General features: G+C 45.6%; 48 protein-coding genes. 26 read left to right on the top strand and 22 right to left on the bottom strand.

The window, feature by feature from the left end:
• On the bottom strand, positions 1 to 1,607 hold a 1,607-nt coding region (locus KSW37_RS08280; protein ID WP_217314035.1), incomplete at its 3' end, for a VapE domain-containing protein.
• Between the two features lie 155 nt (positions 1,608 to 1,762).
• On the opposite strand from KSW37_RS08280, the gene KSW37_RS08285 reads away from it, so the two are divergent.
• A complete protein-coding gene (locus tag KSW37_RS08285; protein ID WP_217314036.1) occupies positions 1,763 to 1,900 on the top strand; it encodes a hypothetical protein in 138 nt (45 codons plus the stop codon).
• Positions 1,901 to 2,163: 263 nt separating this feature from the next.
• On the opposite strand, the gene uvrA is transcribed toward KSW37_RS08285, so the two are convergent.
• From uvrA to KSW37_RS08300, 3 genes are all read right to left on the bottom strand, one after another.
• Entirely contained in the window at positions 2,164 to 5,061 is a 2,898-nt protein-coding gene (uvrA, locus tag KSW37_RS08290) for an excinuclease ABC subunit UvrA (protein WP_217314037.1), read from the bottom strand.
• A 17-nt stretch (positions 5,062 to 5,078) separates the two neighbouring features.
• On the bottom strand, positions 5,079 to 5,549 hold the full coding sequence (gene rlmH / locus KSW37_RS08295; RefSeq protein ID WP_006846932.1) for a 23S rRNA (pseudouridine(1915)-N(3))-methyltransferase RlmH: 471 nt from the start codon (positions 5,547 to 5,549) through the stop codon (positions 5,079 to 5,081).
• Positions 5,550 to 5,628: 79 nt separating this feature from the next.
• Complete coding sequence (locus tag KSW37_RS08300; RefSeq protein WP_217314038.1) at positions 5,629 to 5,949, bottom strand: DUF4491 family protein; 321 nt, start codon at positions 5,947 to 5,949, stop codon at positions 5,629 to 5,631.
• Positions 5,950 to 6,191: 242 nt separating this feature from the next.
• Here KSW37_RS08300 and KSW37_RS08305 point away from each other — a divergent pair, with 242 nt between their 5' ends.
• The 5 genes from KSW37_RS08305 to KSW37_RS08325 all read left to right on the top strand — a co-directional run bounded on the left by KSW37_RS08305 (position 6,192) and on the right by KSW37_RS08325 (position 10,777).
• The gene (locus tag KSW37_RS08305) at positions 6,192 to 7,943 is read left to right on the top strand and encodes a phospho-sugar mutase (RefSeq protein WP_117692724.1); all 1,752 of its coding nucleotides are present in this window, start codon (positions 6,192 to 6,194) and stop codon (positions 7,941 to 7,943) included.
• Between the two features lie 208 nt (positions 7,944 to 8,151).
• A complete protein-coding gene (locus tag KSW37_RS08310) occupies positions 8,152 to 9,591 on the top strand; it encodes an amidophosphoribosyltransferase (RefSeq protein ID WP_022120937.1) in 1,440 nt (479 codons plus the stop codon).
• 270 nt (positions 9,592 to 9,861) lie between these two features.
• The gene (locus tag KSW37_RS08315) at positions 9,862 to 10,077 is read left to right on the top strand and encodes a DUF3791 domain-containing protein (RefSeq protein WP_153082004.1); all 216 of its coding nucleotides are present in this window, start codon (positions 9,862 to 9,864) and stop codon (positions 10,075 to 10,077) included.
• Positions 10,074 to 10,562, top strand: coding sequence for a DUF3990 domain-containing protein (locus KSW37_RS08320; protein WP_217314039.1), 489 nt, complete (start codon positions 10,074 to 10,076; stop codon positions 10,560 to 10,562). Before KSW37_RS08315 ends, KSW37_RS08320 begins: the two co-directional genes overlap by 4 nt.
• Positions 10,559 to 10,777, top strand: a complete 219-nt coding sequence (locus tag KSW37_RS08325; protein WP_153082006.1) for a hypothetical protein — start codon at positions 10,559 to 10,561, stop codon at positions 10,775 to 10,777. Before KSW37_RS08320 ends, KSW37_RS08325 begins: the two co-directional genes overlap by 4 nt.
• Positions 10,778 to 10,831: 54 nt before the next feature.
• Here KSW37_RS08325 and KSW37_RS08330 read toward each other — a convergent pair whose 3' ends face one another.
• Positions 10,832 to 12,730, bottom strand: a complete 1,899-nt coding sequence (locus KSW37_RS08330; RefSeq protein ID WP_217314040.1) for a hypothetical protein — start codon at positions 12,728 to 12,730, stop codon at positions 10,832 to 10,834.
• Positions 12,731 to 12,757: 27 nt separating this feature from the next.
• Positions 12,758 to 14,065, bottom strand: a complete 1,308-nt coding sequence (locus KSW37_RS08335; RefSeq protein WP_217314041.1) for a carcinine hydrolase/isopenicillin-N N-acyltransferase family protein — start codon at positions 14,063 to 14,065, stop codon at positions 12,758 to 12,760.
• Between the two features lie 272 nt (positions 14,066 to 14,337).
• Between KSW37_RS08335 and KSW37_RS08340 the strand changes: the two genes are divergently transcribed.
• The 5 genes from KSW37_RS08340 to KSW37_RS08360 all read left to right on the top strand — a co-directional run bounded on the left by KSW37_RS08340 (position 14,338) and on the right by KSW37_RS08360 (position 20,735).
• Positions 14,338 to 15,351, top strand: coding sequence for a helix-turn-helix transcriptional regulator (locus tag KSW37_RS08340; RefSeq protein ID WP_217314042.1), 1,014 nt, complete (start codon positions 14,338 to 14,340; stop codon positions 15,349 to 15,351).
• Positions 15,352 to 15,504: 153 nt separating this feature from the next.
• Positions 15,505 to 16,833, top strand: a complete 1,329-nt coding sequence (locus tag KSW37_RS08345) for a TolC family protein (protein WP_022120934.1) — start codon at positions 15,505 to 15,507, stop codon at positions 16,831 to 16,833.
• Positions 16,834 to 16,931: 98 nt separating this feature from the next.
• Positions 16,932 to 18,044, top strand: coding sequence for an HlyD family secretion protein (locus KSW37_RS08350; RefSeq protein ID WP_217314043.1), 1,113 nt, complete (start codon positions 16,932 to 16,934; stop codon positions 18,042 to 18,044).
• A gap of 29 nt (positions 18,045 to 18,073) precedes the next feature.
• Positions 18,074 to 19,768: an MFS transporter gene (locus tag KSW37_RS08355; protein WP_217314044.1), complete on the top strand. Its 1,695-nt coding sequence runs from the start codon at positions 18,074 to 18,076 to the stop codon at positions 19,766 to 19,768.
• 103 nt (positions 19,769 to 19,871) lie between these two features.
• Entirely contained in the window at positions 19,872 to 20,735 is an 864-nt protein-coding gene (locus KSW37_RS08360) for a helix-turn-helix domain-containing protein (RefSeq protein WP_217314045.1), read from the top strand.
• 75 nt (positions 20,736 to 20,810) lie between these two features.
• On the opposite strand, the gene KSW37_RS08365 is transcribed toward KSW37_RS08360, so the two are convergent.
• From KSW37_RS08365 to proS, 3 genes are all read right to left on the bottom strand, one after another.
• Positions 20,811 to 21,203 (bottom strand): hypothetical protein, encoded by a 393-nt coding sequence (locus KSW37_RS08365; protein WP_217314046.1) that lies wholly within the window; start codon positions 21,201 to 21,203, stop codon positions 20,811 to 20,813.
• A gap of 156 nt (positions 21,204 to 21,359) precedes the next feature.
• Entirely contained in the window at positions 21,360 to 21,782 is a 423-nt protein-coding gene (locus tag KSW37_RS08370; protein ID WP_022120929.1) for a hypothetical protein, read from the bottom strand.
• Positions 21,783 to 21,829: 47 nt separating this feature from the next.
• The gene (gene proS, locus KSW37_RS08375) at positions 21,830 to 23,311 is read right to left on the bottom strand and encodes a proline--tRNA ligase (RefSeq protein ID WP_217314047.1); all 1,482 of its coding nucleotides are present in this window, start codon (positions 23,309 to 23,311) and stop codon (positions 21,830 to 21,832) included.
• A gap of 286 nt (positions 23,312 to 23,597) precedes the next feature.
• On the opposite strand from proS, the gene KSW37_RS08380 reads away from it, so the two are divergent.
• The 4 genes from KSW37_RS08380 (at position 23,598) to KSW37_RS08395 (ending at position 28,655) form a co-directional block, all read left to right on the top strand.
• Entirely contained in the window at positions 23,598 to 24,287 is a 690-nt protein-coding gene (locus KSW37_RS08380; RefSeq protein ID WP_217314048.1) for an OmpA family protein, read from the top strand.
• Positions 24,288 to 24,323: 36 nt separating this feature from the next.
• Positions 24,324 to 25,058 (top strand): monofunctional biosynthetic peptidoglycan transglycosylase, encoded by a 735-nt coding sequence (gene mtgA / locus KSW37_RS08385; protein WP_217314049.1) that lies wholly within the window; start codon positions 24,324 to 24,326, stop codon positions 25,056 to 25,058.
• Between the two features lie 76 nt (positions 25,059 to 25,134).
• Positions 25,135 to 27,591: an ATP-dependent helicase gene (locus KSW37_RS08390; RefSeq protein WP_217314050.1), complete on the top strand. Its 2,457-nt coding sequence runs from the start codon at positions 25,135 to 25,137 to the stop codon at positions 27,589 to 27,591.
• 248 nt (positions 27,592 to 27,839) lie between these two features.
• Positions 27,840 to 28,655, top strand: a complete 816-nt coding sequence (locus KSW37_RS08395; RefSeq protein ID WP_217314051.1) for a hypothetical protein — start codon at positions 27,840 to 27,842, stop codon at positions 28,653 to 28,655.
• Positions 28,656 to 29,188: 533 nt separating this feature from the next.
• Here the strand turns inward: KSW37_RS08395 and KSW37_RS08400 are convergent.
• The 3 genes from KSW37_RS08400 to KSW37_RS08410 are packed head-to-tail and all read right to left on the bottom strand — an operon-like array spanning position 29,189 to position 31,665.
• Positions 29,189 to 29,335, bottom strand: coding sequence for a hypothetical protein (locus KSW37_RS08400; RefSeq protein WP_022120923.1), 147 nt, complete (start codon positions 29,333 to 29,335; stop codon positions 29,189 to 29,191).
• 33 nt (positions 29,336 to 29,368) lie between these two features.
• Positions 29,369 to 30,817: a DUF4270 domain-containing protein gene (locus tag KSW37_RS08405; RefSeq protein WP_217314052.1), complete on the bottom strand. Its 1,449-nt coding sequence runs from the start codon at positions 30,815 to 30,817 to the stop codon at positions 29,369 to 29,371.
• 35 nt (positions 30,818 to 30,852) lie between these two features.
• Entirely contained in the window at positions 30,853 to 31,665 is an 813-nt protein-coding gene (locus tag KSW37_RS08410; RefSeq protein ID WP_217314053.1) for a glycogen/starch synthase, read from the bottom strand.
• Between the two features lie 174 nt (positions 31,666 to 31,839).
• On the opposite strand from KSW37_RS08410, the gene panC reads away from it, so the two are divergent.
• Both panC and panD read left to right on the top strand, forming a co-directional pair.
• A complete protein-coding gene (gene panC / locus KSW37_RS08415; RefSeq protein WP_217314054.1) occupies positions 31,840 to 32,691 on the top strand; it encodes a pantoate--beta-alanine ligase in 852 nt (283 codons plus the stop codon).
• A gap of 61 nt (positions 32,692 to 32,752) precedes the next feature.
• Entirely contained in the window at positions 32,753 to 33,097 is a 345-nt protein-coding gene (gene panD, locus KSW37_RS08420) for an aspartate 1-decarboxylase (RefSeq protein WP_117586254.1), read from the top strand.
• A 252-nt stretch (positions 33,098 to 33,349) separates the two neighbouring features.
• Here the strand turns inward: panD and KSW37_RS08425 are convergent, their stop codons facing one another.
• Both KSW37_RS08425 and KSW37_RS08430 read right to left on the bottom strand, forming a co-directional pair.
• Positions 33,350 to 36,805 (bottom strand): AAA family ATPase, encoded by a 3,456-nt coding sequence (locus KSW37_RS08425; RefSeq protein WP_217314055.1) that lies wholly within the window; start codon positions 36,803 to 36,805, stop codon positions 33,350 to 33,352.
• Positions 36,802 to 38,109, bottom strand: coding sequence for an exonuclease SbcCD subunit D (locus tag KSW37_RS08430; protein WP_217314056.1), 1,308 nt, complete (start codon positions 38,107 to 38,109; stop codon positions 36,802 to 36,804). The genes KSW37_RS08425 and KSW37_RS08430 overlap by 4 nt, the downstream gene beginning before the upstream one ends.
• 437 nt (positions 38,110 to 38,546) lie before the next feature.
• On the opposite strand from KSW37_RS08430, the gene KSW37_RS08435 reads away from it, so the two are divergent.
• The 3 genes from KSW37_RS08435 to KSW37_RS08445 all read left to right on the top strand — a co-directional run bounded on the left by KSW37_RS08435 (position 38,547) and on the right by KSW37_RS08445 (position 39,791).
• Positions 38,547 to 39,185 (top strand): HU family DNA-binding protein, encoded by a 639-nt coding sequence (locus KSW37_RS08435; RefSeq protein ID WP_217314057.1) that lies wholly within the window; start codon positions 38,547 to 38,549, stop codon positions 39,183 to 39,185.
• Positions 39,186 to 39,297: 112 nt separating this feature from the next.
• Positions 39,298 to 39,510 (top strand): hypothetical protein, encoded by a 213-nt coding sequence (locus tag KSW37_RS08440; protein WP_217314058.1) that lies wholly within the window; start codon positions 39,298 to 39,300, stop codon positions 39,508 to 39,510.
• 2 nt (positions 39,511 to 39,512) lie between these two features.
• A complete protein-coding gene (locus KSW37_RS08445) occupies positions 39,513 to 39,791 on the top strand; it encodes a type II toxin-antitoxin system YafQ family toxin (protein WP_217314059.1) in 279 nt (92 codons plus the stop codon).
• Between the two features lie 86 nt (positions 39,792 to 39,877).
• Here KSW37_RS08445 and KSW37_RS08450 read toward each other — a convergent pair whose 3' ends face one another.
• Entirely contained in the window at positions 39,878 to 40,207 is a 330-nt protein-coding gene (locus tag KSW37_RS08450; protein ID WP_217314060.1) for a hypothetical protein, read from the bottom strand.
• A 427-nt stretch (positions 40,208 to 40,634) separates the two neighbouring features.
• Here KSW37_RS08450 and KSW37_RS08455 point away from each other — a divergent pair, with 427 nt between their 5' ends.
• Genes KSW37_RS08455 through KSW37_RS08480 form a run of 6 tightly spaced genes read left to right on the top strand, consistent with a single transcriptional unit; the run spans position 40,635 to position 48,352 of the window.
• Positions 40,635 to 43,391, top strand: a complete 2,757-nt coding sequence (locus KSW37_RS08455) for a class I SAM-dependent DNA methyltransferase (protein ID WP_217314061.1) — start codon at positions 40,635 to 40,637, stop codon at positions 43,389 to 43,391.
• Between the two features lie 22 nt (positions 43,392 to 43,413).
• Positions 43,414 to 44,427, top strand: a complete 1,014-nt coding sequence (locus tag KSW37_RS08460) for an ASCH domain-containing protein (protein WP_217314062.1) — start codon at positions 43,414 to 43,416, stop codon at positions 44,425 to 44,427.
• Positions 44,428 to 44,442: 15 nt separating this feature from the next.
• Positions 44,443 to 44,784, top strand: coding sequence for a hypothetical protein (locus KSW37_RS08465; RefSeq protein ID WP_217314063.1), 342 nt, complete (start codon positions 44,443 to 44,445; stop codon positions 44,782 to 44,784).
• Complete coding sequence (locus KSW37_RS08470; protein WP_217314064.1) at positions 44,768 to 46,801, top strand: DEAD/DEAH box helicase; 2,034 nt, start codon at positions 44,768 to 44,770, stop codon at positions 46,799 to 46,801. The genes KSW37_RS08465 and KSW37_RS08470 overlap by 17 nt, the downstream gene beginning before the upstream one ends.
• A 25-nt stretch (positions 46,802 to 46,826) precedes the next feature.
• Complete coding sequence (locus tag KSW37_RS08475) at positions 46,827 to 47,087, top strand: hypothetical protein (protein ID WP_217314065.1); 261 nt, start codon at positions 46,827 to 46,829, stop codon at positions 47,085 to 47,087.
• A gap of 35 nt (positions 47,088 to 47,122) precedes the next feature.
• On the top strand, positions 47,123 to 48,352 hold the full coding sequence (locus KSW37_RS08480; RefSeq protein WP_217314066.1) for a GIY-YIG nuclease family protein: 1,230 nt from the start codon (positions 47,123 to 47,125) through the stop codon (positions 48,350 to 48,352).
• Between the two features lie 196 nt (positions 48,353 to 48,548).
• Here KSW37_RS08480 and KSW37_RS08485 read toward each other — a convergent pair whose 3' ends face one another.
• From KSW37_RS08485 to KSW37_RS08515, 7 genes are all read right to left on the bottom strand, one after another.
• Positions 48,549 to 48,722 (bottom strand): hypothetical protein, encoded by a 174-nt coding sequence (locus KSW37_RS08485; protein ID WP_217314067.1) that lies wholly within the window; start codon positions 48,720 to 48,722, stop codon positions 48,549 to 48,551.
• Entirely contained in the window at positions 48,707 to 48,871 is a 165-nt protein-coding gene (locus KSW37_RS08490) for a hypothetical protein (protein ID WP_182429538.1), read from the bottom strand. Before KSW37_RS08490 ends, KSW37_RS08485 begins: the two co-directional genes overlap by 16 nt.
• 220 nt (positions 48,872 to 49,091) lie before the next feature.
• Positions 49,092 to 49,901, bottom strand: a complete 810-nt coding sequence (locus KSW37_RS08495; RefSeq protein WP_006846891.1) for a HesA/MoeB/ThiF family protein — start codon at positions 49,899 to 49,901, stop codon at positions 49,092 to 49,094.
• 185 nt (positions 49,902 to 50,086) lie between these two features.
• A complete protein-coding gene (locus KSW37_RS08500; protein WP_022120280.1) occupies positions 50,087 to 50,512 on the bottom strand; it encodes a biotin/lipoyl-containing protein in 426 nt (141 codons plus the stop codon).
• A gap of 10 nt (positions 50,513 to 50,522) precedes the next feature.
• A complete protein-coding gene (locus tag KSW37_RS08505; protein WP_176425588.1) occupies positions 50,523 to 50,672 on the bottom strand; it encodes a hypothetical protein in 150 nt (49 codons plus the stop codon).
• Between the two features lie 24 nt (positions 50,673 to 50,696).
• A complete protein-coding gene (locus KSW37_RS08510; RefSeq protein WP_117726979.1) occupies positions 50,697 to 52,262 on the bottom strand; it encodes an acyl-CoA carboxylase subunit beta in 1,566 nt (521 codons plus the stop codon).
• Between the two features lie 177 nt (positions 52,263 to 52,439).
• Positions 52,440 to 54,851, bottom strand: a complete 2,412-nt coding sequence (locus tag KSW37_RS08515) for a TonB-dependent receptor (protein WP_217314068.1) — start codon at positions 54,849 to 54,851, stop codon at positions 52,440 to 52,442.
• Between the last annotated feature and the right edge of the window lie 523 nt (positions 54,852 to 55,374).

The following is a 55,374-nucleotide window of genomic DNA, read 5'->3' on the forward strand; positions in this document are numbered from 1 at the left end:
ATCTCGTAGGGCAGCCAGCGACGGTTACCGGTAGGGTCGCTCAAAAACTCGGGATTGTTGCCCGTGCCGCAGAAGGTGTTGATATGCTTGCGCTGCTCGGCATAATGGCCGTATGCCGCCCTTTCGTTGGTATACTGCATCGTTACCACAGCCTTCAGCTGGTTCAGTTCCGACGGACTCATCGTGTCGAGCTCTTCATAACAGATGAGTGCATACTGCGAAAGGGCGATGATATCATCCTTCGTCATGCGCCTGGCATTTGCCTTCGTATAGAAGTATTGCTTCAGTTCCGGCGGCAGGAGATAGTTGAACCAGGTGGTCTTGTAGGCGCCCTGTCTGCCGATGAACACCAGGATGACATTGTTGACGGCACCTTCGTCTATCCATCCTGCTATCATCGCCACGAGCCATTTCCTGAGAGCTTCACTGAAGGGCATCACGGGGTCTCCCTTCAGCTTTACCGTGGCAGCGAGTTCGGCAATATAGTCCTTGTCGCCTTCCTGCCAGGGTGGGAGATTCTCCAGATAATCGGTGAAGGGATTGTAGGGCGGGCTATAGTCGCTCTCGATGACATTGATCATGTCGCTCTTGCTCACCCTTGCGGTTAGCGACATGTTGCTCCATAGCGTATTCAGATCGCGGTCCTGGAGGATTCGCCATTTCTCCTTCTGATACTCGTAGCGCAGGGTGATGAGGTTGAAGCGGAGTTTGATATGTCCGTCGAGGAAGTCTTTGATTTCATCTACGGTGGCATAGGGAATCTTTCCGGTTTCAGCCTTCGTCTTCTGTGGGTGAGTGGTGTTCTCGTAGCATGATTTGAACACCTGTTCTACGTCGTCGTATTCGGGAAACTGCCTGATAGCCCACTGGGTGGCTTCTTTCCTGTCGTACCGTTTCTTAGCCATCATGTAGCCCACCCGCATCACATACTGGTTGTGGTTGCCGGGTTCGTACTTTATCTTTTCGTTTTCCAGCTTGGGTTTGATGATCTGCTCATAGTAGTCGGCGATGCGTTCCTGTTTCTTTTTCTTCTGGGCGGTCTTGAGCGTAGCGGAATGGAAATGGCTGATTTCCTCGGCGCTGAAAGCTGTGGCTTCGGGATTGAAATAGACTTCGGGGTCGTAGGCGAGTCCGCTGAGCCTTGTGATGTTCTTGCAGAGCGGATCGCTTTCTTTGCCGATGAGATGCGCGTAGTAGTCGTTTCCCATGGCGAAGGCGGCGGGATAATCCTCGCCTTCGTAGCGGTAGATGACGCGCAGTCCGTTGCCGCTCATGGTAACGTAGCAGAGCAGGGTGTGGGCATCGTGGCAGATTCTCTCTTTGAGCGAGCGCAGGGTGCCGTCATCCGGTTTTTCTGTGATGTGGTCGAAGTCGACCAGTGACAGATGTGTGAGGTTCCGGATGTTGTCCTTGCCTTTTCCGCCTTCGAAGATGCAGGCTACGGCGAAGAGGGGTGCATCGTGCTTGTACGACTTATTCCCCGTTTTCCGGTAAGACTCGGTGAAAAACCTGAGTTTCTCATCTTCCTTCATGAAGGTTACCAGGCCTTCCAACTGGCCAGGTGAAGGAATCTTGCTGGCCATATTAATGAATGTACTGATGTTCATATTCTCTTAAAATTGTTAGGTCTTGATACAATATATGTATCGGTTATTCGTTCTGTTATAAATCTTCTGCAAAGATAGTAAAAAGAAAATAAAAAAGAGTTCCCGTAGTGGGAACTCGTATACAATAATTATAAACAATTTAAAAAAATTAAACAATGAAGATTGTTAATTTTATCGCAGACAACAGCCGTTTCGGCGTTGTTCTGAGTGAAGTGATGAAGAACCATCGTGTATCTGGTTCTGATCTGATGTCTTATGCTGGGATGCATAAGGAAAACGTTTTTACAATCTAAAAGGGTAAGGGCGATTATCGGCTCAGTGTTTATGTGAGGATTGTTTCTGCTCTTCGGTACTTTATCGAAGATCCGGCAGAATACGACCGAGTAAAGCAACGACTTATCGAAGCAGCCTTCGATGATGGTTACTTTTTTAATAAATAATACTTTTGAATTGGATTTTTAAATTAAAAAGTGGAATCCGGCAGTTGCCGGATTCCACTGATATCGTATTTTCACCCTGTGCGGGTGGGCTTTCGCAGATTTTATATCCCCAACTCTTAACGCAAGAACTTTCCGGTAAGGCTTGCCTTGCAGGCAGCTACTTCTTCCGGAGTTCCGGCTACAACGAGATTGCCGCCCTTATCGCCGCCTTCAGGACCGAGGTCGATGATATAGTCGGCACACTTGATGACATCCAGATTGTGCTCTATCACTACCAGCGAATGGCCCCTTTCTATCAGGGCATTGAAGGCATGGAGCAGACGCTTGATGTCGTGGAAGTGAAGACCCGTGGTAGGCTCGTCGAAGATGAAAAGCGTAGGCTCCTGTTCTTCCTTACCTATGAAGAAGGCGAGCTTTACACGCTGATTCTCACCACCCGAAAGCGAACTTGAATTCTGACCGAGTTTGATGTAACCCAGACCTACATCCTGAAGCGGCTTCAGGCGGTTTACGATGATGCGGCAGTTGTCGAAGTCGCCCTCGTTACGCTGCAGCTTTTCATCGCTGAAGAACTCAATGGCCTCGTTTACCGTCATGTTCAGCACATCATTGACGTCTTTTCCGCCATAGCGAACCTCCAGGATGTCGTGCTTGAACCGCTTGCCCTTACAAGCCTCGCAGGTCAGCGTGAGGTCTGCCATAAACTGCATCTCGATGGTAACATATCCCGCACCCTTACATTCCTCACATCTTCCGCCTTCGGTATTGAAAGAGAAGTACTGCGGCGTGAATCCCATCTGCTTAGCCAATGGCTGGTTGGCAAAGAGGGCACGTATCGCATCGTATGCCTTCAGATAAGTGGCAGGGTTGCTGCGGGTACTCTTTCCGATAGGGTTCTGGTCAACAAACTCTACATGATGGATGCTCTTCCAGTCGCCTTCCATCGATGTATATTCGCCTGGGGCATCTGCTACGAGGTCCAGACGGCGACGCATGGCAGGATAGAGGATTCCCTTGATGAGCGAACTCTTGCCTGAGCCTGATACACCGGTTACACAGGTGAAAACATTGAGCGGTATCTTAACATCGATGCCGCGCAGATTGTTCATCCGGGCTCCCTTGATTTCGATATACTGGTTCCAGGCACGGTGGCTCGTTGGCACCTTTATCTCCTCGTTGTGGGTAAGGTACTTGATGGTATAACTCTCCGGATATTCAGCCAGCAGCTTTTCCTGTTCAGCCTTGTCGGTGGTAGAATATTCTGATGACGGACCGGCGTAGACCACTCTTCCGCCCAGTCTGCCGGCATCTGGACCGATATCGATGAGATAGTCTGCTGCCCGCATAATCTCTTCGTCGTGTTCTACCACAACCACCGTATTGCCCAGTTGCTGCAGTTCTTTCAGCACCTTAATCAGTCGGGCGGTATCGCGGCTATGGAGTCCGATACTAGGTTCATCGAGGATATATACGCTACCCACGAGCGATGAGCCCAGGTTGGTGGTCAGGTTGATGCGCTGACTCTCACCGCCGGAGAGGGTGTTGGAGAGTCGGTTGAGCGTAAGATAACCCAGACCAACATCCAGGAGGAACTGCAGGCGGTGGGTGATTTCGGTGAGCAGACGCTTGCTGATTTCCTTCTCATGCTCAGAGAGTTCCAGTTTCTTGAACCATTCGCTCAGGTTCACAATCGACATCTCAACCAGTTCGGTGATGCTCTTTCCGCCAATCTTCACATAGTTGGCTTCCTTCTTGAGTCGCGTACCATGGCAGTTAGGACAAATCGTCTTTCCACGGAATCGGCTAAGCATCACGCGGTATTGTATCTTGTACTGGTTCTCCTTTACCATTCTGAAGAAATCGTCGATGCTCACCCTTTCCTGCTGTTTACGTTTCTTCTCGCCAGGCAGACCGTGCCACAGCCAGTCCTTCTGCTGCTGAGTCAGTTCGAAATAAGGCTTGAAGATAGGGAAGTCGTATTCTGCAGCTCTGCGGATGAATTCCTTGAGCCACATACCCATCTTTTCGCCTCGCCAGCAAACCACACATCCGTCATAGACGCTCATCGAAGTGTTCGGGATGACGAGTTTCTCATCGATGCCTATTACGCTGCCGAAACCTTCGCAGGTAGGGCAGGCTCCGAGAGGGGAGTTGAAGGCAAACATATTGTCGGTAGGCTCTTCAAACTGCATGCCGTCAGCTTCGAACCGGGTAGAGAAGTCGTAGCAGATATTGCTTGGCAGGAAGACGAGGCGGCAGGCTCCATCTCCCTCATAGAAGGCAGTTTCGGCAGAATCCATCAGTCGGCTGATATCATCCTTCTCATCGCTTACCGAAGCACGGTCGATGACCAGGAAGATTTCTTCATCCTTCTGCTGCATTCTCTTTCTCAGTTTGTCGCCGCTTACTTCCAGCAGTTCCTTGTCAGCCTGCTCCATGAAGTCTTCTATGCGTACGAATTCACCTTTTATATATATACGCGCGTAACCTTCCTGGTTGTACATCTCCAGCTGTTTGCCCAGACTGCGCCCTTCGATGACGTGGATAGGGGCGAGGATGACAAACCTGGTGCCCTTGGAATACTGTCGGGTGCAGGCGAGTACATCTTCGGTAGTATGGCGTTTCACCTCCTGTCCGCTGATAGGCGAATAGGTTTTTCCGATGCGTGCGTAGAGCAGTCGCAGGTATTCGTAGATTTCGGTGTTGGTGCCCACGGTAGAGCGTGGGTTGCGCGAAATCACCTTCTGTTCGATGGCAATGGCCGGTGGCAATCCCTTGATGAAATCACATTCCGGTTTGCTCATACGTCCCAGGAACTGGCGAGCGTATGAAGAGAGCGACTCCACATAGCGGCGCTGGCCCTCAGCATATAAGGTATCAAAAGCCAACGATGATTTTCCCGATCCGGAGACACCCGTAATGGCAACAAACTTGCCCTGAGGTATCTTCACATCGATATTCTTGAGGTTGTTGGCTCTTGCCCCTTTTATTTCTATATATTTATCTTTTGGCATATTCTTTTTTTTTACCTTTATTCATGGTGGTAAGGTTCACCTTTTATAATAGTACATGCGCGATAGAGCGCCTCGGTAAAGATAAGGCGCACCATCTGATGCGAGAAGGTCATCTTGGAGAGGGAAATCTTCTCGTTGGCGCGGTCGTAGACAGACTGTGAAAAGCCGTAAGGACCGCCGATGACAAAGACGAGCCTGCGGGCAGTAGCCTGCTTGCGCTCTATCCATTTGGCAAATTCGATGCTTCGGAATTCCTGTCCATGTTCATCCATCAGCACCACGGTATCCGAAGGCTGGAGGAGTTTCAGAATCAGTTCTCCTTCCCGTTCCTTCTGCTGCTGTTCGCTGAGACTCTTGGTGTTCTTGAGCTCAGGAATGGTTGTTATGTTGAAAGGCATGTAATGGGTGATGCGTTCAGCATAATCCTTGATGCCCGCAATGAAATGCTTGTTTACGGTCTTTCCGACCAGAATGAGTTCTGTCTTCATTTCGTTGGCGTTTTCTTCCTATACACTTTACACTTGAATTGACTTTCACTTCGTCCGTCGAACGTTGTTTCTTCGTTCTTCACTTCTTCTCGTCCCTGTAATATCCTGTTCCTATTCTTTTCGGATTCTTCGGGAACCAGCCTTTCTCGCAGCGTTGTCTCTGTTCGAAGAGTTCACCGATGCTCCAAAGGCATGAAGCACCTACTACGCCCAATATGGCAGAGAAGAGCACGTTGGCAACCAGGAAGGCAGCTCCTATGCAGATGATGCCCGCAACGAGGAACACCCACCAGAACCGGGTGCCCGTATAATATTCCGTCTTCATAACGATAGGGTGAAAGATACCTATTATTAAAAAAGTGGATACGGCGATGATGACGCCCGTGTAATATACTTCCATATTCTATCTTTTTATATTTTGTTCATTCAACTATTGCTATCTTACCAATACAATATTGCTAAATATTAGCCTTATTCTATTTTCAATACCATTTCAAAGTGCAAAAATACAAAAAAAACTTCAAACATGTTTGGTTTATCAAATATTTTATATAACTTTGTACGCAAATAGAGAAATTATGCATTGTTTTCGTGCACATCATTCTCGATAAGAATTAATTAATAACATAATATAATCAAACTATGGCTAATAACGCAGAATTGATCAAGCAGTGTGAAGAAAGAGCACAGCAGTGGCTCACACCTGCTTTTGACGAAGAAACCCGTAAGGAAGTAAAGGCAATGCTCGACGCAGAGGACAAGTCTGCTCTCGTTGATGCATTCTATCAGAACTTGGAGTTCGGTACTGGTGGTTTGCGCGGTATCATGGGCGCAGGTACCAACCGCATGAACAAGTATATCGTTGGTATGGCTACTCAGGGCTTTGCTAACTACATCCTCAAGGCTTTCCCTGGTGAGGAGAACCTTTCTGTAGTGGTAGGTCACGACTGCCGTAACAATTCCCGTCTCTTCGCAGAAACCGTAGCTGCCATCTTCTCTGCCAATGGCATCAAGGCTTATCTCTTCGAGAGCCTCCGTCCTACACCAGAGATTTCTTTCGCTATCCGTGAGCTCGGTGCAAAGGCTGGTGTCAACGTAACTGCTTCTCACAACCCTAAGGAGTACAATGGTTACAAGGCTTACTGGAGCGACGGTGCTCAGGTTCTGGCTCCACACGATACTGGTATCATCGAGGAGGTGAACAAGGTGACTATCGACCAGGTGAAGTTTGAGGCTAACTGGGATAAGATCAAGATTATCGGTGGTGAGATGGATTACGACTACATGACAGCCGTTCATTCTGCTATGATTGACCAGGATGTCATCAACCGTCAGAAAGACCTCAACATCGTTTATTCAGCTATGCATGGTACAGGTCGCGTCATCGTTCCTCTCTGTCTGCGTTCTTGGGGCTTCCAGAACATCAATGTAGTTCCTGAGCAGATGGTTGTAGATGGCAACTTCCCAACAGTAGTTTCTCCAAACCCAGAGAATGCAGAGGCTATGACCCTCGGTATGAAGCTCGGTACCAAGCTGAACGCTGACCTCGTGGTTGCTACTGACCCAGATGCTGACCGCCTGGCTATCGTTTGCCGCGACGACAAGGGTGAGTGGATGATCATCAATGGTAACCAGACAGCCATGATGTTCTGCTACTACATCATCGAGAACAAGAAGAAGTTGGGTAAGTTGAAGCCAACAGACTTCCTCGTAAAGACCATCGTTACAACAGAGGTAATTGCTGAGATTGCCAAGAAGAACAACGTAGAGTTGCGCGACTGCTACACCGGTTTCAAGTGGATTGCACGTGAGATTGCTATCTCTGAGGGCAAGCAGCAGTACATCGGTGGTGGTGAGGAGAGCTTCGGCTTCTTGCCATACGATAAGGTACGCGATAAGGATGCTCCAGCATCTATCTGCCTCATCTGCGAGATTGCAGCATGGGCTAAGGATCAGGGCAAGACTCTCTACGACCTCCTGATGCAGATTTATGCAGAGTATGGCTTCAGCAAGGAGTTCACTGTAAACGTAGTTCGCCCAGGTAAGACTGGTGCTGACGAGATTAAGCAGATGATGGCAGACTTCCGTGCCAACCCTCCACAGGAGTTGGGTGGCAGCAAGGTGGTAACCTGGAAGGACTACCAGAGCCTGGAGACTAAGCATGCTGACGGCAGCGTAGAGAAGCTCGATATGCCTGCTACAAGCAATGTACTCCAGTGGTTCTGCGATGACAACACCAAGGTAAGTGTCCGTCCATCAGGTACAGAGCCTAAGATTAAGTTCTATATTGAGGTTAAGGATCCTTCATTCAAGTGCGCTGGCTGCTACAACCGCTGCACAGCTGCTGCAATGGATAAGATCGAGGCTATCAAGAAGAGCCTGAAGTTGGATTAATTTCATAGGAAATCATATCATGGCGCTCCGGTAATTATTGCCGGAGCGCTTTTCGTTTCAGTAGCCGTTTATTCTTCTCGAAATAGGGTAGCAAGTTACCCTCATTATCATGTTTTTACAGAAAAAAAGCAAAAAGACTTGCATATTTTCTGATTTTTATTTACCTTTGCACCCATATTACAAAATTATAACATATAATTATACTCTTATGGGAGGCATTTTCGGAACTATTTCCAAGAAAAGCTGTGTCGCTGATCTCTTTTACGGCACAGATTACAACTCACATCTCGGCACACGCCGGGGCGGTTTGGCAACTTACAGTAGTGAGAAGGGCTTCGTGCGCTCTATCCACAATCTGGAAAGTTCATACTTCAGAACGAAGTTTGAACCTACACTCAACAAGTTTGAAGGAGCTACATCGGGCATCGGCGTGATTAGCGATACAGATGCCCAGCCACTCATCATGAACTCTCATCTTGGCCGCTTTGCCATTTGCACTGTAGCTAAGATAGTAAACAAGGATGAACTTACTCAGCTTCTGCTCGAAAAGAACATGCACTTTGCAGAGATGTCTTCGGGTAGTACCAATCCTACTGAGTTGGTGGCTCTGCTCATTATTCAGGGTAAAACCTTCAGAGAAGGTATCGAAAACGTTTTCCATCACATCAAAGGTTCCTGCACCATGATGATCCTTACCGAGGATGGCATTATCTGTGCGCGTGACAGTTGGGGACGTACTCCAATCATCATCGGCAAGAAGGAAGGTGCTTATGCGGCTTCCAGCGAAACCACCTCGTTCCCTAACCTCGATTATGAAACAGCATATGAGGTAGGACCAGGCGAAATCGTGAAGATTACAGCTGATGGCATGGAGCAGATCCGTCCTGCCAACAAAAAGATGCAGGTTTGCTCTTTTCTCTGGGTTTACTACGGATTCCCTACATCTACCTACGAGGGCAAGAATGTAGAGGAGGCGCGTTTTACCAATGGCTTTAATCTCGCCAAGACCGATGATGTGGAGGTAGACTGCTGTAGCGGAATTCCTGATTCGGGTACAGGTATGGCGATGGGTTATGCTGCCGGCAAGGGTGTGCCTTACCAGCGCTGTATTGCCAAGTATACTCCTACATGGCCTCGTAGCTTTACTCCTAGCAACCAGAGCATGCGTTCATTGGTAGCCAAGATGAAGCTGATTCCTAACAAGGCGATGCTGAAGGGCAAGCGAGTATTGTTCTGTGATGACAGTATCGTTCGTGGTACCCAGCTTCGCGACAACGTGAAGGTGCTTTTCGACCAGGCAGGCTTGAAGGAGTGCCATATGCGTATTGCATGTCCTCCATTGGTATATGGTTGTCCGTTCATCAACTTCACTTCTTCAAAGAGTGATATGGAGCTGATTACCCGTCGCATCATCGAGAAGTTTGAGGGCGATGCCAACAAGAATCTTGAGAAATACGCTACCACCGGTTCTCCTGAGTATCAGAAGATGGTAGATGAGATTGCCAGCCAGTTGGGCTTGACTTCCCTGAAGTTCAACACCATCGAGCAGCTGGTAGAGGCCATCGGTCTTCCAAAGTGCCAGGTATGTACCCATTGTTTCGATGGCAGCAGCGCATATACTCTGAATGAGTTTGCTGATGAAGACTAATTCATCTTTTTGCGAGATAAATAAATATGTAAGTGGCGAAATGAGTAGGCTGACAGTCTGCTGGTTTCGCCATTCTTCGTTTGTTCTCTTCTGGATAAGCAAATACTTTGTGATACATTTTTGTGTTAAAATATCGAATATTCTTTGAATTATCAGATAATTACCGTATTTTTGCAGAAAGGTTTTAAAATAGAGATGATTATGAAACTATCAGATTATAGCAATATAAAATCAACTATGTGTGGCTGAGCCACAGAAAGGAGAATAATAATGAATAAAGAAAAACAAGGCAAGGCTGTATTTGTGTCATTCTGCATAGAACAATATGCTAAGGCAAAGAATATGTCTACAGAAGATGTAGTGAATTTGTTTGAACAGTATGGCATAGCTGAGCATTTCTGTGAATTCTATGAAGTGCTTCATACACAAGGTGGTCAGTGGCTGATAGAAGAAATTGACAAAATGATAAACGAAAGAAGAAAATGAGCATAATTTATCATGGAAGTATTGAGGAAGTTAGAAATCCGGAAATACGTCAACCTAACCGTTCTCTTGACTATGGGTTCGGTTTCTATACAACTACTTCTTACGAACAGGCAAAGAAATGGGTAGAGAGAAGAATGAAAGATAAGGGAGTAGCTGTCGGATACATAAATATCTACGAGTTGGATGATAACGCTCTAAAGAATATGAAATCACTCTTCTTCGAAAAAACAACAGAAGAATGGGTGAATTTTGTTATGAGGAATCGTACAGATAGACAATTTATCCACGACTATGATGTTGTGTATGGGCCTGTAGCAAACGATAGCGTTTACACCCAATTCGCACTCTATGAAGGCGGCATCATCAGTTTGCCTACTCTCATTAAAGAGTTGAAAACTTATAAATTAGTTGACCAGTATCTTTTCCATACAGAGAAGTCACTGCTTGCCATTAAATTTGTTGAATCAGAAATCATACAGTTATGAGTGCAAAAATAACACAAGACAATCTTTATATGTTGTTGCCATTGAAGATTGGATGGCTTGCTCCTTGGCTCTCGCAAGACAAGGGTATAAGTCTTACAGATGCCATCAATCGTATATATCATTCACAACTATATAAAAAGCTGTCTACAGAAAGTACCAAATATTGGCATTTAGGTCCTGTGGACTTGTATAATGAACTGAAGGAAGAACTATAAGAAGATAGGTCTAGCGACCCCGCAAAGCACGGTGTTGCTAGACCTATTTTTATATTATTTCTCGGCAAAATCTTCTTTTGCATAAATCTTGTTACAATCGATGTTGGAGATATCCCACTGGAGAGACAATTCCTGATTGTACTTCTTGTATTTATAGGTTTTGCCATTTACTGTGGTAAACTCAACCTCGTAATTATCTGCTATTCTCAATGGTGGAGTTGTAATGCTGGAACCATTCTGCAGGGTAGATTTATAGCTCCAGATAGCTTTCTGTTCTCCCTTCTTGTAAATCTCAACGTGTGAGATGGCAACTTTGTCGTTCAGATTGTTTGTGAACTGAAGCGGTGCATAGCGATCTCGTGTGAAAGGATGCAGGTCGAAGATGTGATTAACATTTCCTATGTCTGTAAAGGTAAGTGTATGAAGATCTGCTCCGGTTGAGATAAAACTCATGGCACCATAGGTTGGCCTAGCGATAAACCTGATGGCTATAGGCGATTCATCCGAATTGTCTGCCATTTTAGGCATATACCATGCCCATGCAGCATTCACTTCGGCAGTAGCTTTATATATGTTGGAATTTCCTTCCTCAAATCCATTCTTACTTTTCCATCTGAAATATGGCAGGTTCTTGAATACCAGCTCATAGGCTGCAATGTTCTTCCTCTGCGTATTCTTGATGTCCATGTCGTTAATGGTATAGGTCTTGGAGTGAGTCCATGACCATCCAGCCTTCATGGTGTATTTTGCTTCAGCATATGGGATGTCTCCCTTGGCTCCTGCTGCTACGGATAGCCCAGCTTCTACACCATGAGTATGAGAAGAGGTATAGGTAACCTGGTTAATCGTTGTTTGTGGACTAGGTGTTCCGCTCGCTGTAAAAAATATATTGTCTGTACCCAATTCCGTATATACCTTTTTGCCATTCTTTGTCTCACATTTCAACGGGATACATTCCATGGCGAATGCTTTGCCGTAGAAACCGCAAATACGTACATATGTACCTCCGTGTCTGTTCGACCATCTACCCTTGTACATGTCATTATTGCTTACGCTTGACGACATGTTCACTATATAGTAATCGCCCGAACCTGCCTGGCCCTCATAGCAATGAACCTGATAGATGTCAAACGAAACATTGATGGCTCCGCTGCCTTCGATATAATCCCGTTTCGACAATGCCAGATGGCGAACTTCCTTTTTGTCATTATAAGTAAAAGTCTTACCATAATGGTACTGGGTAAAATCCTTGCTGAGGTCATCATCCCCATTTGAATTTTCTACTTTCTTTTCTTCGTATTTGTTCATATCTGCTACCCATCCGTTCAGATAGGTATAGATGTCGTTGTCCCCAAGTTCCGGGTCTACAGCATCCAGGTCGGCCATCTCATCACCGGAGCCGTCATTATTCTGGTCTTCTTCCTGCAGTTCTGGCTGATTCCATTCCACGTCATCAAACAGATTGGTATATGATTGGGTTTCAGCCGCTTCCTGGCTATTGTCAACGAATACCTCGTCCAGGTTAGGTTCATATACCTTGTAGCTATACCCCTGACCGTCCGTAGCCGATAGCAGAATATCATCAGAAGGCTGGTAGGTTGCTACAATTCCGCCCTGCTCCATAACTTGCTCAGCTTCCTTCTGGTATTTTTCCCCAGCAGGGATAATCAGCAGGTCGGTTGATTCCGAAACCGTGGCTTGTCTGTTAGGGAAGAGGAGTTCACAGGCTTTCGTCATTTCAGCCTTTTCGCCCAATCCCAGCATTACAGTATTGCCCTTATATTGAACTCCAGTTATAGCGCTGTTGAAATGGGTTTCTTCATCTGATGGTGGAAAGTTTTCCGCAGAAGACGTTTTGTCATCATCCGAACAGCCTGTAAACATAGTCAGCGAAGCTATGAGAAGCATCACCAAGTAAGTAGCCTTGTTTAAAAATAATGTTACTTTTTTCATAATCTTGTCCATTTACCAGTTAATGTGTTATTTTGCATAGAACGTAAACTTGTTCTTGTAATCTCTGTTCACGCAGACGGTTGCCTTGCGCTGGGAGAGATTGTATACCACCGACCACTGGGTATGGCTCGTTGGATTGCCTGGAGTTTCTGCCTGACTCACACCATTGAGCAGATTCATGGCTCCTTCCTCTGACAACTGGTTACTGTTCTGCTTGATGACAAATTCCATCATGTCGTAGCGGGTCTTGCCGTGGTTCGAGAGTTTCGGACCTTTATCTGAACATGCCATGGTTTCAGATACATAGAAGTTGCTGGCATAGCGCTTTTCTATCACCTCGCGGGTGTTTGGCAATACGTCAGGATATTTGAAATGAGTCTTTCCGTCCTCTCCCGTATATTCATCGTCGATGTAAATCTTGCTTTGGTGATCCTTGTCATATACGAATTCTACGATGGCATAACGGCCCGTGGCATCTGCCATGTAGAAATGATAGTTGCCGTCATTATCCGGTATCCAGAGGTCATATCCGTCCAGAATCTTGAGAGCTTCATCTACAGTTCTTGCATGATCCAGCATCATGCGTAAGGCCAGGGTTGTAGTCAGTTTCTTGCCCGTGCTTGCCTGCTGGGTTGGCTTGCCGTCGAGATGGAGTACGGATACGGCAAAGCCGGCCTCGTTCATGCCGTCCATCAGAAGATATGGAAATGCCATGATATAGGACAGGTCTTGTGTCTTATGTTTCTCAAACTGTTCCTTGTTATATAGGATGTAATGCCAGAGATCCTGCCGGTAACCTATCCAGTAGGCATCTACCATACTGATGGATTTCAGTCCACCTTCTGGAGCCGTGCGAACCAGGGCTGCTGCAATCGGTTCATTATCGTGAGAGTAGTCAAAGTTGCGCCCCATCAGATAATCACCAGTATCTGGTGTCGTAACAGCAAAGGCACTGCAGCCGGCATCCAGCTTGACTCTTGCCTTGAGCCAGGATGGTGTTTTGTCGCAGAGGGTTTTCAATACGGCACCAATCAGTTGGGTGTTGTCGGTAAGATTATAGCCTGATATGGTAGAGAGTTTGTAATCCTCCGTATAGTCAAGATAGAAGAATCTTCCGTCTTTCAAGTCCTGGATAGACCGGACCATCTCCAGTTTCTTGGCATCGGTCAACAGACTGGCTGGTACGTCCTGATAGTGTGCCTTATTGTTTACTTCTGGGCTGTCATCATCGCTGCATGAAGATAGCAGAAACATACAGAATGTGATGCTGAAACTTAAGCATAAAAACAGAAACCATTGTATGTGCTTACTGTTGAAAGTGATATTCTTTTTCATACGTAATTAGTATTAAATGATTGATAAATGATTTGAATTTTCAAATGCAAAAGTAATGGAAAACCACTCTCGGTAGGGAGAAAAGTACACTGAAAAATGCTGATTTTTCTGGAATTATAAAAAAATATCCCTCAAAATACATCAAAACCAATCTTTTTTATTATTTTTGCAAGAAGAAAAAGCGATTCGTCTGTCTGTGCAAAATGATTCGTCAGTCAGGGCAAACCTGCCTCATCTGTCAATACGAAATAATTTATCTATCCATTATGAATATGAAAGAAAAGAACGCAAAGATATCTAAGATACATCAGTTAGGGTTCTCTTTCCTGAAGAGAGAATCTAATTACTTGGACCGCCAACGTCAAGCTATCCTTGTGTGTTTCTCCGTGATGCTCTCTTTGGGCATCCTGTCAAATATCCTGGGCTTTTCTGGAGCCTTTGATCCGTTTTTTACCGTGTCTAACATCGTTTTTCTGATAGTCGTGTTATCCTCCTTCACGGCTTATCTCTTCGGGAAAATCCCAATGGTGAGGGCAATCGTTTGTATCGCTATCGCCACCCAGTGTTTTATCGGAGCTGATATCCTCTACAGTGCCTTTATGCCTACGCTGAAAGATAACAGAATGGTGATTCTCATCAATATGCTTATCCTTTCAGGCAACATGTTTTTCTCGCTGGCGGCTTATCAGGCGCGTCTCACACGCTGGCTGGTGGGAATAGCTTTTGGGGTTTATATATTGAGTGTGATTGTAACGGGGGATGAATCGCTCATGGATTATTTCTTCATGATGATGCTCATATTGCTTTTTATCAGCGTGCTGAGTCTGGCTGTTGCCAGAAACGGTGAGTATCTTGTCAATGCGAACAGAACGTTGCAGCGTGATGAGGAAGAACTGCTCCAGGTGCTGAAGATAAACAAAAAGCAGATTAAGGCATACGTGGCTCTGGCGAAGGAAAGGCATGATGTTAAACTTACCGCGCATTTGCTGGATCTTCTGGGTGAGGCTTCGCAGAAGAATGTCATAGACAATGTGATGCAATATCTCCAGACCCGCGAATTGAGCAAACAGAACATTGAACGCGTCTTTCCCGAGTTGAGTGCCTCTGAACAGGAAATCTGTTACCTTATCCTGCAGAACAGAAAGCTGAGTGAGATTTGCACGCTGCTCAACAAGTCGGAATCGAACATCACTACCCAGCGGGCCAACATCAGAAAGAAGTTGGGAATGGGCTCTGCTGATAACCTGAAGAAGGTTCTGGAGAAGCGCATAGCTGAAAGTCAGTAGGCCGATGAGGCTGATACTGAACCATATCCTGTTATTTTCGGAAATTTTGAACATATTGTGATAAGATGTGAATAGTCATTTATCACCGAAAAGCCGTACCTTTGCACCCAGATAATGAATGAAACGTAAATCAATAGAAATCATTAAGAAGAAATGAAGAAAATAATCATCTTATGTTTCGCGCTCGGAGCTTTCCATACACTTGGCGCACAGGAGACGCTTACGCTTAGCCAGTGCCTGCAGATGGCAGTGGATAACAACCTGTCGCTCCAGAGCAGCCGAAACGAAATAGCTAAGGGAAAGTACGCTATCAGCGAAAATCAGGCTAAACTCTATCCGCAAATCAATGCGGTGGCACAGCTCAACGACAACTTTACGCCGCCTGTTTCGGTTACCGACGGCTCGGCTTACGGCAAGCCTTATAATGTAACCAAGACGTTGCAGTATAATGCTTCGGCGGGTGTACAATTGCAGATGCCACTGTATAACCAGATGATTCTTACCGCCATCGACATTACCAAGATTGCCGATAAGCTCAACCAACTCTCTTATGAGAAGGCGCGTGAAGACCTCATCGTCCAGACTGCCAAGATGTATTACATGGCGCAGAACACATCTGAGCAGATTCGTCTGACGGATGACAACATCAAGCGACTGGTAGAACTCAGAAACATCACCCAGGCATTCTATGACAACCAGATGAGTCTGGAGGTCGATCTGAAGCGTGTGAATCTCAATATCGAGAACCTCACCGTGCAGCGCGATAACGCCATCGCCATGCTCGAACAGCAGTATACCATGCTCAAGTATGTGATAGATTATCCTGCCGAGAAGGAGATGAAGGTGACAGCCGTAGATCCGGGAAAGATTGAGATGGTGAAGGCTGACGGACTGGATACGGGACTCTACGAACTCCAGTTGCTGGAACAGAAGAAACTGCTCACCCAGAAGCAGACCAAACTTGCCAAGGACGGCTATCTGCCATCGCTCTCGCTGACCGGAAACCTGATGTATTCTGCCTTTACCGATAGGATAGATCACTGGATTCATTCGGGCGAATCAAACCACTGGTATGGTTCCAACGGTCTGGGCATCCAGCTGAGAGTGCCTGTATTCGATGGCTTTGAAAAGCGTTCTAAAATCAGAAAGGCGAAGATAGAGGAGGAGAATGCACGCATCGGTTACGAGGACGCCCTGAAGGGACTGCAGGCAAACTATATGAATGCGGTGAGCGAGGTGAACAACAGTCAGCGCAACTACAAGAAGCAGTTTGATAATTATACCATGGCGCAGGATGTTTACAACGTAACAGCCGACCAGTATAAGGAGGGTGTGGCTTCGATGACAGCGGTGCTGCAGGACGAGATGCGTATGAGCGAGGCAATGAACAATTATCTCACAGCCTACTATCGCTACAAGGTTGCCAATCTCTCGCTGCTCAAGTTGACTGGACAGCTCAACCAGATTTCGGTTGCTAAATAACAGAGAAGAATAAATCATTAAAAAATAAAACATAAACAGGAAAACGGGATGTAAAAAACTTTACTTCATATTCCCTGATTCCAAATTACAATAAAACTATGGAACAGAACGAAAATAAAAATGTAGAAACTGCAGAGGCTACACAGGTATCTCACGAAGAAACCAGGAAAAAACTCAAGAAACAGCGCGTAAGACAGATTATCGCCAGTCTGATAGGTGTTGCTATCCTGGCTTTCGGACTCTGGAAGATCGTATGCCTCTTCCTCGATTATAGCTCTAACGAAACGAGCAATGATGCTCAGATAGAGCAATATCTCTCACCGGTTAATCTCCGTGCATCCGGCTATATCGCCAAGGTATGCTTCAGAGAACATCAGGAAGTACACAAGGGAGATACCCTCCTTGTGCTCGACGACCGGGAGTATCGTATCCGTCTGATGGAGGCTGAAGCTGCCCTCAAGGATGCCAAGGCTGGAGCCAATGTCATCAACGCTACAGAGCAGACCACCGAGACATCAGCTTCTATCTATCAGGCATCCATCGATGAAATAAATGTACGACTAGCCAAACTTGCCAAGGACTGCGAACGCTATCGCAACCTGGTAGAAAAGAAGGCGGCTACTCCTATACAGCTCGAACAGCTGGAGGTAGAATATGCTGCTACCAAGAAGAAACTCGAAGGGGTAAAGAAGCAGCAGGCTGCTGCCTATAAGGGAGTAAACGAGGTAACTACCCGCAAGCAGAATGTGGCTGCCTCCATCGAACGTGCCGAGGCTGCCGTAGAGATGGCAAAGCTGAACCTCTCTTACTGTGTGGTAGTGGCTCCTTGTGATGGTAAACTGGGGCGCCGCTCTATCGAGGAGGGACAGATGGTGAATGCAGGAACCACCATTACCTACATCATTCCAACCAACAACAAATGGGTGATTGCCAACTATAAGGAAACCCAGATAGAGAATCTCTATGTAGGACAGAAGGTGCGTATGACCGTAGATGCCATCAGTAACAAGGAGTTTGAGGGTACGGTGACCGCCATTTCTGGTGCTACCGGTTCGAAATATTCGCTGGTACCTACAGACAATTCTGCTGGCAACTTTGTTAAAATTCAGCAGCGTGTGCCTGTAAGAATCGATTTCAACAACCTCAGCAAAGAGGATAATGAGCATCTTGCTGCCGGCATGATGGTGGTTGTCAAGGCTGAGAGAAAGTAAAAAACAGCTAGATGGAAATGAAGTAATATATGGAAGAAGAATATAAGAATTATCCGTTTTATGATTGGGTGCCCAAACCGCTCGGCATCATCTTCATGATCATCCTCTTCGTGCCGATGATTACGATGAGTGGTGTCTATTCTGCCAACAGCGGCGAGATGATGAGCGGGCTCGGCATCCAGTCGGAATACATCGCCTTTGCGGGCTTTTGCACCTCGATAGGAATGGCGGCTTTCTCGCCGTTCTTCTATGATCTGGTGTGCATCCGTAGAGAGAAGATGATGTGTATCGTGGGCTTCTCCATTCTCTTTATCCTCAGTTTCGTGTGTGCCCAGACCGACTCGCTGTTCATACTCGGACTGTGCAGTCTGCTGATGGGTTTTGTCCGCCAGACGCTGCTGATGGCGCATCTCTTTGTGCTTATCAGATACGGTTTCGGAATAGAGGCTACGAGGAATATCACGCCGGGATGCGAGCCTACTACCGAGGAAGCATGGGATGCGGTAGATTCGGAGAAGATGGTGTCGCAGCCGGTCATCTATCTCTTCTTCATGATTATCGGACAGTTGGGAACCTGGCTTACGGCATGGCTTGCCTATGCCTATGAGTGGCAGTATGTTTATCATTTCATGATGGCATTCATGTTGGCGGGCATCATCATCGTGTTCTTCACCATGCCTTATCATAAGTATCCGATGCCGAAGTTCCCGATAACGATGTCGAAGTTTGGCAATGTTACGGTGTTCAGTATCATGCTCTGTTCGTTTGCTTATGTCATGGTATTCGGTAAGACACTCGACTGGTTTGATGATCCTACCATCCGCTTCTCTTCGGTGGTCTGTCTTATCTTTACCGCCCTGTTCATCTATCTGGAGAAGACGCGGCGTTCACCTTATTTCATCATGGAGGTGTTCCAGCTCAGGGTCATCAACTACGGCATCCTGCTCTTCTTCCTGCTGATGGTCTGCAATTCGAGCGCCATGCTTGTCAACGTGTTCACCAATGTGAGCATGAAGATAGACAACTGGCAGAACGCCACCTTGGGCAACTGGGTGATGGTGGGCTACACCGTGGGACTGATATTCGCCGTCATCGCCCGAGCCAAGAATGTTCACCTGAAGTGGATGTACAGTCTGGGCTTCCTCTTTATCGGAGCCTATGCGCTGTACATGTATTTCGAAGTACAGAACGACGGCATGTATGAGCGTATGAAATGGCCTATCATCATCCGTTCTACGGGAATGATGCTGCTCTATTCGCTCATCTCCACGATAGCCAACCAACGCATGCCTTACCGCTTCATGTCAACCTGGGTGTGCATCATGCTTACCGTTCGTATGGTCATTGCCCCTTGCATCGGCTCGGCGCTCTATACCAATGTGCTGCAGCACAGACAGCAGTATTATGTAACCCGCTTTGCCCAGGATTACGATCGTACGAGCATAGAGACGGCGAAGACTTACGACCAGACGGTGAGAGGCATGCAATATCAGGGCAAGAGTGTAACCGAGGCACAGAACATGGCTGCCATGAGTACGAAGGGAAAGGTACAGGTACAGGCCACGCTGGTGAGCATCAAGGAGATGGCAGGCTGGACCTTCTACGGCTGTCTGCTGTGTGCCGGACTGATGCTCGTTCTCCCTTGGCGCAAGCGCAATATCAGGGAACTGACGCGCGAATATCTGCTGAAGAATGTTGATGTGAAATCCCTGGGAAGAAGGTAAGGGAGTGCTAAAATATCATAAAAGATACAGGCTGCTCATCTGATGAATGGATATTTTTGTTATCTTCGCAGTTAAATCTGAAGATAACAGACCCATATTCATCATGAAAATAACAGATAATATCATCATATACGAGGCTCATGAGTTTCCTCAGCTGTTGATGCAGCCTTTCTACTCCGACTATGTCGGAATCGTAATCTGTCATCAGGGGATGTTCCGTTTCTGCGTAGACGGAACATCCTTTGTTGCATCTGAGGGTGAGACCGTTTTCCTCTCCAAAGGAGTGATGTTTCATGTGCAGGAAACGGGCAAGAACCTTAAATATACCCTTCTTTTTTACCGTGCTGAACAGATTCGTCACATGTTGGGCAATACCGTGGTTACCATGCGTCTTTATGCTACGATTTATCCCAAACCCTGCCATGTCAGGACGACGGGCTATGAGGATATGCTTACTTCCTATGCCATGATGCTGAGGAAACTGGAGCTGGAAAAAGAGAAGAGTGGTGAACTGGATGCCTATTGTGTGCATGAGCAGAAACTGTTGCTGATGGCTGTTACGTACCGTTTGTGCAGTATCTTCTCGGCATCGTTCAAGGCTGCCGGCAAGGAGATGGAGCGGAAGATAGCCATCTTTGAGTCGCTGGTACTGCTGATAGAGAAGAATTATATGCGTGAGCGCAGTGTGGCTTTCTATGCAGATGAACTCTGTCTTACACCGAAATATCTGTCGGTACTGGTCAAGTCGGTTTGCGGTCAGACGGTCCAGCAATTGCTTTTCAAGGCGATGATCCGTCGCAGTATCTATCTGATGAAGAACACCACGAAGACGATACAGCAGATAGCCAATGAACTCAGTTTTCCCAATGCTTCAGCCTTCGGAACCTTCTTCAAGAAACATACTGGTCTGTCGCCTAAGCATTACCGTAATTGGGAAGAGGGGAATGAACCGCCTTCTTTCAAATAAAGATTTCATCCTATACCTATAAAATAAAAGGGACAGAGGAATTGTTCTGTCCCCTGTCCCGAAACTGTGATATAACTAAAACAACTGAGCGAAAGCCTCGGCTGTCTTTCCTGTATAGGTCTTCATCTCTGTAACCGGCTTGTAACCGAAATCCTTGAAGGCAAGGAGCTGTGTGGCAACAAACTGGTGGTCGTCAGAGATGCAAGCCTGTAACTTCATATTACCCATGCTGATGGCAGAAACAGGGAATTTGCTGATAGCTGCTTCTACATCCTGAGGGGCTGCACTGAGGATGTTCTCGAGCTTTCTTCCATCCTCTGCAGAATATTCCTTCTCTTTTATCTTAATCACGCTGTTGGTAGGTTGATAGATGAGCTTGACTGTCAAACCCATGAACCCTTTCTTTACCTGTACATCCTGGAGTGCCAAAACATCAGCACCCATCTCTAAATGATTAATCTTTGCCATAATTTTATACTGTTATTTGCTTATTCTTAATTCTTGAAAAATAATATATATTGAACTGTTTTTTGTTTTGAATAGGGGTGTAACCAGTCTTATCGCAAATCTTAGGAAAGATGCGATAAACCTATATGAAATTTTAAAAAGAGAAAAGAATAAGCACTAACAGAGCAGACGTCGCAGGCAAATGACATAATACTTGCTGGCGACATCAAAGTGGATTGGGGCAGTTTCCTGTCGGAAAGGCTCCATGCCACCTTCTATAGCTGATAAAAGGGATGATAAATAACGGATTCTATTTGTAAGCAATCTACTGGCAGTCTGACTGTTGTGCATATTGCCACTTGGCAATAAGCGCTGCGGACGGCTGCTACAGATGCGGTAAGCAAGCTGTGAAGCGTTTTCAAGCTGTGCCTCAGGCTGGCTCTTGTCATACTCAACCTTTGTCAAACCATCTTTCTTATGGCTTGCATCTTCGGTATAAGAATCCTCGGGTGTAAAAGAAATAGAGGCAGCAGATACCTCTCCATAGCCTGAAAAGACCATGGACACCAGAAAAAGGATGTATAGTATCAACTGCCTCATATTAAATATATTATGGTGTCAGGATGAACTCCTGACACCGGGGATGATTAATAACTTCTTGCGATGATGACACGGGCTACGGCTGGCTTGCCGCTTACCATATCTACACCTGGAGTCTGCTCGTAAGCGAAAGGCACGCAGCGGATGGTAGCCTGAGTCTCCTCCTTGATCTTAGCCTCGGTCTCGGCTGTACCGTCCCAATGGCAGAGGAAGAAACCACCGTCCTTAACGCGCTCCTTGAATTCCTCGTAGTTGTCGCACTCGTAAACGTGAGCATCACGGTAAGCACGAGCCTTCTCGAAGATATTCTTCTGGATGTCTTCCAACATATTCTTTACGCGTTCTACGATGCCGTCGAAGCTTACGTTCTCCTTCCCCAAGGTATCACGACGCATAATCTCGATGGTGTTGTTCTCCAAGTCACGGCCACCCATAGCGAGACGTACAGGAACACCCTTCAACTCATAGTCAGCGAACTTGAAGCCAGGACGCTTGGCAGGGTTGTCATCATACTTCACGGTGATGCCCAACTCGCGGAGCTGATCGATGACAGGCTGCAACTTAGCAGTAATCTGAGCCAACTGCTCGTCGCCCTTGTTGATAGGAACGATAACCACCTGGATAGGAGCCAACTTTGGAGGCAATACGAGACCGTTGTCATCGCTGTGAACCATGATGAGGGCACCCATCAGTCGGGTAGAAACACCCCATGAAGTAGCCCATACATACTCAGGCTTGTTCTCCTTGTTCAAGTAGGTAACATCGAAGCTCTTTGCAAAGTTCTGACCCAGAAAGTGAGAAGTACCGCTCTGGAGAGCCTTGCCATCCTGCATCATTGCCTCGATGGTATAAGTGTTCAGGGCGCCTGCGAAACGCTCTGTCTCACTCTTCACACCCTGCAATACAGGAACGCCCATGTAGTTCTCTGCAAAATCAGCGTAAACCTTGAGCATCTCCTGAGCCTTTGCCTCAGCCTCTTCCTTAGTGGCATGAGCGGTATGACCCTCCTGCCAGAGGAACTCAGAAGTACGGAGGAACGGACGGGTACGCATCTCCCAACGCATTACGTTACACCACTGGTTGCAGAGAATAGGGAGATCACGCCATGAATGGATCCAGTTCTTATAGGTGTTCCAGATGATAGTCTCAGAAGTAGGACGGATGATGAGCTCCTCATCGAGCTTTGCGTTAGGATCAACCTCAACCTCTTTGCCATCCTCTGTAGAACGGAGGCGGTAGTGGGTAACTACGGCACACTCCTTGGCGAAACCTGCCACGTGCTCAGCCTCACGAGAGAAGAAACTCTTCGGGATGAGGAGAGGGAAGTATGCGTTCTGTACACCTGTCTGCTTAAACATCTTGTCGAGCTGCTGCTGCATCTTCTCCCAGATAGCGTAACCGTATGGTTTGATAATCATACAACCACGAACTGGTGACAACTCAGCGAGATCAGCCTTTACTACCAAATCATTGTACCACTGACTGTAGTTGTCAGCGCGCTTGGTTAAATTCTTGAGTTCTTTAGCCATATTGCTTTATTCTATTTATTTTGTTTTTTATTTCTTCTGTTATATATATTAAGGTATAAGCATGAGCCCCTTCATCATCTGCTGCCGGCAGTTCATCTGTCTGCAGGTGTCTGAAATCCTACTTTTAGGGATTTTCCACCCCCAAATAGGTGATTTCCTAGCTCTATTTCGACAAATACCCTTAAATTTGCATGCAAAAATACAAAAAAATATTAGAAAACTCTCCATTATGGAGAAAAAAGAGTTATCTTTGCAATTAAATAACATAAATATAGGAGATTTTAAAATGAAAAAGACTAATTTTGCAGTTGCAGGCCTCTCTTTGTGCTTGCTTTTTTCAAGTTGTGGAACCAATCAGAAAACTGGTACAGCAGTAGGTGCCGGTTCTGGTGCAGCTCTGGGTGCTCTCGTTGGTGGATTGCTCAATAATAGCCATCGTGGTACAGGTGCTCTCGTAGGTGCTGCTATCGGTGCAGCTGTTGGTGGCGGTGCTGGTAACCTCATCGGAAAGCACATGGATAAGGTAAAGGCTGAGGCTGAACAGGTGAAGAATGCACAGGTTGAGACTGTAACAGATGCCAATGGCTTGTCTGCCGTTAAGGTAACATTTGCTTCTGGTATCCTCTTCCCAACTAACGGTTCTACTCTCAGCAGTAGCGCAAAGACTGATTTGGCTCAGTTTGCCGGTGTATTGAAGAACAATTCCGACTGCGAGGTTTCTATCCAGGGTTATACTGATGCTACAGGTAATGACGGTATCAACTTGCCTTTGAGCCAGAAGCGTGCTGAGGCAGTTTACAACTATCTTGCTTCTTGCGGTGTTACCAGCCGTCAGGTAAAGAATGTTCAGGGTTTTGGTTCTGCTAACCCTGTAGTTAATACTACTGCTGCTTGCGCCCAGAACCGTCGTGTAGAGGTCTATATGTACGCTAGCCAAGCTATGGTTAACGCAGCCAACAATGGTACATTGAAGTAATAACTTTCATGATCCTGGAAGGGAAAAACTAAATAGATGATTTTGAAGAAAATCAAGAATATAGTAAAATGGGTGGTGGTGCTGTTTTTCAGTACCACCATTCTTGCTGTAGTGGCATATAGGTTCATTCCTGTGTATGTCACTCCTCTGATGTTTATCAGATGCTTTCAGCAAGTAGCTGATGGCGAGAGTATTACCATGCATCATCATTGGGTTTCGATGGATAAGATTTCGCCTCACATGCCTGTGGCGGTGATGGCGAGCGAAGATGCGAGATTCCTGAAGCATCACGGTTTCGACTTCAATGCCATCGAGAGTGCGGCGAAGAATAATGCACGTGGTGGAAAGGTGCATGGAGCAAGTACCATCAGTCAGCAGACTGCTAAGAATGTCTTCCTGTGGCCTGGCCGTTCATGGACCCGCAAGGGATTTGAGGTCTACTTTACCTTCCTCATCGAAATGATGTGGAGCAAGCAGCGCATCATGGAGGTTTATCTCAACAGCATTGAGATGGGACCTGGTATCTATGGTGTGGATGCGGTTGCAGAATATCATTTCGACAAGAAAGCGAAAGACCTGTTTCGTGGCGAGTGTGCGCTGATAGCAGCTACACTTCCTAATCCGCGCAAATTCAGTTCGCTGCATCCTAGCGCTTATATGAAAAAGCGCCAGCGACAGATAGAACATCAGATGAGATTTATCCCTACCTTCCCTCGTGAGGGTGAAGATTTCGACCCGGGCACGGCTGTGGGCGGATATAGGGGAAAGTAATGAGTGAGTAGTGATTAGTTATTAATGATTAGTTATTAGTGATTAGTGATTATTTTTTCCGGCTAAATATTGATTAATGGATTTACTGAACGACTTGAACGAAGCGCAGCGTGCTGCGGTAGAATATATTGACGGACCTTCGCTGGTGATAGCCGGTGCTGGTTCGGGTAAGACGCGTGTACTTACTTATAAGATAGCTTACCTCCTTAGCCAGGGCATGAAACCCTGGAGTATCATGGCGCTCACCTTTACCAACAAGGCAGCAAGAGAGATGAAGGAACGTATCGGAAAACTGGTGGGAAATGATCTCGCACAGCATCTCTATATGGGTACTTTCCACAGCATCTTCTCCCGAATCCTGAGAGCGGAGGCCGAGCATATCGGCTTCAACAACAACTTTACCATTTATGATGAAAGTGATTCGCGCTCGCTGATCAAGGCGATTGTGAAGGAGATGGGACTGGATGATAAGAAGTATAAGCCTGCTGCCGTTCATGCCAAGATTTCGATGGCGAAGAACAACCTGATGAGTGCTGCGGCTTATGAGAGTGATGCGGCAATCTTCGAGCAGAACAAGCGTGCGCAGATGCCTGAGGTTGGTAAGATTTTCGTGGCTTACGTGCAGCGTTGCAAGCAGGCTAATGCCATGGATTTCGATGATTTGCTGACGCTTACCTATCAGCTTTTCAGGGAGCATGAGGATATTCGCCACAAATATGCCGCCCGCTTCGATTATGTCCTGGTGGATGAGTATCAGGATACCAACCACGTTCAGATGTCTATCGTCATGCAACTCTGTCAGGAGAAGCAGCGTGTTTGTGCCGTGGGTGATGACTCGCAGAGTATTTATAGCTTCCGTGGTGCCAATATCGATAATATTCTCAACTATCAGCGCCAGTTTCAGGGAACGCGTCTCTTCAAACTGGAACAGAACTACCGTTCTACCCAGACTATCGTTGAGGCGGCTAACAGTCTGATCAAGCATAACCGCAACCAGATTCCTAAGGATGTGTTCAGCGAGAATGCGAAGGGTGAGAAGATTCAGTATAAGCCTGCTTACAGCGACAAGGAAGAGGCGGTGATTGTGGCGAAGGATGTGAAGCGTATCCGGCGCGAGGATGGCTGCCAGTATAGTGATTTTGCCATTCTCTACCGTACCAATGCCCAGAGCCGCAGCTTCGAGGAGGAGTTCAGAAAGCAGGGTATTCCTTATCGCATCTATGGCGGACTGAGTTTCTACCAGCGCAAGGAAATTAAGGATATTATTGCTTATTTCCGTCTGGTGGCGAATCCGGATGATGAAGAGGCTATCAAGCGTATCATCAACTATCCGGCTCGTGGAATCGGTGCTACTACGGTGCTGAAGATTGCTGACTGTGCCCATCAGAACCAGGTGAGTTTCTGGGAGGTAATCGGTGCTCCTGAGCAGTATGGACTGGCGGTTAACAAGGGTACGATGAACAAGCTGGAAACCTTCAGATTGCTGATTTCTTCGTTTATCGACCGGGCTCAAACTATAGATGTCTATGAATTGGGTGATGCTATTATTAAGGAGAGTGGTATCAGTCAGGATATCATGTCGGGCAAGGATGCCGATGATCTGGCACGTCAGGAGAACCTGGAGGAATTCTTGAGCGGTATGTCTGCTTTTGTGGAGGAACGCCGTGAAGAGGGTAGGTTCGATGAACTCTTCCTGCAGGATTATCTGCAGGATGTGGCGCTGCTAACCGATGCTGACAGCGATGGTGATAAGGATGAACCTCGTGTATCTCTGATGACGGTCCATGCAGCCAAAGGTCTGGAGTTTCCTACGGTCTTCGTGGTAGGATTGGAAGAGAATATCTTCCCGAGTCCGCTTTCTGCTGCTTCGCTCAGAGAACTGGAGGAGGAACGGAGATTGCTTTACGTAGCCATTACGCGAGCTGAGAAACATTGTATTCTGACGAACGCCAAGAACCGCTGGAGATATGGCAAGATGGAGTTTGATAATCCGAGTCGCTTTATTGATGAGATTGACAGCAAGTTGATAGATAGTCAGGATGAGGCTGGTGGAAGCTTGTTTGGCTCTAGAGCTGATTCTTCGTCTGACCAGCCGGAGTGGGCGAGAGCGCAACGTCCTCGCAGACCTTGGGAGGATGCTGGTCAGCCTAGATACAGTAGCAGATATCAGAATTCGAAACCGGTAGCATCTCAGTTTGTGGCAGATCCTAAGCCTTCTCTTTCTGAAGGAAATTTCAAGTCTGTAAGAGCGCTGAATGCTGCTAAACGTTACATGGAGACGCATTCTTCTCATCCTGCTTCTCGCAGTACCGGATCTGCTGCATCATCAGTTTCTTCTTCTGCAGCATCATCTGCTGGCAGTTCTTCTTGCGGTTTGCAAGAGGGAATGAAGATTGAGCATCAGCGTTTTGGACGGGGAACGGTACTGAAGATTGAGGGAACAGGTGAGAATACGAAGGCTACAGTAGAGTTTGTTCATTCTGGTACCAAACAGCTTTTGCTGAAATTTGCCAAGTTTACGGTTGTAGATTAAGCCTCGTATTTTACTTTAGTAAGTACGAAATACAGACATCTGTTCTTATTGGCAACGGGTATGTCTTTTGTCTGTAATTTTAGGTTTTTAACAAGATATTGGGCTCTTTAGTACGTAAAAGTATTAAAGAGCCTTAATTTTTACCCCTGTTATTCGTTTTTCTTATAACTTTTGTTTACTTTTGCACTTGTTTTTAAGAACGATATGAAAAAAATAATTTGATATAAGGACTAATAAACAGAACGATTATGAAAAAATTAATGATGGTGGCAGTAATTCTGCTTACTAGTGTAGGGAGTGTAATGGCGCAGAATGAGTACAAGCGTGGTATCTTTAACCATGTAGGTCTTAATGTAGGCGCAGGTACCGAGGGTATTAGTGTAGGTTTGGCAGCTCCAGTTACTAGTTTCTTTGAGGTTGAAGCGGGTGTGAATGTCATGCCATCTTTCAAACTGTCTGGTGATTTGGATGTAGATTATGATTCTAGTTCTTTGCCTCAGGTATCTGGAGTTAGTTATCCTAATCCTGCTACCATTCATGTTGATGGAGATTTCAGTCGTACCACCTTTAATGTAAAGGCTAATTTGTATCCTTTCGGTGGAGGCAGTAAGTTCTTTATCGCTGCAGGTTTGTCAATTGGTGGAGAGAAGATAGCAGAGGTTACCGGTTCATGCGACGAACTTCGTGAAATCTCTCAGAAGTTGCCTACTCAGGATATGAAGGATCAATTCCATCAGGTTGTTGTTTCTACAGCTAATGCCAACTTGGGTGGTTACAATTTGGAGCTCGATGAGAACTACAATGTTCAGGGCGATATCCGTTGCAAGAATGTTCGTCCATACCTTGGTTTAGGTTTCGGTCGTCTTGTTCCGAAGAACCGTATCGGTTGCCGTTTTGAGTTGGGTTGCCAGTTCATGGGCAAGCTCAAGGTTTACCAGAATGGTAACGAGATAGATATCAATAAGGCATTGGAAGATGCTGGCGAGGATGATCTCTCTAAGTTCGTAAAAGACTTGAAAGTTTATCCTGTTTTGAAGTTCTCTCTTACAGGTAGAATCTTATAATATTGATAAAGATTTATAAAAATAGTTCGGGCAAGACCATTAGTGGTCTTGCCCTTTTTAATTTTATATACTATAAATTGAAAGCGTTCCCGCAGTAGCCTCACGGTCACTACGGGAACTTATATTACTAACATCTAACTTTAGCATTTTGTTAAACTTAAAAACTAATCTTTTTAAAGAGAGAGAGCAAAAGCTCCTTTATCTATAAACATAAACCAAGTATTTCATATACATTTTTTACATTGTAAGTTCTTAGAAAAGTTAAATCCATAGACCGGTATTTCTACCCAATATCTTGAATATTTTTATCTTGTCAGTTTTTGATTATTCAATATTTTAATTTACGCTGCAAAGATATAAAAAAAAACGGTAACTTCCAAATGAGTTTAGTTTTATTTTGCGCTAAGTGGCGTCCCTGTAGTTTTATGCGGTCATTTTTAAGGAATATGCGGTAAAAAGCAAGAGGGTGTATCATAAACAATCAAATGTTTAATGATACACCCTCTTGTGTAGGAGTTAGAACACTTTCGTGCCTATAGCGCTTCGTCTTCAGGACGTGGCATCTGTGTCTGGGGCTTCTGTTTCTTGCCTGACTTCATAAATAGTTTCTTTTTCTTGAGCCATGCAGCCTTGCGTATCTCGTATTCTTCGCGGTGACGCTCCAAAAAATTATCTGCCATGTTTCGTTCCTTTTTACTTTGCGTGATGAATGTTTATTCTTTTTCTTTAAACTTACTGTAAATCACCTTTATCTGTATAGGACTTGTCTCCTTGCCGTTGCTGTCGGTGGTTATTACACCTCTTTTCAGTCGGGTAGAAGCGAGCGCCATATCGTGATTTATCTTGGTGATGACTGTAGTATAGCCCTGTGTAACCGTGATGATGCTTACAGGAACCAGTACAACCTTATCCCAGTTTTCACTCTTGCCCTTGTTCTTATACATGGCAGAAACCAGGTTGGCGATGTTCTGGAATGTATAGGCATTCTTATAAGTACCTGTATTGCTGTAGCTTGTGGTATAAGAAGTACGGCTATCTGCCAACTTGCTCTTTTCGAAGAACGACTGCAAACTGTCTTTCTGAACCATCAAGATGGTGCTTGGTGTAGCAAAGTTGTATGGGTTGTCTTCGTTTTCATTGTTGAGTCGTGGGAAAGAGATGGTAGCTGTGTTGAGCGTATCCTTCTCATGTCCCTTCATGATATCTTCGATAGGGAGGGTGACCTCGGTGAAGATACCTGCCGGCGACTTGAGGTAAGTCCATTTCTGCTGATTTGCCAACTGCTCCATGTTTTTATTCTCAATCTTGTTGAGCTGCAATACCTCTTCTGTTCCATCGAAACGGTTGTAGAGGCTATCTACTATGATACTATCTGTAACGCCATCTTTTGCCTTGGTCGTATATTGGCGTCTGTATTGGAAGATGAGCTCTGTATTCCAGATCTTAGCCATGTTACCTGTACCACCTACATTCTTGATATAGAAGCCAGGACAAACATTGTGCAGGAACTTGTAGTTGGTCTTGAAGTACTCTGGATGCTTTGCGTATGTCTGCAGAATATATGAGCCGTAGTTGTTATAAGTCTTACCATCTTTGGTATATGGCTTGTTCAAACTAATCTGGAAGTTCTTTACATCTGATGTGTTGCTCAAGTTGTAATTACTGCTCCAATGCTGATTGCTTTCGCTTACCCAGCCGTTTTTGAATGCATCATAATCAGAGTAATACTCTTGATCTTCTGCCATTGGCTTGGTCATCTCGTAGGCTGTGACCTTCATTGGGGCGATAGTATCACCATAGTTGGCATTATATGAAATCAACAAGTAGCAACCATAAGCTTCAATAGAGCCGTTGTTGGCTTGCTTGATGGCAACTGTATCTACATCGAAAGAAGACAGTACGCCCAACTGGGTCATATAGTCACCCTTTACATAGTTGCCGGTTTCCGGGTCTTTCATCTTACCGATGAGACCGCTGTTGTTGCGGCTCAATACGGCACCTGAAACCATAGACTTTGTTGCTACAGGAAATACTGCGCTAGAGATGTTGATGTTGTCAATATCGTTAGTGATGCTACCACCGATTCCCTCGGTGGTGTCATCACATGCAGCGAAAGTAAGCGCTGCTATTACTAATACTGTTAAGAGTCTTAAAATTTTCATTATCCTTGTATGTATGTGTCTCTGTTGTCGGAATCTTATTCTGCGTCAGGACAAACCTTGTTGATGAAGTCTGCGTATGGCTCCTGGATATCTTCTCCCGGATAAGCCAGTACAGGCTTATTATTCTCCTTCGCATAATCAAAGAGAATCTGGTTAGCTTCTTCTTCACCTTCTACCACACCGTCGCTGTAGTCGATGGCGAGTTTGCCGAGCTCAATGAAGTTGAAGTCGTCCTGATAGCCGTCGAGCAGTTCAGACTTGGCATCACGGAAGGCAACGCAACGTTTGAAGTTGGTACCCAGTTCACCCTTGAGTTCGTTGGTATAGAGAGCGGTAATCACCTTTGATTCTGCAAATGAAGGCTCTTCGCTGTAGGCAGTCTTTACGTAGAATGGTACTACTGCGCTAGCCCAACCCTGGCAGACGATTACGTCAGGCTGCCAGCGGAGCTTCTTCACGGTTTCCAATACGCCACGTGCAAAGAAGATAGCTCTTTCTCCGTTGTCGGCATATTCCTTTCCGTTTTCATCAGTACCCATCTGGCGGCTCTTGAAATAGTCGTCATTATCGATGAAATAAATCTGCTGTCGTGTTGTTGGTATAGATGCAACCTTGATGATCAGCGGATGGTCTGTATCATCTATGATAAGGTTCATACCAGACAGGCGAATGACCTCGTGCAATTGTCCGCGACGCTCGTTGATGGTACCCCACTTAGGCATGAAGGTGCGGATCTCAAAACCTGCTTCCTGCATCTTCTGAGGCAGTTCGCGTCCCATGATTGACATGTGAGACTCGGCTACGTATGGGTCGATCTCCTGATTGATAAATAATACTTTTTTTGCCATAAAATTTAAATTTTATTCTTACGAATTACGTGCAAAGGTACAAAAAAAACTTCAAATTAGGGCATTTTTTCTCCGAAATTCATTATTTTCGGCAATAATTCGCATATTTTTAGGTTTTTTCTTTCTCATTTGAGAAAAAAGTTGTTATTTTGCACCCGAAAACAGATTATGACGATGAAAGTATTCAATAAGATTGTTGACCTCCAGAACGAACTCTTCATGTGTCGTAAGGAGGGAAAGGAAATCGGCCTTGTGCCAACTATGGGTGCGCTGCATGAGGGTCACGCCTCTCTTGTTAAGCGCAGTGTAAAGGAAAATGGCGTGACTGTGGTTTCTGTGTTCCTGAATCCTACACAGTTTAATGATCAGGGTGACTTGGATCGCTATCCTCGTACCCTCGATGCTGACTGCAAGCTCTTGGAGGCTTGTGGTGCAGACTATGTGTTTGCACCATCGGTGAAGGAAATGTATCCTACACCAGATACGCGCCACTTCGAGTTTCCACCTGTTTCTACCGTGATGGAGGGTGCCAAGCGCCCGGGTCATTTCAATGGTGTATGTCAGGTAGTGAGCCGTCTTTTCTATATCGTTCGACCAACCCGTGCTTATTTCGGTGAGAAGGATTGGCAGCAGATTGCTGTCATCAAGCAGCTCGTGAAGTACATCAACAGCAATGTGCAGATTGTTGAGTGTCCTATCATCCGTGATGAGGATGGTTTGGCTAAGAGCAGCCGTAATACTTTGCTGGCTCCTGATGAGCGTGCCATTGCGCCAAACATCTATAAGGCCCTGAAGGAGAGTGTGGAGTATGCCAAGACTCATACCGTACAGGAAACTCACGATAAGGTGGTTGCCAATATCAATGCTGTAGAGGGTCTGGAGGTAGAGTATTTCCAGATTGTGGATGGCGACAGCCTGCAGGATGTGTCTTCATGGGAGGATAGTGCATACGTGGTAGGTTGCATCACCGTTTATTGCGGTAAGACTCCTATCCGTCTCATCGACCATATCAAGTATAAAGGATAAATTCCTCTATAGATATTCTTTATTAAGTTTAATCCGTAACAGATCAAGTAATAACAGAACAATGCAGATAGAAGTATTGAAGAGTAAGCTCCATTGTGTGACCGTAACTGAGGCTAACCTGAATTATATGGGTAGCATCACCATCGATGAGGACTTGATGGACGCTGCTAATCTGATTGCAGGCGAGAAGGTTCAGATCGTAGATAACAACAATGGTGAGCGCTTGGAGACCTATATTATCAAGGGTGAGCGTGGCAGTGGTTGTATCTGCCTGAATGGTGCTGCAGCCCGCAAGGTGCAGGTGGGAGATACCGTTATCATCATCGCTTATGCCCTGATGGACTTTGAGGAGGCTAAGACCTTCCAGCCAACCGTGGTTTTCCCTAAAGAGGGAAATAAGGTTTAAATATCGTATGATGATATAGAATTGTATAAAGAATGATAATCTAGTATGATAATCATAAAGAATATGCGTTCCTGTGGATAGATGAATCCGTAGGAACGCATATTTGTTTTGTGACGATAAACTTGCGTTTCGGTGTGGGGAAATAGCGGTAAGCCACATCGATGGTGATGCCCTGTTCACGGATGGATAATGTATGTGTACCCTATATATAATGGTGTAATTACAATTTTATGAAGGTATAATTGCGATGGGTTAAGGATAGATCTCGATATGGCTGCTGCCGGAGTTGCCATTCTTGATAATCCTTATCTGGGTGGTGATGCGCTCGCTCATCGTGTCGGTATGACTGATGACGCCCACCTTCTTGCCTTGCGAACTTTGCAGCATGGCGAGGGAGTCGATGACGGTGGCTAGGGTATCGGGGTCGAGGGTTCCGAAGCCTTCATCGATGAACAGGTTCTCGAAGGAGATGTTGCGGGAGGACAACGCCGATAAGCCCAAGGCGAGACCGAGACTCACGATGAAGGTTTCGCCACCTGATAGGGAGGTGGTGTCTCGGATATCGTCGGCACGGTCGTGGTCGATGACTCGGATGCCCAGCGAATGCTTTACCTGTTGCAGTTCGTAACGGCTGTTGAACTTTCTGATTTCCTGGTTGGCGTGCGCTATCAGGAAACTGAGCGTATAGCATTGGGCTATCTTGCGCAGCGTCTTGCCGTCTGCTCCGATGGCATCCGTGATGGCTGTCCAGTCGTCCTTTTCCTGTGTTACGAAATTCAGAGCCTCAGCCTTGTCACCCAACTGCTTCACGGCTTCCTGATGGTTCTGCATCCTGGCTTTGGCAGCAATCAGTTCGTTGCGCTGGCTTCTCTCCTGATACTCCTGCTGAATGGCTAAGAGAGCATCACGGGTTTGGGCAGGCTGATGTTCCAAGTGCTGCTGATGCGCCTTTTCTGCACTCTGGTAAAGGGCGGTAGTTGAAGCCATGGCTTTCTCCTTTTCGTCCTTTTCCCGTCGGATGGCATTCCAGTCTTCGGCAGAGTGAAGCATCTCCCGGATGGTATTTCGGTCGATAAGGCTTGGTTCGATACTTCTTTCCTCGATGCCTTCCTCTTCGGAGTCTTTTCCTTCAATGCTCTTTTCTTCAAGCTGCTTGTTATATTCCTCAATCCAAAGGTCGAGTTCCTTTTCCTTCTCTTGCAGATTCTCTTTCATCGTCTTGTTCTGAGATAGCATGGTTTGATGCGAACCTTTACTGTTGGCGAGTTCCGCCTTCAGTTTGTTGATATTCTCGTTCTGAGTATCAGCTGCTTTCGTTGCCTCATCCTTTGCTGCTGTCAGTCTTTGTTCTGCCGCATCAGGCTCTTCGCCATTCAGAATCTGCTTATATTTCTCCTGCCATTCCTCCATTTCCTTCTTGGCGCTATTCCATGTCTGAAGGGCTTTCCCGTAAGCCTCCTCCTTACTCTTCTGCTGTGAGATGAGGTTGATGGTAAGTGCTTTCTGCTCAGCTAGTTTTGTGGTGCAGGTTGAAGTATTTTCCTGGGCTTTGTTCTGTATAGTAGAAGCCTTGCTTTCATACGCAGCTTCATCCTTTACAGCCTTATCCTTGAGTTGGGTCAGCCGTTCTATCTCTTTCTGAATCTTGTTAAAGAGACTCAGTTTGCTGCTCGCATCTTTCGCCTTGTTTTCATAGATAGGCAAGAGCGATTTCAGTTCTGTCTCTGCCTTCGGAATCTTTGGATACTGGGCGATGAGCGCCTTCCATTCCTCTTCGTAAGTTGCGATTTCTCCCGAGAGCTTTTCCTGTTGTTTCTGGAGCGTCTGTACTTCGCCGTCGTTCTGTTTTCTTTCGCCGGAAAGGTTCTTCTCCTCTTTCTGCTGCTGTTTCAGCAAATCCTCCTTGGCTTTCAGAAGTTGCGAGAGTTCTGTGGTGGCTTCCTCAAACTGTCTGTTGTCGGTATGATAAGGATGGGTCGTGCTGCCGCAAAGCGGACAAGGTTTGCCTTCGGTCAGGTTGGCACGATGAATCTCCCATTTCTCGCTCACCATGAGGGTATAGGCATTTCTCAGCGTCAGGGTCTCTTGGGTTAGAGCCTCGATGGTCAACTTGCCCAGCGTCTCATCTATCTCCGCGTTTCTCTTGCCCAAGACCAGAATGCGCTCCTCATTCTTCTGCTTTTCTGCTGTGGCAGCATCGAGATGAGCCACAACCTTGATGGCTTGCTGGACATCCTGCAGTTTCCTGTCGGCTATTGTCTTGCTGTTCTGCAGTTCCTCTATGTTCTGTCCGGCAGTCTTATTTCTTTCCGTCTCCCAAGCCTGTTCAGCGGTTTGCGTCGCTTCGTGCAGAACCTGTTTCTGCTTGGCAATCTCTTCCTTTGTCGTTTTGAGGGCAAGGTTCGCTTTCTCCGTTTCTGCTTCCCATTTTTGGATGTTTCGGGCGTTTTCCTCCACGTCTTTCTGGGCAGATTGATTCTCTTTCTGAGCCAACTCCAATGCCTCTTTCTTTTCTTTCAGATTCGGCATAGCCGCTTCCATTTTGGTTTTCAGCGCTCTTGCTTCAGCGATGACCGGCAGCGCCTTTTCCAGCTGCTCCTGTGCCTTGCCGACTGCTTCCTTCAGACTGGCGAGAGTTTTCTCGCTTTCGCTGATGGCAGACTCTTGACTTTTGATGTTTCCTTCCGCTTTCAGGATGTTTTCTTCCTGTTCGTGGATGCTTTGCGTCTGTCGCTCTACTTCCTGCAGCTGGTTGACGGCAGGCTGTACTTCATCGTGCAACTGCAGACGGAGAATCTGGGCTTGCATCTCTTTAATGGCATCTGCTACTTGCTTCATATCTGTTTGGTAGATAGCGATTTGTTTGATTTGCTTATCGTTTTCCTCAAACCATTGCAGGTCTTTCGAAATGGCTTGCAACTGGCTGTCGAGTTCCTTCTCAGCTTTTTCCAACCGGGCGATTTCCTCCTTCAGATGGGCAAGTTCTTCATCGTTCAGCAGGTTCTGTTTTACGGCTTCCACCGATGCTGCCATCTGGTTGTAGGCATCCGTCGCCTGGTCTTTCGCTTTCTTGATTTCAGTAGCGATGTTCGTATAAGTTTCCTCGCATCCGATGAGTTTTTCCAGGAGTTCGTACCGCTCGTTTTCCTTCGCCGTCAGGAAGTTGGCAAACGAGCCTTGGGCGATGAGTACGGTGCGGAGAAACTGGTCGTAGTCGAGTCCGATGATGTCCGGCAGCTCGTTCCAGTCGGCAGCTTCCTCTGTTATCTCTTCTCCGTTTCTCGTGATTTTATAAAGCGCAGTCTTGGCGTTCTCGTAGCGCACTCTCTGGAATCTGACGTGCCATTCTGCGCGGTAGATGCTGCCGTTGTTGGCAAGGAAGGTGAGTTTGCTGTAGCCTTCCTTCTTGCCACGTGTAAGGATGTTTCGGCTGTCGGTAGGAGCCAGTCGGTTACTTTCGCTGGCATCGGCAGCTCCGAAAATCTCGATGTTCTGGTTCTTGTCTCCTTTCTTCCTAGGGTAGCGAGGGGCGCGGTTGTAGAGAGCCAGACAGATAGCATCGAGTAGGGTAGACTTGCCACTTCCCGTCGGACCTACGATGCTGAAGATGGTACTCTCGCCTAAGGCACCTTCTTCAAAGTTGATGACCTCGCCACCCTGTTTGTCTAGCGAAGCGAGGTTGAGTATTTCGAGTTGTAGGAATTTCATAATGATGATGTCGTTAATAAATCGGATAACATTTTCTCCTGTCTTTCGTTCATCGGAGCGTTGTGTCTGATGGCGAAGGCTTCCTTCAGCGTATCGAGCGGAGGACGGTTGATGATGTCTTCTATGCTGGTGATGTGCTGGGAACCCTGGATGGTGGAGAGGTCCAGCTGCGGGATGATGCGTTGGATTTTGCAGAGCACGGCATCCTTTTCGTTGACGAGTTTCTCCAGTTCCTTGATGTCATCGCTGGTCAGTTTCTCCTGTTTCACCTTCAGCATCACGTAGTCGAAGTGGTCGCTCAGTTTGCCGTCTGTTCTCTCTGAAAGTTCTGAATTGATGAGCTTCTGCCATTTCTTGAAGGTCAGCTCTTCCTCATCTTCGGGCAGGATGCGGAGGGCGTTCTGAGGCTTGTATTCCAGGAAATCTACTTTCCATTCCTTGCTCTTGCCGGTTTCCTTTCCTTCCTCCTCTTCTCCGTGTTCTATGGTGATGAGGTCGATGCCGTGGGTGTAGTCTTTCTCGGCAAACGACATCGGGAGGATACTTCCCGTGTATCTTGCCCAGTCGGTGTTCCAGATATGTTGCCGTTTGTGGATGTGTCCGCAAGTCATATAGTCAGGATGGTCGTTCCATCCTTCCAGGTCCACTTCCTCCTGTCCGCCGATGATGATTTTCTCGCTCGCATCCTTTTTGGCGATATCCGAACCCTTGGCGTACATGTGTGCCATCATGATGCACTTCCTGCCCGGGTATTTCTTTCGAGCCTCAGCCGTCAGTTCTCTCAGAAAGTCGTTGACTCCCTGCGAGTAGCTGGCGTTCTGCACCACATCGCTTCTTAGGAAAGGTACGGCGAGGATGATGACTTCTTCTCCTTCCTCGTTGGTTACGGGGATGATGAGGTCATCGAAGGAATAGATCCAATGTCCGCCGGTCTTATCATCGTCCTCGCTTTCTCCCTGCTTCCAGATTTTCCTTACGTTTCCTCTTATTTCCACGTGGTATCGGGTGAGCAGCGGACGGGGAGCCTCCAGTCGGCTGGCGGAATCGTGGTTGCCGGCGGTAATGATGACCTGCATGTTCGGGCACAGTTGGGTAGCATCGGCAAGAAACTCGTAATAAACGGTCTGTGCCGCTGCCGATGGATTTCCGTTATCAAAGATGTCTCCTGCTATGAGGAGAGCATCGGGCTTTTGTTCAGCGATTTGTTCCAGGAGCCATTTCAGGAAATGCTTGTGTTCCGGCAGACGGTCGTTGCCGTGAAACAGGTTGCCCAGGTGCCAGTCGCTGGTTGCTAATATCTTCATACTCATAAGAATGTCTAATCTTAGTCTTTTTCTTTTTCTTTGTCTTGCAATCCTTTGACCTTTGGTTTGCAATCTGACTACAAAGTTAACACAATTATTTGGGATACGCAAAGAAATAAGCTCAAAAAACGAAGAATTATGGCCGGAAAAGTGAAGATATTCAGGAAAAGTCTTGTTTTATATCTGATAAAGTTGTATCTTTGCAAGGTAGAAATCTTCGTTCATCGACGTTGAACCGACATTCACCGACGTTGAACCGCCGTTCATCGACGTTGAACGGACATTCAGCGTCGGTGAACGGAGATTTCTCCTAGGATAAAATACTTTTCTTCCTAGGTTTGTGGTCTTTTCTTCTTAGGTATGATCATAAATACTGTAGGATGCAAAGGCTGCTGCAATAAGGAGTGATAACAATCTTAATAAGAAAGGAAACTGATATGGCTAAGTACAAGTTGCAAGAGTTGAATGATTTGCGTGATGAAGGCAAGCGCAGAGTTTATCCCAAGATGGTGACCAACCGTACACTATCCCGAAAAGAGTTCGTCAAGATGATGCAGCATTACCATCGCGGTATTTCGGAAAGTACCACGGAGGCTGTATTGACCGATGTGGTTGATATGCTGGCAGACATGCTCTCCATGGGGTACAACGTGAATCTGGAAGGTTTCGGCACCTTCTCCCTCTCCCTCGCTTTCGAGGATGAGAAGCCTAGGGAAATTCTGAATCCAGATGATAAGATGACGTACCGCAAGGTGGGCGTGAAGGACATCAACTTCAAGGCGTCTCCAGAGTTTGTCAAGGATGTGAAGCGTGAAACCGACCGTGACCTGGAGCGTGATATGGGTGGTGTAAAGGTTATCCGTAAGCATCTCTATTCCAAGGAAGAGCGCATTGCCAGAGCCCTGGAGGTGATAGAGAAGAACGGAGTCCTCACCCTAGGCGATTATGCCTCCATCAACAACCTGAGCCGTACTGCCGCCTCTATGGAACTGAAGGAGCTGACAAATGACAAGACTTCGCTGATAGATTCACTAGGCCGCGGCAGCCATAAGGTTTGGGTGAAGAGGAAAGAATAAATGCAAATGAGTTTTTATACTATTTTATTGGGATTTGCAAGAAACTTTCCGATTTTCTTGCAAATCCCAATTCTTTTTATTACTTTTGCGGTGTTATTAAAATGATAGTGTTATGGATGCAACATTACAAACAATAAATTTGCAACTTCCTAGTTCCGATATGCAATTTTTGAAAGAATTGGCTAAAAGAATGGGATGGGTTGCTAGCAAAGTGAAGTCTAACTCTAAAATGTCAGAGTTAGATAAGGCAATTCTCGATGTAAAGGAGGGAAATGTCAAAAACTTCGATACTTTGGAGGATATGATGAACTATCTGGAGGCTTAGTTATGTATAAGTTACAGCTTTCTGGGAGGTTTAAAAAATCGTACAGGAAATGTATCAAACGAGGATACGACAAGTCCTTGTTCGAGGAAGTTGTGTCTATTTTGTTGAGAGGAGAACCATTGCCAGCAAAGTATAAGAATCATCCTTTGCATGGAAATTATGAAGGATGGAATGATTGTCATATTCTTCCTGATTGGGTTTTGGTATGGAAGTATGATAATGATGAGTTAATCCTATGTTTACTTGATACAGGAACCCATTCTGATTTGTTTAAGAAGTAAATCATCAACTATTTTATTGTGATTTGCAAGAAACTATTTCTCTTTTAAGTCATTTGCCGACTTTTCGAAATCAGCTTTGATATCATCTAATAGTGGATTTCTGTTTTAGCATAAATGTCAATGCCATCATATTGTTTTGCTCTTTCGAGCATCTCCTCTTTATGTTTTAGGAGTTGTTTAAACTTTCTGATGGTTTCCTCCTTTGTATTGTTCTTTGTTGCTTGCATAATAACCTCCTTTTTAATGTTATTGTTATTAATTTGGTGGCAAAGATAAGAAAAGTAAATGAGATATGCAAGAAAAAAGACCCAAAATTTTGTGAAGCCAATTCTTTTTCGTACTTTTGCAGTTGTCTTGCTGTGGATGGCTGGCGATGAGTCGCTGGCTAGGTAAAAATCCATGGCTTGGCCTATCATAATTAAGAAAGACGTTCTCTACGTTTTCTTCTGACCTATTGAAATCTGGTAAATTACAAAAGGTGTTCAGAGGGAGACAGCAGTGGGCGTCTACCCACTGTGTATATACACATGGCATAGGTGTGCCCCTTCGTCTGGAGGGGTACGCTCTGTGCTATCATATATATACCCGCTTGGCGTAGGCTCTATTGCTTCTTATCCTTGACACCAGGGTTTTACCAGAACCTCAATAGGCAAGGGTAATGCGAGTGATAGATTCCCTACGCCATTTCTGTTGATAGTAAATCAGTTATCCTATTCCTTATCTTGCGATGAGGCTGGACTAGAATCAAAATAATCTTTTAAAATCAGATGGTTTCTGCTTTCGGGAATCGGTGGAGTAATAGGATGGCAAGGCTTTGCTATGCTCCCATCGGCAACGGAAGTTATGGCAAAGAAACTGCAACTCAGCTATAAGGAAATCGAATCCCGATTAGAATCGTTTAAAACTAAAGTGGTGCCAGCCTCTGAGGTTGGCTACGAGATACTGAAGGCTTTTGGTAAAAGCGAAAAGGATGTATCGAGATACAAGGAAGGAAAGGGTATCTTGAAAACATTCGACGGCTTGCTTATCAAAGGCTTGTTCTGCTATCTGGCTGTAGATACTTTGCATCTTACCACCAGGTTGGAGGCATTGAAGACTGATGCTCAGGTTAAGAAGGCTGCGCCAAAGATTATTGCGGTGAGCGATGGTGAAACCCTCCTTGCTTATGATACTCGTGAGAATGATACTTACGAGCAGAAACTTGTCAAGATGCACAGCGACTTTGGCTTCTTCTATCCTTTGATGAACGTAGAGCGAGTACACACTACGTCAGAAAACCCTGCCGATGTGAAGGCTGCTGAGAAACTTGCCAAACTGCATGATGAGATTCGTGCTTATAACGAATATAATAGTGATGACGACTTGCACGACCTCAATATCTTCATAACCCGTCTGCTCTTCTGCTTCTTTGCCGAAGACACAGGTATCTTTGCCGAAAATCTCTTTACCAACTTTATCAAGCAGTTTACCAAGGAAGATGGTTCCGATCTCGGCGAGATGCTAGGTCAGGCATTCCAGGTGATGAATGTACCAAACAAGGAGCGTTCGGAAGAACTTACCAAGGAAATCAATCAGTTTCCTTACGTGAATGGCGGTCTTTTTGCCTCAGACATTCCTATCCCAAAGATGGGTTATAAGGCTAGAAAGATTATCATCGAATGCGGAGACTTGGATTGGAAGGACATCAATCCGGATATTTTCGGTAGTATGATTCAGGCGGTGGTGAATCCTGATGTGCGTGCCAAGGAAGGTATGCACTACACCAGTGTGCCTAATATCATGAAGGTAATCAATCCGCTCTTTATGGATGATTTGAGAGGGGAATATAAAAAACTGGAAGAACTTTATGCGCAGAAGAAGAACCTGCTTGATATGAGTGCCTTGTCTCAAAATCAGTTTATTGACGAGTGCAAACCAATCATTAATGGTTGCAATAGGTTGATGGTAAGAATGAGCAAGATGAAGTTCTTCGACCCAGCTTGTGGTAGTGGTAATTTCCTGATTATCACTTATAAGCAGTTGCGCTTGCTCGAAATGGATATTCTGCATCTCCGCAAGAAGTGTACGCAGGAGCAGATGCTCGACTTTATCGATGGTTCGTGCATCCGTTTGGAGCAGTTCTATGGAATAGAGCTACTCGATTTTCCTCACGAGGTAGCCATGCTTTCGCTTTGGCTTGCCGAGCATCAGATGAACAACAAGTTTCACGCCGATTTCGGTGTGAATGTTGCTGCCTTGCCTTTGCATAATATCAACCAGATAAAATGTGGTAATGCCTGTAGAATGGATTGGGAGGTAGTATGCCCACATACCAAGGATGAAGAAGTGTTTGTATTTGGAAATCCACCGTATTTGGGGAGTAGTAAATTCGACTCTGGACAGCAGGAAGATAGAAAAATTGTACTGGGAAAATTTAAAAACTTTGGCAAGATTGATTATATAGGTATTTGGTTTGTTAAGGCTGCTTTATTTGTGAAGCATACAAAATCTAGAAGTGCTTTCGTTAGTACTAATTCGATTTGTCAAGGTGAAATGGTTGAACCATTGTGGGATATAATACTTTCTAATGAAGTGTGTATTTCTTTTGCTTACACTTCGTTTAAATGGAATAATAATGCAAAGAAAAATGCGGCTGTATATTGTGTCATAATAGGCTTAGATTCTGCATCTAAAATAAAAAAGCAACTCTTTACGGAGCGAGGAAAGAAGGAGGTTGATAATATAACGCCGTATTTGACTGATGGAAATTGTGGTATTATTTCCAAAGCGACTTCTCCTATTTCTGATTTTCCGAATATTATTCGAGGATGTATGCCTTATGATGGAGGTAATTTGATTATGGATGAAGTTGAAATGAAACAGATGCTCTCCGAGTATCCCCAAGTAAAGTGTTGGATAAGAGAATTGTACAGTGGAGCGGATTTTATAAAAGGAGTTAAGAGATATTGTTTGTGGATTTCGGATGAAGATTATGTTAAAGCAATGCATCTGTCACCTATAGCTAATCGAATTAATAAAACAAGGGATATGCGTTTAAATAGTTCTGATGAAGGTGCAAGGAAACTTGCAGAAAAGCCTTACCAGTTTAGGGAATTTAATCACTGTGAAGATACGACATTGGTAATTCCTTCTACGTCATCTTCAAATAGAAAATACATTCCTATGGGCTATGCAAATAATCATATGATAGTAAATAATGCAATGTATATGGTTAATAATGCTGCCCTTTGGGTTTTTGGAGTTATAACTTCTATAATGAATATGACTTGGGTTAATACGATAGGTGGAAAGTTGAAAATGGATTATCGATATACAAATCTCTGCTACAACACTTTCCCCTTCCCATCCATCTCCGACACCAAGAAGTCTGAGATAGAAGAGGCGGCAACGAATGTGCTTCTGGCTCGTGAAAACTATCCCGAGAAGACGCTTGCAGATCTTTACGACTCAGAAAAGATGCCGGAGGATTTGCGTGCTGCACATGAGAAACTGGATGCCATCGTAGAAAGCTGCTATCCTGGCGCTCCGTTCCCAAATGATGAGGCTCGATTGGAATGCCTCTTCAAACTCTATGAGAAAATGACAGCTGACAAGAAATAATAACCTTTAAAATATTAAACTTATGAAAGTATTATCGGTACAACAGCCTTGGGCAACAATGATTTGCTCTGGTATTAAGGATGTAGAGAATAGAACATGGAAACCGAAAGAAAATCCTGGTAGAATACTCATACATGCCAGCAAGAAGTTTAGTATGAATATGCTAGGTGGAATGCCTTTGGAATGGGCGTCAACTATAAGCAACGATATTCTCTTTGGTAATTTACCACAAGCAAATGAGTTTCCTTATGGTGCTATCATTGGATATGTGACGTTAGACAGAATAGAAACAGAGTCTGATTCTCTTTGGGCTTCGCCTGATGAGTCGCAATATAAGTGGGTACTCAAAGATGCTTATATGTTCGATAAACCTATCGAAGGTGTTAAGGGGAAACTGCATTTGTTTGATTATCCTATTGATGAAAATAATCTTCCTGCTGCTCATAAGGTTGAAATCCGTATGCCTAAGCGTGAAGGCGATGAGTTGGTTGTACCTTTGTCAAAGGTTAATTGGGAAGAATATGCAAAGACAAAAGATAATAACGATGAGCTTTATTTGACTTTTGATATAGCTCCAAACGTAGCAGATGTATTGTGCAAGCCGGATGTATACGACTTGCTCCCTGTACAATCTATTCGTTTGGAATGTGAGGGTAAAAGCCTGAGATTCGAAGTTGATGGTAAGTCATCTACTTCTTATTATGATGTAGACGAAGATATGAAACATTTGCTCTATGGTTCTATCTTTACAGATGAGCCAATAGAACGACTACTATGTGTTTATTTCTTTGGTAAGAAACTAACTCATGTGAATATAGAACTCGATGAAATAGAAAAGCAGGTAGATGAAGAATTAAAAGAAAATGGTTTCACTCGTGATGATTTCTCAGCCGAGGAACTCAAGGATTTGAAAGATGAAATAAAAGATCGTCTAGAAAATCCTGATGGTTTTATGCTTGATGGCTTTTGGTCTTCGGAAGGACCTGGACTAAGAAGACAATTTGAAAAAGAAATAGGGTTATGGCCTAAGAAATAATTTTATCATACGCTTATGTCAAAACGAGATAGTTACATATCGCATACTTTAAAAAGAGGCGATTCTGTTTATGTCTATTATTGGGAAGATGACATCATAGTTCGTTTCCAAAATATAGAAGGTAAATTAAAGGCTTTTGTCACCAATCGGGATGGGAAAGTCTTGGAGAAAGATTGGGCTTCTAATGAGTATATGCAAAATGCATTGGAAATGGGGGAGTTGATGACTAAAGAAGAGTTTGATAACTTTTCCTATGATGTGGGAGACCAACATTTTACAACAATAGAAAAACAACTCGAAGCTGGAGAATATTTATGGAATAATAAAAATGTAAATGCTTATGAACAAGATAAATGATAACATCGTTGATATCAAGTATCAGCAAACGGGTAAATCGAGTAATACCAATGAACTCGGTATGCGAGAGATGCAAGCCAAGGCTTACGAAGCCCGCAACCATCGCTTTCTGCTTATCAAGGCGCCACCTGCATCTGGCAAGAGTCGCGCCTTGATGTTCATCGCCCTGGATAAACTGAATAATCAGGGCATCAAGAAGGTTGTAGTGGCTGTACCGGAAAAGAGTATCGGCCGCTCTTTCCAAAACACCGACCTGATGAAGTATGGCTTCTTCGCCGATTGGAGGGTGGCGCAACAGTATAATCTTTGCGATACTACCGACGAGAAAGATAAGGCGGTACGCTTTAAAAATTTCTTCCATCAAGATAAAAACAATATCCTGGTTTGTGCCCATGCCACTCTCCGAAACGGTATGAAGGAAATAAGTGACGAGGAGTTTAATGATTGCCTCTTGGCGATAGATGAGTTCCATCATACTAGTGCTGATGTGAACAGCGGACTGGGCGATATTGTGCGCCGGGTGATGAATAATTCCACCGGTCATATTGTTGCCATGACGGGCAGTTACTTCCGAGGCGATGGTGTTCCTGTATTGAGGGCAGAGGATGAGGCCCGTTTCTTCCCGGTAACCTACAACTATTATCAGCAACTCAACGGTTATCGCTATCTCAAGAACCTCGTCCTGGGCTATCACTTCTATCACGGCAGTTATCTCGACCATATTGCCGAGGTGCTGGATACTACCAAGAAGACCATCATCCATATTCCGAGTGTCAACTCCCGAGCATCCAGCGGTTTGGGTAAATACACGGAGGTGGATGAAATCATCAAGATTATCGGTAAGGTAGAGGAACGGGATTACAACAATGGCGGCATCTATCACATCAGAACAAAGGACGGCAGACTGCTGAAGGTTGCTGATTTGGTGGAAGACCATGCTGAGACCCGCAACCTGGTGCAGGGATTTTTGCAGAAAATAAAGAAGCGTGATGATGTAGATATGATCATCGCTTTGGGTACTGCCAAGGAAGGTTTCGACTGGCAATGGTGTGAGGAATGTCTGACCATCGGTGTGCGTGGCTCGCTGACCGAAGTGGTGCAGATTATCGGAAGATGCACTCGTGATTGCGAAGGCAAGGAAACCGCCAAGTTTGTAAACATGATAGGAATGCCTGATGCTAATCAGCCCGATGTGAAGGTGGCGGTGAACGACTTTCTGAAAGCCATTACCGCATCGCTTCTGATGGAGCAGGTGATGGCGCCTAGTTGGCATTTCAAGACGGTGAAGGATGTGGATAGTGATGAGGGTAGTCCGCTGGATGCCCGTACCCTGGTGATAGAGGGTTTGAAACCTTTGTCGAGCGAGAAGACGAAGATGATTGTAGAGGAGCAGTTGGATGATTTGAAGGCTTCTATCTTGCAAGACGAACTGGTGGTGAAAGCCATCAGCGGAAGTACTACGGCTGAAACCATCACCAAAACGCTCATTCCGAAAGTGATTCGTGAAAAGTATCCGGATTTGAGCGAGGACGAAGTGGAAGAAGTTCGTCAGCGCCTGCTGCTTGATACCCTTGTCAAGGGTGGTGAAGTGGTGGATGATAAGGGAAATCCTATCGACTTTGATGCTTCGGCAAACGATGAGGAGAAGGAGTCGGAAGGTAATCGCCTCATCAAACTGGCAAACCGAATGATTAACATCGACCAGTTGAGCATCAATCTGATTGATTCCATCAACCCTTTCCAGCGTGCTTACGAGGTGCTGTCGAAGAATGTGGATAAGCTGACCCTGAAGATTATCCAGGATACGATGGCTGAACAGAAATTCGATATGACCATCGAACAGGCGATGATGCTGTTCAAGGGACCCTATAAGCAATGGGTGGCAGAGCATGACGGTCTGCGTCCAGACATCAACGACCCTGACCCGAAGGTAAGGGAACTGGCTGCTGCATTCCAGAAACTCAAGAACCTGAAGATTCGAAAAATGATGGGATTGGAGTATGAGCCGGAAAAGTAACATTCAACATTTAACATTAACATAAATGGATTGGCCAGAAGAATTATTAGAGATATTTGATGACCCCTTGTTGGTGGATGTACGTCCGAAACCGAAGGCGCCAACGCCCGATGACAGGCTGGCACAGAAATTGCTCGAAGTCAACAAGTGGGTGGCAGAGCATGGTAGCGAATCCACAGCAGATGGTGGCTTGAAAGAAAAGTTGCTTGCTGCATCGCTCAAGGCTCTGCGAACCAAGGCAACAGATAGCCTCAGACAGTATGATGAGTATCAACTGTTGGGATAGGCTATAGTTTTTCACCTTATTATATATATAGTGATATGGATATAGATAAAGAATTAGAAGATATATTCAGCGATCCCTTGATGGATGTTTCCTATCAGGAGGCAAAACTCTTCGATGTGCCTGCCGACATGAAAGGCGTGATGGCTCAGAAGAAGGATGCGCCCGACCATGTGGCGCAAAGAAAACTGTGTGAGAATTTTGCGCAGTTTAAGCCGCTCTTCGAACAGGTGCATCAGGATTTGAAGACCGGGAAGCGACAGTTGCAGAGAATCTCGAAGACGACTAATATGCAGGAAGGACATTTCTATATAGTGGATGGTCTGATGGTTTATTTGCAGAAAGTAGGCGAGAAGGCAATAGGTACAAGTAGGGCTTTGGATGCGCGAACCCGCTGTATCTATGAAAATGGTACGGAGTCGGATATCTATCTCCAGACGCTTCGCAAGAGTGTGGTGGCAAGTGGCTATGCCATCACCGAAACTCTGGAGGAGACGGATGCTCATTTCTTCAATCCTGAGGATGTGAAGCAGGAAGACCAGGTGACGGGGTATATCTACGTGCTTCGTTCGAAATCTGAGAATCCGGAAATTCGTAACATCAAGAATCTCTATAAAATAGGTTTCTCTACGAATCGGGTAGAGGAACGTGTGGCAAATGCTGAGCACGAGCCTACTTATCTGATGGCACCTGTAGAGATTGTAAGCACTTACAAGATAGTGAACATGCACTCCCAGAAGTTTGAGGACCTGGTGCATCAGGTGTTGCAGACGGTAAACTTCCGTTTTAAGGTGGCTGATGATAAGGGAAAGATGCATGAGGCTACGGAATGGTATCAGGTTCCGCTGGAAATCATCGACAGTATCATTCAGAAAATCATGAATGGCACTATCATCTACTTTGCCTACAACAAAGAACAGCAATGTCTGGAGCAGCGGATAGAGAAAAAGCCATCGCAGTTAAATCTGTCGGGCTTGAAGGTTTTGACGCTGATTATCGAGAAGGTATATTTCGAGGAGATAGTATCTGGTGTGAAGACCGAGGAGTACCGTTCGTTGAAGCAGACCACGCTTAACAAATATACTTATATTGATGAGGCTGATGGCAAGCGTTATCTCCGTCGTTTCGATGCGATAAGGTTTTATGTGGGTTATCATTCGGATAGGGATAGTGCCGTGGTTCAGGTATTGGACACCACCTATGAGGATGGCTTGGTAACTTATCATCTCGGAAAGGTGTTGGAGGTGATAAGGGGGAAAGGAAAATAAATAAAACAGTTGAAAACCAATAGTTTAAGATCACAAATTGTGACCTTAAACGCTATTCCTATGTGTTCTAATATAGAGTGTTATACGAAGCTTTTGCCCTTGCAGGGCGCATTGCTGACTGCGAGTGTACCCAGGGCGCTGCCCTGGGCTAAGAGCTTTTGGGCTTTCAGCCCGTTCTTGAACCACCTGCAATGTCCTATTTTATGTTAGATCTTTCGAGTATTGTGCGCACAGCCCGATAGTGAGGATCTTTTTTGATGTCTCGCTTGGGACTAATATCATATTTGCGCTCTGTTTCGTCTGCCATTTCTTGGAAACGACGAGCTTCCTCACCATAGAGTGCTGGTATTGCTTTTATTGGATAAGCCATAATCCTTCTGCCTTTAATTCTTCTATAAATTCTTCAAAATCTGTAGCCTTGCCTGTCCTTTCGTATTCCGCTTCAATGGCTTCAATCCTAGCCACGGCTTCTTCTTCATTAGCCGGATGCCAGCCAATAGGATATCTTTTCTCCTTCATAAGCTTGCGTATTTTATCTGCTGCAAATTTACGATTATTATCTGAATCATGCAAGAAAAATGGGAGAAATGTTTTATAAAGTATCTTATAATCAAGGTTTTTGTTCTTTGTTGGGCTTGGGGACGGTTCTGAAAAAAAATCACAATACCTAGCTGATGGTGCTGAGTATTGTGACTTTGCTTTTTGTTATATGTGTTTATTCGAAAATAATCACTAAATCTTAGTGGTGTTTCAAATCACACGCAGCCTGCTCATAGTCGATGAGATGATCGATGGTAGGGTGGTCGCCGCAGATTTCGCAGGATGCACGCTTCTTTACCTTGATGGTGCGGAAGTTCATCGTCTTGGCATCGAAGGTGAGCAATCGGTCGGTGAGCAGTTCGCCCACACCGAGGAAGTACTTCAACGCCTCGGCAGCCTGGATGGTTCCGAGCATACCAGCGATGGCACCAAGGACTCCTGCCTGGCTACTGGTAGGAACAGTGCCTGCTGGAGGTGGCTCCTTGAAGAAACAACGGTAACAAGCCGTGCCTGGAAGATGGGTGAAGGTCTGCCCCTGGAATCTCAGGATGCCGCCATGCGAGAATGCCTTGCCCAGTCGCACACAGGCATCATTGATGAGGAACTTCACCGGGAAGTTGTCGGTGCAATCAATGACGAAATCCCATGGCTTGATGATTTCCTCGGCATTGTCTGAGGCGAGGAAGGTATGGTAGGTTGTTACCTCCACATCAGGATTGATGGCAATCATCTTCTCCTTGGCGCTTTCCACCTTAGGGGTGTTCAAGTCCTTGGTCTGGTGAATGACCTGTCGTTGCAGGTTGCTGAGGTCAACCACATCGGCATCTACGATACCGATATGTCCCACGCCAGCCGCAGCGAGGTAGAGGGCAACTGGGGAACCCAATCCTCCGGCACCAATGATGAGCACCTTGGCATTGAGGAGCTTTTCCTGCCCCTCGAGGCCTACATCCTGAAGGAGGATGTGGCGGCTGTATCTTTCTATCTGTTCTTCTGTTAAATCTATCATTCTATTGTACTTTATGTCTTTTTTCTTTAGTAAAAAATTACTTTGTATAGCAGTTTATGCTCATACAGCAGTATAGAAAAAGGTCGCAAACAATTAACAGCTTGCGACCTTTGATATTCTTTATAAGAACCCGAATTATAATCCCGAATCTGGAAGTATAATTCTCTCATTCTCAAATTCTTGATTTACTCGATAACCACGAGTGCATCCTCTTCGAGCACAGCCTGACCAGGCTTAACGCAGATAGCGGTTACCTTACCATCCTTCTCAGCCTCGATGTTGTTCTGCATCTTCATAGCCTCGAGAACGACAACTGTATCGCCTGCCTTTACCTCCTGACCAACAGCCACCTCGATGCTGGTGATAGTACCAGGGAGAGGAGCCTTTACAGCGTTGGCTGTATTTACGTTGGCTGCTGGAGTAGCCTCAGCATCATCAGATGCAGCAGCTGGCTGACCGAGCACAACCTTCTTCTTCTCTGGCTCAGCCTCCTGTTCCATCTCAACCTTGTAAGCTTCGCCATTTACGTTCACGCTTGCGATGTTACCCTCAACAGCGTCAATCTGAACCTTGTATTCTTTTCCGTCAATTGTATATTTAAACTCTTTCATTTCTATTACATTATGGTTTAGCTGTTAAACTCAAGAACTTGGCGTTCCACATCGTCTGACGTGGCTTGATAGTGATGATGCCAGGCTCCTTGTCGTGTACGTTATTGCCCTGGTACTCATAGAGTGCCATGGCAATCGCAGCATAAATATTCTTATCCATTTATTCTAATGTTTAATTATATCATTACATTGGCATACAGCCATGCTTCTTAGCTGGTAAGCTCTGACGCTTGGTAGCGAGCTGAGCCAAACCACGGCAGATGCGGAAACGGGTGTTACGTGGCTCGATGACATCATCGATGTAGCCATACTGAGCAGCCTGATATGGATTAGCAAACTTGTCAGTATACTCCTGCTCCTTCTCAGCCAGGAATGCCTTTACATCCTCGCCAGCTTCCTTCTTAGCCTTAGCTTCCTTGCCACAGAGAACGGCAACGGCACCGCTGGCACCCATTACAGCAATCTCTGAAGATGGCCAAGCGAAGTTCAAGTCAGCACGCAACTGCTTGCAACCCATCACGATGTGGCTACCACCATAGCTCTTACGCAATGTGATAGTAATCTTTGGCACGGTAGCCTCGCCGTAAGCGTAGAGCAACTGTGCACCGTGGAGGATGACAGCGTTGTACTCCTGACCTGTACCTGGCAAGAATCCTGGTACGTCTACGAGAGATACGATAGGAATATTGAAGGCATCGCAGAAACGAACGAAGCGGGCTGCCTTGCGGCTAGCGTTTACATCGAGTACACCTGCGTAAGCTGCTGGCTGGTTGGCTACGATACCAACGCTCTGACCATTGAAGCGGGCGAAACCTGTAATGATGTTCTTGGCGAACTTAGGCTGAACCTCGAAGAACTCTCCGTTATCGGTTACAGCACCAATCACCTTATACATATCGTATGCCTGGTTTGGATCGTCTGGGATAATCTCGTTCAGAGTATCGTCCATACGGTCGATTGGGTCTGTGCACTCAACGCGTGGAGCCTCTTCTGTATTGTTGCTAGGGATGTACGAGAGCAGGCTCTTGATCATCTCGATAGCCTCTTCCTCAGTCTTAGCAGCGAAGTGGGTAACACCACTCTTGGTTGCATGAACAGATGCACCACCGAGGTGCTCTGCATCGATGTCCTCACCAGTTACGGTCTTGACAACCTTAGGACCAGTCAGGAACATGTAAGAAGTCTGCTCCTTCATGATGATGAAGTCGGTCAAACCTGGAGAGTAAACGGCACCACCGGCGCAAGGGCCCATGATAGCAGAAATCTGTGGGATGACACCAGAAGCGAGGATGTTGCGCTCGAAGATCTCACCATAACCAGCGAGGGCGCAGATACCTTCCTGAATACGGGCACCACCTGAGTCGTTCATGCAGATAACAGGTGCACCCATAGTCATAGCCATATCCATTACCTTGCAGATCTTCTGTGCCATAGTCTCAGAGAGTGAACCACCATTTACGGTGAAGTCCTGAGCATATACGTAAACCAGACGGCCAGCTATAGTAGCGCTACCAGCTACAACACCATCACCGAGGTACTGCTTCTTCTCCATGCCAAAGTTAGTGCAACGATGCAACTTGAACATATCATACTCCTCGAAACTGCCAGCATCTACCAACATTTCGATACGCTCACGAGCGGTATATTTGCCACGTGCATGCTGCTTCTCGATGGCCTTCTCGCCACCGCCAAGACGAGCCTGTTCGCGCTTAGCGATCAGCTCCTTAATCTTTTCTACTTGTTTGCTCATAATTGATTATTATGTATTATTTCTTTATTCTTTATAGAATGTTTTCCTGAATCCATGGGATGAGCGGACGAACCGTCATCGCATAATTCGGGCGCAAAGATACGAAAAAAACCGCAGATAGCGAACTATCTACGGTTAAATATTTAGAATAATGTGAAAAATCACTATTATTTGGTTCTAAAATTCCAAAAGAATACGGGCATTGAGCTGTCTGCCGGTAAGATAATTAGGTACGGCGTATTGCTGGCTGGTTACATCTGTCACCCAGTAATAGCTGTTTACGTTGTCTATGCCGAAGAGATTGAGACAATCTACCCCCAGCATCACATTCTTCAGGAAGGTCTTCTTCTCATGGCGGCTGTTGTCGAGCAACTGATAGCTCATACCGATATCTGCACGGCGATAGGCGGTGGCACGGAAACTGTTGGTCTCCAACTCTCTGTGGGGTGCTGCGAAAGGAAGACCATCGGCAAAGGCGAGTTTCAAAGACATGCGCCACTTCTTGCTGCCCGGGAAATAATCGGTGAAGAAGAGGTTTACCGCATAACGCTGGTCGGTAGGCAAAGGGATGCTCTTGCCACCCAGTTTCATCTTGGTATCCATGAGCGAAAGACTGAGCCAGGAATCGGTACCCGGAACAAATTCTCCGTAAAGTTTGAAGTCGAGTCCTGCAGCATGACCGCTGCATTCGTTCTGTCCGTAATAAACTACCTTCACGTTACTTACAGAATAAGGAACCAGATTGCTCAAAGCCTTGTAATAGGCTTCTGCAGAGAATTTATAGCGTTGGTCTCCTATCTTGAACCTATAGTCGTAGCCGGCGATGAAGTGGATGCTTCGCTGACTCTTGATTTTCTCGTTCAACGATGCGATGGTTATGCCATTCACCGTAGATGTATCTCTCAATTCCTTGAAGAATGGAGCCTGATAATACAGACCTGCCGCAAAACGGAGTGTTGTATTCTCGTGGTTGGCTGGTATAATGGCGAGCGACAGACGAGGACTCACGATGGTTTCTCTGTTGAAGTTCCAATGACTCATTCTGATACCATAGTTCAGGGTGTAATGTGTTTGTCCGTTCCCGGTACTGTCGGCTGTTCCTCCCGCGAAACGGTAGGTGTCCTGGATATAAGCTTCCATACGGTTGGCATTCAGTTCGTTGCGAGCCTTCAGTGAATAAATCATATAGAGGTCTTTGCCATTGTGAGGAATACTGTATCCTGCGGAATCACGCATCTCATATTCTACTGAATTCTCCTCGATATGTTCACGCTTCAGACTTACTGCGGCCTCCATCTGATGTTTCTTCACCTTGTGTTTGAGCATCAGTTTGGCACTCATCACGCGAGCCGTAAGATAGTTTCGGGCATGTTCAAAATAAGTTCCTACACCCAGGTTTTCTGAGGTTTCGGTCTCATCGAGCCAATATTGTCCCTGAATGTCATATTTCTCCTGTTCTTTGGTGTAGAAAGCGCTGCCCAGAAGCGAGAGACTGGTGTTGGCGGTAAACTGGCGGGTAATGCCGAGTGTACCGAAGTAGGTGAGGAAGCGGTCTTTCTCCTGACCGTCAAAATATACTCTGAAGCTCTTTACGTTTTCCATTGTTCCGAACTTCGTTTCTCGGTCTTCCGGTTCAAAGTTGTAGTGATTATCAGAGATGTAGCCTATGAAGTCGAGTTTCCATCGTTTGTTGGGCTGGTAACTCAGATAGGTCTGATAGTCCAGATAGTTTGGCTTGTATTCGCCTTTGGTTTCCATCGAACCGAGCAGGTAAGAGGTGGTTTTATAGCGCACACTATTGAGCCATGAAAGTTTCTGGGTTCCCAGCCCGATGTATGTGTCAGCGCCCAGCAGACTGGCAGCCAGACTGCCTTCAACCACCGGCTTCTTGCTTTTTGCTTTCAGGGTTTTGTAGGTGATGTCGAGAGCCGAACTCATCTTGTCTCCGTATTTGGCAGCATATCCTCCGGTAGAAAAACCGATTTTATCTACCATGTAAGGGTTGATGACGGAGAGGCCTTCCTGCTGTCCGCTGCGAACCAGGAATGGGCGGAATACTTCCACATTGTTGATGTATACGGAGTTCTCATCGAAGGCACCGCCACGCACATTATATTGCGAAGAGAGTTCGTTGTGGGTACTCACGCCAGCTTGTTGCTGAACCAGGCTTTCCACCCCATTTCCGTTGGCTGATGGCGTCATCTTCATATCCTTAGTCTTCAGTTCCTGTATCTGATCCGACTGTATTTTCTCTCCCTTGATATTTACCTCATCGAGGGTGGTGGTTGCTTCGCGAAGTACTACCAGCAGGGTTTGTTTTCCTCGCGGTCTTCTCAGCACTTTTGTTTTTGTTTTGAAGCCTATATATGAGAATTTGACAACCACGCTGTCTGCAGAATGTAGTTTGAGGCTATAGTCTCCCTTGAGCGAAGTAACGGCAGTTTTTCCCTGGCTAGCCACCGAAACGATGGCAAACTCCAGTGGCTGGTTGTTCTCGTCTACCACTTTGCCGTGAAGGGTAAACTCCTGCGCCATCATCTTAATGGTTGCGATGAGGCATATTGTGAGTATCAATAATCTATTTTTCATACTTTTATTAACGAGAGAAACTGAAAAATATTGTAGATGGTTGCAAGTTTTGATGAATGTCACTGGTTGTAATGCATTTGCGTCAGCCCGATTTGGCAGTCATGACGAGACCATAACTACATCAACCTTTATGATTGATGCAGCAAAGATACATTCTTTTCTGTTTCATAGCTATGCGATTTGTGACAATTGTGTGGATTAGGGAAATAAAGTTGGCGAAATTTATATTTTTATGCCTTATCTTGAAATTCGAAGAAATATTTCCGAAGAATAGAAAATTATCTCCGAAGGATAAAATAATATCTCCGATAAATAGGAAAATATCTCCGAAAGAGAATTTTCTCCCGATTATATATTCCGGCAGAGATTGCTGCAGATGATTTTCTGTTGCTTACAGAACTGTTTTTGATGTGATTTTTGTGAGGTGAAGGGTGAAGGGTATATTTTAAACTTTATATTATATTCTTTACTGAAGTTTCGCAAGTGAATAAATATCAACTTGCTTGTTTATAAATATACATAT

The organism is Segatella copri (assembly GCF_019127135.1).
In the GTDB taxonomy this organism is placed as follows: Bacteria; Bacteroidota; Bacteroidia; order Bacteroidales; family Bacteroidaceae; genus Prevotella.

Coding starts and splice junctions, on each gene's coding strand:
- panD (WP_117586254.1), top strand. CDS start 32,753: ATGCAGATAGAAGTATTGAAGAGTAAGCTCCATTGTGTGACCGTAACT.
- KSW37_RS08425 (WP_217314055.1), bottom strand. CDS start 36,805: ATGAAATTCCTACAACTCGAAATACTCAACCTCGCTTCGCTAGACAAA.
- KSW37_RS08330 (WP_217314040.1), bottom strand. CDS start 12,730: ATGAAAAAAGTAACATTATTTTTAAACAAGGCTACTTACTTGGTGATG.
- rlmH (WP_006846932.1), bottom strand. CDS start 5,549: ATGAAGACAGAACTCATTCTGGTCGGAAAGACCGTAAACAAGCATTTC.
- mtgA (WP_217314049.1), top strand. CDS start 24,324: ATGATTTTGAAGAAAATCAAGAATATAGTAAAATGGGTGGTGGTGCTG.
- KSW37_RS08515 (WP_217314068.1), bottom strand. CDS start 54,851: ATGAAAAATAGATTATTGATACTCACAATATGCCTCATCGCAACCATT.
- KSW37_RS08435 (WP_217314057.1), top strand. CDS start 38,547: ATGGCTAAGTACAAGTTGCAAGAGTTGAATGATTTGCGTGATGAAGGC.
- KSW37_RS08350 (WP_217314043.1), top strand. CDS start 16,932: ATGGAACAGAACGAAAATAAAAATGTAGAAACTGCAGAGGCTACACAG.
- KSW37_RS08335 (WP_217314041.1), bottom strand. CDS start 14,065: ATGAAAAAGAATATCACTTTCAACAGTAAGCACATACAATGGTTTCTG.
- KSW37_RS08450 (WP_217314060.1), bottom strand. CDS start 40,207: ATGATAGGCCAAGCCATGGATTTTTACCTAGCCAGCGACTCATCGCCA.
- KSW37_RS08395 (WP_217314051.1), top strand. CDS start 27,840: ATGAAAAAATTAATGATGGTGGCAGTAATTCTGCTTACTAGTGTAGGG.
- KSW37_RS08485 (WP_217314067.1), bottom strand. CDS start 48,722: ATGGCTTATCCAATAAAAGCAATACCAGCACTCTATGGTGAGGAAGCT.
- KSW37_RS08465 (WP_217314063.1), top strand. CDS start 44,443: ATGTCAAAACGAGATAGTTACATATCGCATACTTTAAAAAGAGGCGAT.
- KSW37_RS08510 (WP_117726979.1), bottom strand. CDS start 52,262: ATGAGCAAACAAGTAGAAAAGATTAAGGAGCTGATCGCTAAGCGCGAA.
- KSW37_RS08475 (WP_217314065.1), top strand. CDS start 46,827: ATGGATTGGCCAGAAGAATTATTAGAGATATTTGATGACCCCTTGTTG.
- KSW37_RS08430 (WP_217314056.1), bottom strand. CDS start 38,109: ATGAAGATATTAGCAACCAGCGACTGGCACCTGGGCAACCTGTTTCAC.
- KSW37_RS08345 (WP_022120934.1), top strand. CDS start 15,505: ATGAAGAAAATAATCATCTTATGTTTCGCGCTCGGAGCTTTCCATACA.
- KSW37_RS08360 (WP_217314045.1), top strand. CDS start 19,872: ATGAAAATAACAGATAATATCATCATATACGAGGCTCATGAGTTTCCT.
- KSW37_RS08365 (WP_217314046.1), bottom strand. CDS start 21,203: ATGGCAAAGATTAATCATTTAGAGATGGGTGCTGATGTTTTGGCACTC.
- KSW37_RS08320 (WP_217314039.1), top strand. CDS start 10,074: ATGAGCATAATTTATCATGGAAGTATTGAGGAAGTTAGAAATCCGGAA.
- KSW37_RS08470 (WP_217314064.1), top strand. CDS start 44,768: ATGAACAAGATAAATGATAACATCGTTGATATCAAGTATCAGCAAACG.
- KSW37_RS08440 (WP_217314058.1), top strand. CDS start 39,298: ATGGATGCAACATTACAAACAATAAATTTGCAACTTCCTAGTTCCGAT.
- KSW37_RS08390 (WP_217314050.1), top strand. CDS start 25,135: ATGGATTTACTGAACGACTTGAACGAAGCGCAGCGTGCTGCGGTAGAA.
- proS (WP_217314047.1), bottom strand. CDS start 23,311: ATGGCTAAAGAACTCAAGAATTTAACCAAGCGCGCTGACAACTACAGT.
- KSW37_RS08505 (WP_176425588.1), bottom strand. CDS start 50,672: ATGGATAAGAATATTTATGCTGCGATTGCCATGGCACTCTATGAGTAC.
- KSW37_RS08500 (WP_022120280.1), bottom strand. CDS start 50,512: ATGAAAGAGTTTAAATATACAATTGACGGAAAAGAATACAAGGTTCAG.
- KSW37_RS08495 (WP_006846891.1), bottom strand. CDS start 49,901: ATGATAGATTTAACAGAAGAACAGATAGAAAGATACAGCCGCCACATC.
- KSW37_RS08445 (WP_217314059.1), top strand. CDS start 39,513: ATGTATAAGTTACAGCTTTCTGGGAGGTTTAAAAAATCGTACAGGAAA.
- KSW37_RS08480 (WP_217314066.1), top strand. CDS start 47,123: ATGGATATAGATAAAGAATTAGAAGATATATTCAGCGATCCCTTGATG.
- KSW37_RS08300 (WP_217314038.1), bottom strand. CDS start 5,949: ATGGAAGTATATTACACGGGCGTCATCATCGCCGTATCCACTTTTTTA.
- KSW37_RS08315 (WP_153082004.1), top strand. CDS start 9,862: ATGAATAAAGAAAAACAAGGCAAGGCTGTATTTGTGTCATTCTGCATA.
- KSW37_RS08380 (WP_217314048.1), top strand. CDS start 23,598: ATGAAAAAGACTAATTTTGCAGTTGCAGGCCTCTCTTTGTGCTTGCTT.
- KSW37_RS08340 (WP_217314042.1), top strand. CDS start 14,338: ATGAAAGAAAAGAACGCAAAGATATCTAAGATACATCAGTTAGGGTTC.
- panC (WP_217314054.1), top strand. CDS start 31,840: ATGAAAGTATTCAATAAGATTGTTGACCTCCAGAACGAACTCTTCATG.
- KSW37_RS08410 (WP_217314053.1), bottom strand. CDS start 31,665: ATGGCAAAAAAAGTATTATTTATCAATCAGGAGATCGACCCATACGTA.
- KSW37_RS08460 (WP_217314062.1), top strand. CDS start 43,414: ATGAAAGTATTATCGGTACAACAGCCTTGGGCAACAATGATTTGCTCT.
- KSW37_RS08370 (WP_022120929.1), bottom strand. CDS start 21,782: ATGAGGCAGTTGATACTATACATCCTTTTTCTGGTGTCCATGGTCTTT.
- KSW37_RS08305 (WP_117692724.1), top strand. CDS start 6,192: ATGGCTAATAACGCAGAATTGATCAAGCAGTGTGAAGAAAGAGCACAG.
- KSW37_RS08490 (WP_182429538.1), bottom strand. CDS start 48,871: ATGAAGGAGAAAAGATATCCTATTGGCTGGCATCCGGCTAATGAAGAA.
- KSW37_RS08310 (WP_022120937.1), top strand. CDS start 8,152: ATGGGAGGCATTTTCGGAACTATTTCCAAGAAAAGCTGTGTCGCTGAT.
- uvrA (WP_217314037.1), bottom strand. CDS start 5,061: ATGCCAAAAGATAAATATATAGAAATAAAAGGGGCAAGAGCCAACAAC.
- KSW37_RS08400 (WP_022120923.1), bottom strand. CDS start 29,335: ATGGCAGATAATTTTTTGGAGCGTCACCGCGAAGAATACGAGATACGC.
- KSW37_RS08325 (WP_153082006.1), top strand. CDS start 10,559: ATGAGTGCAAAAATAACACAAGACAATCTTTATATGTTGTTGCCATTG.
- KSW37_RS08455 (WP_217314061.1), top strand. CDS start 40,635: ATGGCAAAGAAACTGCAACTCAGCTATAAGGAAATCGAATCCCGATTA.
- KSW37_RS08355 (WP_217314044.1), top strand. CDS start 18,074: ATGGAAGAAGAATATAAGAATTATCCGTTTTATGATTGGGTGCCCAAA.
- KSW37_RS08405 (WP_217314052.1), bottom strand. CDS start 30,817: ATGAAAATTTTAAGACTCTTAACAGTATTAGTAATAGCAGCGCTTACT.
- KSW37_RS08285 (WP_217314036.1), top strand. CDS start 1,763: ATGAAGATTGTTAATTTTATCGCAGACAACAGCCGTTTCGGCGTTGTT.